47 protein-coding genes (2 of these 47 cut by a window edge) are annotated in these 57,671 nt (G+C 61.2%); 38 read left to right on the top strand and 9 right to left on the bottom strand.

The window, feature by feature from the left end:
- The 8 genes from P8L30_13050 to P8L30_13015 all read left to right on the top strand — a co-directional run.
- Nucleotides 1–145: the 3' portion of a hypothetical protein gene (locus tag P8L30_13050; GenBank protein MDG2241123.1), read on the top strand. Its footprint begins 356 nt before the window's first position; the window shows 145 of its 501 coding nt (coding positions 357–501); its start codon lies beyond the left edge, outside the window; its stop codon occupies nucleotides 143–145.
- A gap of 335 nt (nucleotides 146–480) precedes the next feature.
- On the top strand, nucleotides 481–1,947 hold the full coding sequence (locus P8L30_13045) for an arylsulfatase (GenBank protein MDG2241122.1): 1,467 nt from the start codon (nucleotides 481–483) through the stop codon (nucleotides 1,945–1,947).
- Nucleotides 1,948–1,994: 47 nt separating this feature from the next.
- Nucleotides 1,995–3,524, top strand: coding sequence for a polysulfide reductase NrfD (gene nrfD / locus P8L30_13040; GenBank protein ID MDG2241121.1), 1,530 nt, complete (start codon nucleotides 1,995–1,997; stop codon nucleotides 3,522–3,524).
- Nucleotides 3,521–6,448 (top strand): molybdopterin-dependent oxidoreductase, encoded by a 2,928-nt coding sequence (locus P8L30_13035; protein MDG2241120.1) that lies wholly within the window; start codon nucleotides 3,521–3,523, stop codon nucleotides 6,446–6,448. The genes nrfD and P8L30_13035 overlap by 4 nt, the downstream gene beginning before the upstream one ends.
- 7 nt (nucleotides 6,449–6,455) lie before the next feature.
- Nucleotides 6,456–7,379, top strand: a complete 924-nt coding sequence (locus P8L30_13030) for a molecular chaperone TorD family protein (protein ID MDG2241119.1) — start codon at nucleotides 6,456–6,458, stop codon at nucleotides 7,377–7,379.
- On the top strand, nucleotides 7,376–8,911 hold the full coding sequence (locus P8L30_13025) for a SulP family inorganic anion transporter (protein ID MDG2241118.1): 1,536 nt from the start codon (nucleotides 7,376–7,378) through the stop codon (nucleotides 8,909–8,911). Before P8L30_13030 ends, P8L30_13025 begins: the two co-directional genes overlap by 4 nt.
- A gap of 36 nt (nucleotides 8,912–8,947) precedes the next feature.
- On the top strand, nucleotides 8,948–9,220 hold the full coding sequence (locus tag P8L30_13020) for a hypothetical protein (GenBank protein ID MDG2241117.1): 273 nt from the start codon (nucleotides 8,948–8,950) through the stop codon (nucleotides 9,218–9,220).
- Between the two features lie 61 nt (nucleotides 9,221–9,281).
- Complete coding sequence (locus tag P8L30_13015; protein MDG2241116.1) at nucleotides 9,282–10,358, top strand: carboxypeptidase regulatory-like domain-containing protein; 1,077 nt, start codon at nucleotides 9,282–9,284, stop codon at nucleotides 10,356–10,358.
- 31 nt (nucleotides 10,359–10,389) lie between these two features.
- On the opposite strand, the gene P8L30_13010 is transcribed toward P8L30_13015, so the two are convergent.
- Nucleotides 10,390–12,681, bottom strand: a complete 2,292-nt coding sequence (locus P8L30_13010) for an amino acid permease (protein ID MDG2241115.1) — start codon at nucleotides 12,679–12,681, stop codon at nucleotides 10,390–10,392.
- Nucleotides 12,682–13,490: 809 nt separating this feature from the next.
- Between P8L30_13010 and P8L30_13005 the strand changes: the two genes are divergently transcribed.
- From P8L30_13005 to P8L30_12990, 4 genes are all read left to right on the top strand, one after another.
- Complete coding sequence (locus tag P8L30_13005; protein MDG2241114.1) at nucleotides 13,491–14,891, top strand: Gfo/Idh/MocA family oxidoreductase; 1,401 nt, start codon at nucleotides 13,491–13,493, stop codon at nucleotides 14,889–14,891.
- Between the two features lie 7 nt (nucleotides 14,892–14,898).
- Complete coding sequence (gene galK, locus P8L30_13000; GenBank protein ID MDG2241113.1) at nucleotides 14,899–16,134, top strand: galactokinase; 1,236 nt, start codon at nucleotides 14,899–14,901, stop codon at nucleotides 16,132–16,134.
- A gap of 91 nt (nucleotides 16,135–16,225) precedes the next feature.
- On the top strand, nucleotides 16,226–16,993 hold the full coding sequence (locus P8L30_12995) for a cytochrome c (GenBank protein MDG2241112.1): 768 nt from the start codon (nucleotides 16,226–16,228) through the stop codon (nucleotides 16,991–16,993).
- Nucleotides 16,990–18,420 carry a cbb3-type cytochrome c oxidase subunit I gene (locus tag P8L30_12990; GenBank protein ID MDG2241111.1) on the top strand — a complete coding sequence of 477 codons (1,431 nt, stop codon included), beginning with the start codon at nucleotides 16,990–16,992 and terminating at the stop codon, nucleotides 18,418–18,420. Before P8L30_12995 ends, P8L30_12990 begins: the two co-directional genes overlap by 4 nt.
- A 26-nt stretch (nucleotides 18,421–18,446) precedes the next feature.
- Here the strand turns inward: P8L30_12990 and P8L30_12985 are convergent, their stop codons facing one another.
- Genes P8L30_12985 through P8L30_12975 form a run of 3 tightly spaced genes read right to left on the bottom strand, consistent with a single transcriptional unit; the run spans nucleotide 18,447 to nucleotide 21,615 of the window.
- A complete protein-coding gene (locus tag P8L30_12985; protein MDG2241110.1) occupies nucleotides 18,447–20,216 on the bottom strand; it encodes a Na+:solute symporter in 1,770 nt (589 codons plus the stop codon).
- A 9-nt stretch (nucleotides 20,217–20,225) separates the two neighbouring features.
- Complete coding sequence (locus P8L30_12980; GenBank protein ID MDG2241109.1) at nucleotides 20,226–21,146, bottom strand: NTP transferase domain-containing protein; 921 nt, start codon at nucleotides 21,144–21,146, stop codon at nucleotides 20,226–20,228.
- A 37-nt stretch (nucleotides 21,147–21,183) separates the two neighbouring features.
- The gene (locus P8L30_12975) at nucleotides 21,184–21,615 is read right to left on the bottom strand and encodes a glutamate synthase-related protein (GenBank protein ID MDG2241108.1); all 432 of its coding nucleotides are present in this window, start codon (nucleotides 21,613–21,615) and stop codon (nucleotides 21,184–21,186) included.
- A 143-nt stretch (nucleotides 21,616–21,758) separates the two neighbouring features.
- Here P8L30_12975 and P8L30_12970 point away from each other — a divergent pair, with 143 nt between their 5' ends.
- Nucleotides 21,759–22,697, top strand: coding sequence for a DUF3810 family protein (locus P8L30_12970; protein ID MDG2241107.1), 939 nt, complete (start codon nucleotides 21,759–21,761; stop codon nucleotides 22,695–22,697).
- A 15-nt stretch (nucleotides 22,698–22,712) separates the two neighbouring features.
- Here the strand turns inward: P8L30_12970 and P8L30_12965 are convergent, their stop codons facing one another.
- From P8L30_12965 to P8L30_12950, 4 genes are all read right to left on the bottom strand, one after another.
- Nucleotides 22,713–23,792, bottom strand: coding sequence for a PA0069 family radical SAM protein (locus P8L30_12965; GenBank protein MDG2241106.1), 1,080 nt, complete (start codon nucleotides 23,790–23,792; stop codon nucleotides 22,713–22,715).
- A 163-nt stretch (nucleotides 23,793–23,955) separates the two neighbouring features.
- A complete protein-coding gene (locus tag P8L30_12960; GenBank protein ID MDG2241105.1) occupies nucleotides 23,956–24,393 on the bottom strand; it encodes a hypothetical protein in 438 nt (145 codons plus the stop codon).
- A gap of 78 nt (nucleotides 24,394–24,471) precedes the next feature.
- Nucleotides 24,472–24,858: a VOC family protein gene (locus tag P8L30_12955; protein ID MDG2241104.1), complete on the bottom strand. Its 387-nt coding sequence runs from the start codon at nucleotides 24,856–24,858 to the stop codon at nucleotides 24,472–24,474.
- A 61-nt stretch (nucleotides 24,859–24,919) separates the two neighbouring features.
- Nucleotides 24,920–25,726, bottom strand: a complete 807-nt coding sequence (locus tag P8L30_12950; protein MDG2241103.1) for a hypothetical protein — start codon at nucleotides 25,724–25,726, stop codon at nucleotides 24,920–24,922.
- Here P8L30_12950 and P8L30_12945 point away from each other — a divergent pair.
- From P8L30_12945 to P8L30_12910, 8 genes are all read left to right on the top strand, one after another.
- Complete coding sequence (locus P8L30_12945) at nucleotides 25,718–25,942, top strand: hypothetical protein (protein ID MDG2241102.1); 225 nt, start codon at nucleotides 25,718–25,720, stop codon at nucleotides 25,940–25,942. The genes P8L30_12950 and P8L30_12945 overlap by 9 nt on opposite strands.
- A 33-nt stretch (nucleotides 25,943–25,975) precedes the next feature.
- Entirely contained in the window at nucleotides 25,976–26,317 is a 342-nt protein-coding gene (locus P8L30_12940; protein MDG2241101.1) for a hypothetical protein, read from the top strand.
- A gap of 61 nt (nucleotides 26,318–26,378) precedes the next feature.
- A complete protein-coding gene (locus P8L30_12935) occupies nucleotides 26,379–28,127 on the top strand; it encodes a M14 family metallopeptidase (protein MDG2241100.1) in 1,749 nt (582 codons plus the stop codon).
- 11 nt (nucleotides 28,128–28,138) lie between these two features.
- Nucleotides 28,139–29,446: a M24 family metallopeptidase gene (locus P8L30_12930; protein MDG2241099.1), complete on the top strand. Its 1,308-nt coding sequence runs from the start codon at nucleotides 28,139–28,141 to the stop codon at nucleotides 29,444–29,446.
- A 45-nt stretch (nucleotides 29,447–29,491) separates the two neighbouring features.
- On the top strand, nucleotides 29,492–30,181 hold the full coding sequence (locus tag P8L30_12925) for an HAD-IA family hydrolase (GenBank protein ID MDG2241098.1): 690 nt from the start codon (nucleotides 29,492–29,494) through the stop codon (nucleotides 30,179–30,181).
- Between the two features lie 171 nt (nucleotides 30,182–30,352).
- Nucleotides 30,353–33,151 carry an amidohydrolase family protein gene (locus P8L30_12920; GenBank protein ID MDG2241097.1) on the top strand — a complete coding sequence of 933 codons (2,799 nt, stop codon included), beginning with the start codon at nucleotides 30,353–30,355 and terminating at the stop codon, nucleotides 33,149–33,151.
- On the top strand, nucleotides 33,148–34,449 hold the full coding sequence (locus P8L30_12915) for an amidohydrolase family protein (GenBank protein MDG2241096.1): 1,302 nt from the start codon (nucleotides 33,148–33,150) through the stop codon (nucleotides 34,447–34,449). The genes P8L30_12920 and P8L30_12915 overlap by 4 nt, the downstream gene beginning before the upstream one ends.
- A 180-nt stretch (nucleotides 34,450–34,629) precedes the next feature.
- The gene (locus P8L30_12910; GenBank protein ID MDG2241095.1) at nucleotides 34,630–36,444 is read left to right on the top strand and encodes a hypothetical protein; all 1,815 of its coding nucleotides are present in this window, start codon (nucleotides 34,630–34,632) and stop codon (nucleotides 36,442–36,444) included.
- A gap of 208 nt (nucleotides 36,445–36,652) precedes the next feature.
- Here the strand turns inward: P8L30_12910 and P8L30_12905 are convergent, their stop codons facing one another.
- Entirely contained in the window at nucleotides 36,653–37,246 is a 594-nt protein-coding gene (locus P8L30_12905) for a NifU family protein (protein MDG2241094.1), read from the bottom strand.
- Nucleotides 37,247–37,402: 156 nt separating this feature from the next.
- Here P8L30_12905 and P8L30_12900 point away from each other — a divergent pair, with 156 nt between their 5' ends.
- The 17 genes from P8L30_12900 to P8L30_12820 form a co-directional block, all read left to right on the top strand.
- Nucleotides 37,403–38,719 (top strand): glycine--tRNA ligase, encoded by a 1,317-nt coding sequence (locus P8L30_12900; protein ID MDG2241093.1) that lies wholly within the window; start codon nucleotides 37,403–37,405, stop codon nucleotides 38,717–38,719.
- Nucleotides 38,719–39,159, top strand: a complete 441-nt coding sequence (locus tag P8L30_12895; protein ID MDG2241092.1) for a YtoQ family protein — start codon at nucleotides 38,719–38,721, stop codon at nucleotides 39,157–39,159. Before P8L30_12900 ends, P8L30_12895 begins: the two co-directional genes overlap by 1 nt.
- A 117-nt stretch (nucleotides 39,160–39,276) precedes the next feature.
- Nucleotides 39,277–40,734 (top strand): sodium-dependent transporter, encoded by a 1,458-nt coding sequence (locus tag P8L30_12890; GenBank protein MDG2241091.1) that lies wholly within the window; start codon nucleotides 39,277–39,279, stop codon nucleotides 40,732–40,734.
- 7 nt (nucleotides 40,735–40,741) lie between these two features.
- Nucleotides 40,742–41,470: a metallopeptidase family protein gene (locus tag P8L30_12885; protein ID MDG2241090.1), complete on the top strand. Its 729-nt coding sequence runs from the start codon at nucleotides 40,742–40,744 to the stop codon at nucleotides 41,468–41,470.
- A 55-nt stretch (nucleotides 41,471–41,525) separates the two neighbouring features.
- Complete coding sequence (locus P8L30_12880) at nucleotides 41,526–42,311, top strand: hypothetical protein (GenBank protein MDG2241089.1); 786 nt, start codon at nucleotides 41,526–41,528, stop codon at nucleotides 42,309–42,311.
- A complete protein-coding gene (gene nth, locus P8L30_12875) occupies nucleotides 42,304–42,954 on the top strand; it encodes an endonuclease III (protein MDG2241088.1) in 651 nt (216 codons plus the stop codon). Before P8L30_12880 ends, nth begins: the two co-directional genes overlap by 8 nt.
- Nucleotides 42,955–43,052: 98 nt before the next feature.
- Entirely contained in the window at nucleotides 43,053–43,619 is a 567-nt protein-coding gene (locus tag P8L30_12870; GenBank protein ID MDG2241087.1) for an HD domain-containing protein, read from the top strand.
- Between the two features lie 71 nt (nucleotides 43,620–43,690).
- A complete protein-coding gene (locus P8L30_12865) occupies nucleotides 43,691–46,189 on the top strand; it encodes a M6 family metalloprotease domain-containing protein (protein MDG2241086.1) in 2,499 nt (832 codons plus the stop codon).
- Nucleotides 46,186–46,581, top strand: a complete 396-nt coding sequence (locus tag P8L30_12860; protein MDG2241085.1) for a hypothetical protein — start codon at nucleotides 46,186–46,188, stop codon at nucleotides 46,579–46,581. The genes P8L30_12865 and P8L30_12860 overlap by 4 nt, the downstream gene beginning before the upstream one ends.
- A gap of 303 nt (nucleotides 46,582–46,884) precedes the next feature.
- Complete coding sequence (gene carB, locus P8L30_12855; GenBank protein ID MDG2241084.1) at nucleotides 46,885–50,127, top strand: carbamoyl-phosphate synthase large subunit; 3,243 nt, start codon at nucleotides 46,885–46,887, stop codon at nucleotides 50,125–50,127.
- A gap of 17 nt (nucleotides 50,128–50,144) precedes the next feature.
- Nucleotides 50,145–51,125, top strand: a complete 981-nt coding sequence (locus tag P8L30_12850) for a histone deacetylase (protein ID MDG2241083.1) — start codon at nucleotides 50,145–50,147, stop codon at nucleotides 51,123–51,125.
- Between the two features lie 48 nt (nucleotides 51,126–51,173).
- The gene (locus tag P8L30_12845; GenBank protein ID MDG2241082.1) at nucleotides 51,174–52,169 is read left to right on the top strand and encodes a methyltransferase domain-containing protein; all 996 of its coding nucleotides are present in this window, start codon (nucleotides 51,174–51,176) and stop codon (nucleotides 52,167–52,169) included.
- A 45-nt stretch (nucleotides 52,170–52,214) separates the two neighbouring features.
- The gene (locus P8L30_12840; protein ID MDG2241081.1) at nucleotides 52,215–53,411 is read left to right on the top strand and encodes a M24 family metallopeptidase; all 1,197 of its coding nucleotides are present in this window, start codon (nucleotides 52,215–52,217) and stop codon (nucleotides 53,409–53,411) included.
- Nucleotides 53,408–55,876 carry a primosomal protein N' gene (priA, locus tag P8L30_12835; protein MDG2241080.1) on the top strand — a complete coding sequence of 823 codons (2,469 nt, stop codon included), beginning with the start codon at nucleotides 53,408–53,410 and terminating at the stop codon, nucleotides 55,874–55,876. The genes P8L30_12840 and priA overlap by 4 nt, the downstream gene beginning before the upstream one ends.
- Before the next feature lie 113 nt (nucleotides 55,877–55,989).
- Nucleotides 55,990–56,571, top strand: coding sequence for an HNH endonuclease (locus P8L30_12830; GenBank protein MDG2241079.1), 582 nt, complete (start codon nucleotides 55,990–55,992; stop codon nucleotides 56,569–56,571).
- Nucleotides 56,572–57,089: 518 nt separating this feature from the next.
- Nucleotides 57,090–57,512 (top strand): 6-carboxytetrahydropterin synthase, encoded by a 423-nt coding sequence (locus P8L30_12825; protein MDG2241078.1) that lies wholly within the window; start codon nucleotides 57,090–57,092, stop codon nucleotides 57,510–57,512.
- Nucleotides 57,509–57,671, top strand: the start of a protein-coding gene (locus P8L30_12820; GenBank protein ID MDG2241077.1) for a hypothetical protein. The gene runs 299 nt beyond the window's last position; only the first 163 of its 462 coding nucleotides appear in the window; its start codon is at nucleotides 57,509–57,511; its stop codon lies off the right edge, out of view. Before P8L30_12825 ends, P8L30_12820 begins: the two co-directional genes overlap by 4 nt.

Here is a 57,671-nt window from a genome sequence, read left to right as displayed (position 1 = left end):
AAAGGGGCACCTTAGCACCCAGGCGTGGCGTGATTGGTACGGCGCGAACTCAGAGGTGTTTAGCACGGCCCTCACGCGACAGGTCGATCAAGCCCTGGCGGAGCTCGACGTCGAGCAGGCGGAAGCCGCGCAAATCGAAGGCTGATGCGCCGCAGTTCTCCCGCGTCATAAATCCCCTACAACTTCTGGCAACTGGCTGACGTCTACATTGTAGGCGCGGGTGTCTACAAATGTGTACACGGGGGAGTTGTGAGTCCGAAGTCCTTGGTGTTCTCGTCGGAGTGCAGGCCCGTGACCCAGCTACGTTCGCGACGGCGCCGTCGATTCTGGTACTCGTTGCTTTGATTGCATTGGCGCTGCCCGCGTTTCGCGCGAGCCGGGTCGATCCCGTAAGGACCTTGAGAGAGGAGTAGCCCGCCTGTACTGTGTGCACTGACCGGTCTATGATCGGCGCTGGATCAACCCGATCAAGGAAGACCCGTGCGACGATCGATTCTTGTTGCGACCTGTGCCATCACATTCGCCGGATGTTCAAGTGAGGCTCCCCCGCCGCCCAACATCATATACGTGTTGGCGGACGACTTGGGATATGGGGAGCTGGGCTCGTACGGCCAAGAGAAGATCCGCACTCCGCATTTGGACCAACTGGCTGCTGAGGGCATGCGCTTCACGCAGCATTATTCTGGGTCGCCAGTGTGTGCGCCGTCTCGGGGAACACTCCTGACTGGATATCACACAGGTCACGCCCAAGTGCGCGATAACCTTGAATTTGGCGGCTATCTGGATGAAGAGGAATTCGGTCAGATGCCGCTGGCCGAGGGCACGCACACACTGGGCCACATGTTTAAGGAAGCCGGCTATGTCACCGGTGCCATTGGGAAGTGGGGACTCGGTGGCCCTGGGACTGAAGGGGAGCCGAACGAACACGGCTTCGACTACTTCTTTGGGTACATGGACCAAAAGCAGGCGCACAACTACTACCCAACGCATTTGTGGCGGAATGGCGAGTCGGTGCCGCTGGACAACGAATACTTCTCACCTCATCAGAAGTTCGAAGGCGATCCGGATGATGCCGCGTCGTACGACCAGTACGCCGGGAACGAGTACGCCATGGACGCTATGGCGGACGACGCGCTCGGTTTCTTGGATCGCCATCAAGACGACCCCTTTTTTCTCTATCTCCCATTTCCGGTCCCCCACCTCGCGCTTCAGGTCCCAGATTCTTCGCTCGCGGAGTACGAGGGCATGTTCGAGGAGACGCCATACCTCGGCGAAGGAAGCTATCTGCCGCATCCACGTCCACTCGCCGCCTACGCGGCGATGATCACTCGGATGGACGCACACATTGGCCGCATCCTCTCGAGGCTGGAGGAGCTCGGCCTCGCGGAGAACACGCTGGTGATGTTCACGAGTGACAACGGAACGACGTACTCCCGCGGAGTTGATGCCGAGTTCTTCAACAGCACCGCCGGATTGCGTGGTCTCAAGGGATCTGTCTACGAGGGCGGCATCAGGGTGCCGCTCATTGCCCGTTGGCCAGGACGCATTACGCCCGGCACGACGTCAGACCACGTCTCCGCCTTCTGGGACATGATGCCGACCTTCGCTGATGTGGTGGGTGTGGGGTCCCCGGCCGGCATCGACGGCATCTCGATGTTGCCGACTCTCTTGGCGGAATCGGGCCAGGCCCAACACGATGGCCTCTACTGGGAATACCACGGCTTGTGGAACGGAGCGCAGGCCGCGCGGGCGGGACGATGGAAGGGCGTGCGTCTCGGTGGACACGACGATCCGGACGCCCCCATCCAGCTCTACGACATGGAGACGGACCCCAACGAGGAACACGACGTCGCTGCGGACAACCCGGACGGCGTGGCGGTTGTCCGAGCGGTTATGGAAAGCCGCACGAAATCTGACGTTCCCCGGTGGAACTTCGCGGTACGGTAGCGTAGCTTGGCTGGAGGCAGTCCAGCCTTCCCAACAGCCCTCCGCTGATGCCCACCACACAGGCAGTGCCGACCACGACCGAGCCCCTTTGGGCCAAGGTCATCGATCACACCTCATGCATTGGATGCCACGCCTGCACGACGGCGTGCAAATCTGAGAACGAGGTACCGCTTTCCGTAACGCGTACGTATGTGAAGTACGTCGACGTGGGGCATTGGCCAGAGGCGCGCCGATCTTTTCAGGTGACCCGATGCAACCAGTGTGAGGACGCGCCCTGTGTGGCGGCCTGTCCTACTGCGGCCATGTATCGTAGACCCGACGGCATCGTGGATTTCGACAAGTCGATCTGCATTGGGTGTAAGGCCTGCATCGCCGCGTGTCCGTACGACGCGATCTTCATCAATCCGGAAGACAACTCAGCAGAGAAGTGCAACTTCTGTGCGCACAGATTGGACGTCGGGCTTGAGCCCGCCTGCGTGGTGGTATGCCCGACGCAAGCTCTCATGGTTGGTGACATGAACGACCCGCTTTCTCAGGTCAGCCAGATCATCAATCGTGACGCGGTCACGGTCCGAAAGCCGGAGAAAGGCACACGCCCCAAGGTGTTCTACAAGGGAGCCGACCAGGTCACGCTCGATCCGCTCGCCGCGCGGCGACCGGATGGCGGTCTTTATATGTGGAGCGAACAGGGTGATGTCAGTCACCAGGTCCCTTCGGGACACCCAGGGCAGTGGAATAATTCAGCGGCCGCGGTCCTGAGTTACGATATCCCACACCGAGCTCCATGGGATTTCCGGGTCAGCCTCTACACGTTCACGAAGTCCATCTCAGCAGGGGCGTATTTGGTCCCGTTGATCCTCGCGATGACGGGTATGATCCCGTGGACATCAACCGCGTGGACCCTCATTGGGCCGATCGTCGCCATGGTCTTCCTGGGCCTGACGGGAATCGTCCTCATCTGGGATCTGGACCATCCGGAACGCTTTTGGATGGTCCTCGCGAAGCCGCAGTGGCGGAGTTGGCTCGTTCGTGGGGGCTTCATCATCACCGGGTACGGCGGGGTATTGGCCGCGCATCTCGCGGCGGTCTTCATCGACCGGCCGGAGTTGACCCGCGCGCTGGCTTGGGCCGGTGGCCCGCTCGCCGCGATGACTGCGATCTACACAGCGTATCTCTTCGCTCAGGCGAAGGCGCGCGATCTGTGGCAGAGCCCGCTGCTTCCGCCGCACCTGTTCATTCAGGCGCTCCTCGCTGGGGCCGGCGCGCTCATGCTGGTGAATCCCGGCACGTTGGGCGTCGGTGGAGTGTGGGTCTTCCAGCTGGCGCTCGGGACGCACCTGGTGCTCGCGCTGGGTGAAGCGACGATGTCGCACCCCACAGCTCACGGCACATTAGCTGCCCAGAACATGCTCACAGGCTCGTTCTCGGGTCCCTACTGGGCGGGCATCATGCTCGCTGTGGCGGGGTTGGTCCTTGTTGGAATGGGATTCACAGCAGGCGCTCTTGGCGGCCTCGCCGGCCTCCTCCTCTTCGAACACGCCTACGTACAGGCCGGACAGTCGGTGCCTCTCGCATGAGTGATCTCAACGAACTCAACCGCCGAGTATCGGCTGCCAAGACCGAAGTCGAGGCTCGTGGTGAGACGTTCTATCCTGGAGCCAGCCGAGTACACCTCGCGGCGTTTCCACCCAAGGAACGGTGGAATGACTGGGTTGAACTCGATTCCAAGTCTTGGCCGAAGCGGGTCGAGAAGCGGTACATGCTCGTACCGACGACGTGCTTCAACTGTGAGTCGGCGTGCGGGCTACTCGCCTACGTGGACCGCGATACGCTGCAGGTGCGGAAGTTCGAGGGGAATCCCGAGCACCCGGGTTCACGCGGCCGCAACTGCGCGAAGGGGCCGGCCACGATCAACCAGATCACCGACCCGGATCGGATTCTCTATCCCTTGAAGCGAGCCGGCGAGCGCGGTGAAGGGAAGTGGGAGCGCGTATCTTGGGATGACGCCCTCGATGACATCGCCGGCCGTATCCGGAAGGTCATGGAAGAGGAGCGCCACGAAGAGGTCATGTACCACGTGGGCCGACCCGGTGAAGACGGCTACACGACCCGCATGCTCGCAGCGTGGGCTGTGGATGGGCACAACTCGCACACCAACGTTTGCTCGAGCGGTGCCCGTGCCGGATACCACTGGTGGATGGGTATGGACCGGCCAAGCCCGGACCATGCCAACGCGAAGGTGATCGTGCTGGTGAGCAGCCACTTGGAGACAGGTCACTACTTCAACCCGCATGCGCAGCGCATCATGGAAGGGAAGAAGAACGGAGCGAAGCTCATCGTGTTCGACACGCGCTTGTCCAACACGGCCACGCACGCAGATCACTGGCTGTCGCCGTATCCGGGTTCGGAGGCGGCGATTTTCCTGGCCATCGCCAATTGGATGATCCAAGAAGGCAAGTACAACCGGGACTTCGTCCGGCGCTGGTGGAACTGGCAGGAGTATTTGGAACAGGTGAAGGGCGAGAAGGACGCGTCCTTCGAGCGCTTTGAAGAAGTCCTCCGTGAGCTCTATACCGAGTTTACCTTCGAATATGCTGCGGGTGAGTCTGGGCTGCGGGTCGATCAGCTGGAGGCCATTGCTGAAGTCATCTCTACGGCCGGCACGAAGCTGGCCACGCACAACTGGCGCAGCGCCGGCTCGGGTAATCTTGGCGGATGGCAGGTCGCGCGAACGCTGACGCTGCTCAACTCGTTGCTAGGTGCACTGGCCACAGAGGGCGGAACGTTCCCCAATTCTTGGAACAAGTTCACACCCAAGCCGCCTCGGATGCCCCACCAGAAGCCTCGGCGCTGGAGTGAGGTCCTTTGGCCACGTGAGTACCCGTTGGCGCTCATGGAGATGTCGTTCCTGATGCCGCATCTCATGAGAGACCAGAAGGCGTACGTCGACACGTATTTCACGCGCGTGTATAACCCGGTGTGGACGAATCCTGACGGGTTCAGCTGGATCGAGATGTTGACGGATGAGAGCAAGATCGGCCTTCACGTGGCCCAGACCCCGACGTGGAACGAGACCGCCTACTTCGCCGATTACGTGCTTCCCATGGGGCACTCGTCGGAGCGGCACGACCTAACGTCGTACGAGCAGTACGACGGTCAGTGGATCGGATTCAGGCAGCCAGTTCTACTCGCGGCGCGTGAGCGCTTGGGTGAAAAGATCACCGACACCCGCCAGGTGAACCCCGGCGAGGTGTGGGAAGAGAACGAGTTCTGGATCGAACTGACGTGGCGCATCGATCCCGACGGATCATTGGGAATCCGCGAGTTCTTCGAGTCTAGGAAGAATCCGGGCGAGAAGATGACCGTGGACGAGTACTACGGTTGGATGTTCGAGAATTCGGTTCCGGGTCTGCCTGCCGCCGCCGCTGCCGAGGGGATTAGTCCTCTTGAGTACATGCGTCGCTACGGTGCCTTCGAAGTCGCGAACAAGGTGGGCAAGGTCTACGAGCAACCCGTACCAGACGCGGAGCTTGAAGACGTGCATGTGGACGAACAGGACCGCGTGTACACGGCGGCGCCGGTGCCCCCGAGTCCGAAGGCCCCTGGTGGCACCAAGATCGACCCTGACGGCGAAGGACGTCGTCGAGTCGGGGTCCGTGTGGACGGAGAGATCGTTCGCGGTTGGCCGACGCCTACCGGTAAGCTCGAATTCTGGTCGCGCACGCTCGCGGACTGGGGTTGGCCTGAGCTCGCGATCCCCACGTACATCAAGAGTCACATCCACAGGCAGAATCTGGATTCAGACCAGATGCCGCTGATCACGACGTTCCGTGTGCCGGTTCAGATCCATACCCGCAGTGCGAACGCGAAATGGCTCGACGAGATTGCCCATACGAACCCGCTCTGGCTCCACCCGACGGATGCGGCCCGACTGGGTATCGAAAAGACAGGAGACATGGCAAGGGTCACCACAGATCTCGGCTACTTCGTTCTCAAGACATGGATCACCGAGGGCATTCGTCCTGGTGTGGTGGCGTGCAGTCATCACATGGGTCGGTGGAAGCCCGAAGGGCATGAGGGGCAGCGCCTTGGCATGATGACTGTTGCTCTGGGCCAGGAAGGCTCCGAGTGGAAGTTGTCCCCTAAGAAGTACGGCGGCCCATTCGAGTCGTCCGACCCGGATACGCTGCGGGTGTGGTGGACGGATGTCGGAGTCCATCAAAATCTTACCCATGCCGTGCACCCAGATCCGATCTCGGGCATGCATTGCTGGCATCAAGCCGTGAGGGTTACCCCAGCAGAGTCCGGTGACCGGCAAGGTGATGTGGCCGTGGACACCTCGAAGTCTCGAGCTCAATACGAGAAGTGGCTGGAGCTGACTCGCTCGGCAGACACACATTCACCGGACGGCACGCGTCGACCTTGGTGGATGCTGAGACCGGTGCGTCCTGAGCGCTCGGCGTATGACCTCCCAGTGGCTCCTGCAACGGCAGGGGATTAGCACAGTCATGGGTGAGCGCCCGGCCGAGCTTCTCCGTGCTCTTGCTGTTTTGGGCGAGCCTCCGGGACCTGAGCACGCGGTAATCGCAAAGGCCCTCGGACTGCCTGATGTGCCAGACAACGCGTCATACTCTGACGTCTTCCTGTTCCAGCTGTACCCGTATGCCTCGGTGTATCTCGGGGAGGAAGGCATGATGGGAGGGGACGCTGCCGACCGTATCGGTGGATTCTGGTCTGCCCTCGGGCAAGTGCCGCCCAAGGAGCCCGATCATCTATCGGCGCTTCTCGCGCTCTACTGCGACCTGATCGCACCGTCGTCTGAGACAGATCCTGCGCAGGAAGCCCTACGCGCTCAGGCCGCCTCCGCATTACTCCACGAACACCTCATGCCATGGGTCTTCCCCTATCTCGCGAGACTGCGGGAGCTGGTGGGTGGATTCTACGGTCATTGGGCCGAGTTGCTGGCAGAGGTGCTCGAGAATGAACACTCTGCCCAGGCGGAGGCGACGGACCTACCGGTGCACCTGAAATCGGCGAAAGAGCTTTCTGACCCTCGCGACTCCGAGGCCGCTGACTTCCTCGCAGGGCTACTCGCCCCGGCGCGAAGCGGCGTGATCGTGACGCGTGCCGATCTCGGACGGATGGCCAAAGAACTCGATCTTGGCCTGAGGGCAGGGGAGCGACGGTACGCGCTCGAGCACCTTCTGGGTGCCGAACCGAAGCTTGTACTCGGGTGGTTGGCGACCGAGGCCAAGCGACAGGCTGATCTGCACCGCGCACGGGAGCCGATCCTAGGAGCGATTGCCGATTTCATGGCGGGCCGAGCCTCGAGAACTGCGGAGCTGTGTGTGGCCTTGGCGGAGGAATCTGAGGCGAGTGACGCTAGTGCCGATCGTGAGCCGCTAGCGACGGTGGGACTCTCCGATTCATGAGTAAGGCCATGCGTGCGGACCCGGCCCACCGATTTTCCTGGAAGGACTTAGTCGCGGGAATCAGCGTTGCGTTGATTCTGATCCCACAATCGATGGCCTATGCGGAGCTCGCGGGCCTGCCGAGTCACCACGGTCTTTATGCGGCCGCACTTCCGCCCATCGCTGCCGCCTTCTTTGCTTCGTCTCCGTACCTCCAGACCGGCCCGGTCGCGCTCACGGCGCTTCTAACCCTAGGTGCGCTGGTTCCGCTGGCCGCTGTCGGATCCGCGGAGTTCGTCGGGCTGGCTGCGTTGCTGGCCCTCGTCGTCGGTGTGGTTCGTATGGCGGTCGGGTTCATGCGTTCGGGTTGGCTCAGCTATCTCATGTCTCGTCCCATGCTGAGTGGCTTCACTTCCGGAGCTGCGATTCTCATCGTGTCGTCTCAGTTGCCCGGCGCGTTCGGTTCTGCACCCCCGGACGGGTCGGTGCTTGGTCGGGCTTGGTGGGCAATGAGCCAACCGGGATCTTGGGAAACCACGGCGCTCGTGTTGACCGCCGTCACGGTCGCTCTGGTTCGTGGTGGGCGGCTCATCCACCCGCTCCTGCCTGGGGCCCTACTCGCCGCAGGCGGAGGGCTCACCTTCTCTATGGTGACCGGATACACGGGAAGCACAGTCGGGATCATTCCCTCCAGCCTGCCCCCTCTCGCGGGGTCGCTACCGTGGTCGAGCCTGCCCGCTCTGATCATCCCGGGTGCCGTCATCGCTCTAGTGGGGTTCGCGGAGGCTGCGTCGATCTCGCGAGTCTTCGCCACGGAAGATCGACAGCGATGGGATGCGGACCGTGAGTTCTTGAGCCAAGGAGCCGCCAACCTCGCGGCGGGTTTGACCGGTGGCTTTCCAGTGGGCGGGTCGTTCTCACGCAGCAGCGTAAATCGGCTGGCCGGGGCGACGAGCCGCTGGAGCGGGCTCGTCACCGGTGCGGGAGTGCTGCTCTTCTTGCCGTTTGCTTCTGTGCTCGCGCCACTGCCTCGGGCGGTGCTATCTGGAATTGTGATTGCCTCCGTCTGGCCGCTCTTTCGCCCAGGTGAGCTCTTCGAACTTTGGCGGATCTCACGTCCTCAGGCGATCGTAGGGTGGGGTACGTTCATCTTCACGTTGGTGTTGGCGCCGAACATTGAGCAGGCCGTGCTGTTGGGTGTGGTCATGGCCGGTGCCGTACACATGTGGAGAGAGCTGACCCCCGAGGTCGCCTCGGTCAGGGAAGGGGACACGCTGATTGTTGAGCCCAAGGGCGTGCTGTGGTTCGGATCTGCCCCCGCCTTGGAAGATGCTCTCCTGGCCAGATTGTCTGAGGAGCCGGACGTTCAGGCGGTTATCATTCGGTGCGGCGGGTTGGGTCGGATCGACCTGACCGGCGCATACGGACTGAAAGAAATGATCGAGCAGGTCGAAGGGGCTGGGCTTGGGATTCGTCTCGAAGACGTGCCCGAGCACGCCCGCCGAGTATTGGAAGCGATCGGAGTCGGAACAGAAGGGCGTCCGTCTCCGTAGTGAAATAAAACGAAGACTCATCCCTTGGGGGATTTCATGTTCGGACTACTGGCAGCTGGCATCGCAGGCGCTTACGCACATCTCAGATCCAGGAAATTTGTGGGACAGAGACTCCGCTATACGTCGTTGGTGGAGAAGCCGGCCGTCGGCTTTTTCGCCGGTGTAGGGGCGTTGTTGGTGATGGCACCTGTCGTTGCGTTCCTTCCTCTCGTAGGTGCCGGGACGGCGATCGCGGTAGGCGCCGGCGTAGGAACCGGGGTGGCGCTTGGCGTGCAAGACTCGAAGAAGCCGCCTCTCCTCGAGGACTGACAACCGGTCGTCAGTCCGGGGCCCTAACACTTCCGGCGACTCGCGCGTCTTGAAGGGTGTAATGTCTATTCGCCCGTACCTCAGCTCTCTGCTGGTGCTCGGCTTCGCGGCTGCGCCCGCGGCTGCCCAAGACCGCGATGAAGTTGGACTCGCTATCGTGCAGTCCTGTGGGTCGGTCGACCAAGCGGCTGAAGGAGTCCTGGCCGGCACCGTCACGGATACCGACACCGGAGTCCCGCTAGACGGGGCAGTCGTGGTTATCGCCTGGCAGGTCCCGGGTGAGCCTTTCCCGGGAACCGATGCCACTCGTACGAGCGACGAGGGTTTTTTCCTCTTTTGCCACGTACCGGGCGGCTACGCAGTCGACGTGTACGCTGAGGTCCTAGACCGGCGGTCCGAGCCGGTCACGGTTGGCATTGAGTCCGCGATGCTTCAGGTCGAGCACCTAGAGGTTGAGGTCTCTGACCAGACCGAACCGGGTTTCGTCACCGGGCGCGTCGTTGACGTGAAGACGCGACAGGGCATCGCCAATGCCGAGATCCGTGTTCGTGACACCGACATCGCGACGCTCTCGAACGACCGGGGCATGTTCAGTCTTATGGAGATGCCGTACGGCATTTATGTGCTCGAGGTCGGACATCTCGCGTATTCCGATCGTGAGACGCCGTTGCGAGTGGCAGGGGGACTGACTCAGAACGTCGAGGTCGAGCTGGCAGAAGACGCTATGGAACTCGAAGGTCTCACGATCTCTGTGGAGCCGCGGAGGTTCTACAATGATATGGAAGGGCTTATGCGTCGCATGAACCTGGGCTTCGGGGCCTTCCTCACGCGGAATGAAATCGAAGTGAGGCCTGCTTCGCGGCTCCCGGAACTCCTAGTTGGCCTTCCTGGGGTCCGCATGGCAGAGGCCGGACGCCGGCTGGTGGTGCGCGGCCGAATGTGCACACCGATGGTCTTCATGGACGGGCGGCTGTACAAACTCGACGAGGATCTCGGCCTGAACGAGATCAACACGTTCGACATCGAAGCGCTCGAGTTCTACAAGGGCACGGCTTCGATACCTGCTGAGTTCAACTACAGCAACAACACCGAGGTAGGCTGCGGCGCGATCGTCATCTGGACGCGCCGAGGGCGATAAGTTCGCGAGCAGTTCGGCCCCCAGCTTTTTCCTAGCCGAGCGCACGCTTGAGCAACGAGCGGACTTGGCCTTCGAATCGCTTCACGACCAGGACGTCTGCAGGCGAATAGCGGGCGACCTTTTCTGGGATCTCTCCGAACATCACCTGACTGAGGAACGGCTCCCGTGCCGCGCCAAGAACCACGAGGTCGTAGTCACGGCTCTCCTTCGCGATTCCACCGGCGACGGATGTGGCCTCGATGAGTTTCCGTTCGACCGGAATATCGATCGCTAGACTCTCGAGAGCCTTTCCGATCCATCGTTCGGCTTCGCGCCGTTCGACCTCGGTGGCGTCGGGCGAAACCACGTAGCAGGCGGTGACCGACATGCCGAACGCAGGAGCGAGGACGTTGAGCATTTCGGCCGCGAGACGAGCGTGGGGCCCACCGGCGGTGGGGAACAGGCAGCGCTTCGGGCGCTCGTTGCGCTCGATCTTCAGCATGGCCAGATCACAAGGAGCATGTCGGATTACTTGGTCGGCGACCTCGCCGAAGATCCTGTCGCGCGTGTCCGTGTATCCTTTCCAGCCCATCACCATGAAGTCGGCACTGAACCGTTTGGCTCCGCTGAGGATTCCGTCCGAAGCTCTGTGCGCCACCACAAGATCTGTCTCGACGGCCAGCTTATTCTGATGCGCGTATTCCCTCGCGGTTTTCAGTAGCGCCTCGCGATGATGTGCGAACCTGAGGCCTTCGTGAATCGGTAGCTGGCGGGGTACTTCCACCACCGAGAAGGCCACGAGTGCCCTTTTGCGGGCCTCCGCGATCGCGTTCGCGTAGTCGATGAGAATGCCTGCGGTATCCGGGTTGTGGAGCGTCACAACCACCGCGTCCTCGACAGCCACTTTGCGATGGACCGGGGCGTCCAGGACCTGGGGCTTCACAGCCGCCGCCTGCTTGTCGAAGTACCCGTAGTAGAGTAGAAGCCCAGCGATGACCCACGCGATTGTTACGTACCACGCCAGCGGTTGGAACGTGAACTGGTAGACAGCCAAGAAGATGTTCAGCACGATGCCGAGAATGGGCACGTACGGGTAGAAGGGTACGCGGTACCGACGGCGGATTTCGGGCGCTTTCCTCCTTAACACGATCACTGAGAGGTTCACCATCGCGAACGTGAGGAGGAAGATCAGGCTTGCTGCTGAGCCCACAGCCTCAATGGGGAGCGTCATCGCCATGACCAGCAGGATGCCTCCCGTGGCCATGATGGCCACATGGGGCGTCCGGCGCTCCGGGTGGATCGTCCCTACCGCACTCGGCAGCCAACGATCGCGACCCATTGAGAACGCGACTCGCGAGGAGGCCATCACGGTTGCGTTGAGCGCCGACATTGTGGAGAGGAGTCCGCCAAAGACGATGATGGCGACACCGAACTCAGGCATGAATCCTTCAGCTGCCCGCACGATTGCCGTCTCTCCGTAGTTGCCTAGGAACTGCCAGCTCGGGGAGCCGTCCGGCGTCTTCACTGCCGCGAGCGACACGAAGAGAATCAGCAGGTACATGATCACCGTGATTCCCAAGGAGATGAACGTCGCCTTGGGGATATTGATTTCCGGCTCTTTGATCTCCTCGGCCACCGTCGCGATCAGGTCGTAGCCTTCGAACGCGATGAAGGTCAGTCCCATCGAGACGATCACTCCCCCCATCCCCTTGGGGAAAAAGGGATTGAAGGCCTGCTCAACCTGGCCTGGATCTGCGCCGACGGCCTTGAGACCGTACGCAATGAAGATGCACAACACGATGAGCTTGGCGACGGTCAGGACGTTCTCCGCCTTACCGGTAACCGCCGCCCCACGAACGTTGAGTCTCACGAAGAGCACGCCAACGATGAGTGTCACGATTAAGCCTGCACCGTGTTCGCCGACCACACCGAACACCAAATTTGCGAGCTCCGGCGCGTACTTGATGAAGAACTCCCAGAAGTACCCCGCGAAGCCCAACGCATACAGCGAACACGCCACCGTGTACGCGAACCACAACATCCACCCTGCTGTGAATCCGATGGCGCCCGGGAACGCCCGACGCACGAACGCGTAGCCTCCACCGGCCTCCGGAATCGCAGATGCGAGCTCGGCGTACGCAAATGCGGTGAGAAGAGTTACTGCGCCGTTCAGCGCGAAGGCCAAAATCGATGCGGGTCCGGACTCGCCTGCTGCGATGCCGGTAAGCACGAAAATGCCGGCGCCAATCATGGCGCCGACACCGATCATGGTGGCGTCGAAGAGGCCCAGGTCGCGGGCGAACGTGGGTTCGCTCGCCTGGGTGTGGTCGGCAGTAGAATTCACGGTGCGGGAGGATCGCCCGACGTCGGCGTGGTCGCAAGTGAGATCACGAGAGGACCGCCTACTCGCGTACTTGATGTCACAGCGTAAACAAGAAGCCCCCCGATCGTCCGTGGTTGGGGGGCTTCTTCTCGATCATCTCGTGGCATACAGCCGGAGCCAGGTGCCTGGATTGGAAATCGGGTTCGCGATGCGGTCGAAGAGTTGGGCAGCTGCGGAAGCCGCCGCCTTACCTCCCCGTCGTACCAACCCGGCATCGCGTCAGCCACATAGACTCGTGGCCCGTCGCCCAATCCTCGAAGCTTGGCGAACCGAGGTGAAGGGCCCGGTAGTGGAGTACCCCAGAGAGGAACGACGTATGATGCTCCATTTCTCCACGTCGCGGTGCTGTCCTCGCTGCTCGTCCGGCACGCAGCGGATGGTTCTACAGGCCCGTGCGATTGCTTCTCCCCGAACGCTCCTCGACGAGAAGCTGACCCGAGTGTGGTTGGTGGGGCTATGTGGTACTCACGGCGATTGAAGGCGCTCGCAGCGAAGACCGTTGAAGCGGCTCCGACGGAATCCTCTTGGACCCCCGCGGCAGATTGCTGCGGCGGAGGTGGCTCGCTTGTGCACGCAGCGAACGGAACGAGAGTGTCCAACAGCACCACCGCACAGCGCATAATTCCTCCTTTTTCTTGGCCCGAACCCACGAATCGAAACTAGGCCGCCGCCTGTTGTGTGAGTGTCGGGGAAAGCCCTCCCTTGAGCGGAAGGGCGGCCGTCGCCACGTTGGGCCTAGGTACCCACCCTGACCGATAGTGCGAAGACCCATGAGCGATACAGGAAACAAGGACGACCGTTCGATGGATCGACGGGACCTTCTCAAGCTAGGCGCAGCCGGATTGGGAATGACCGCGGCCCAGGCGCTGTCTGCCGGGGCACTGTCCGCGCAAGAATCTTTGCCTTTTCCGGAAGGTCCGGACCTTGGGCCCGCGCCGGCCGAGCCGTTCGCGGCGGACCCGATCGAAGTGGTTCGGATCGGGTTCGTGGGCGTCGGACTCCAGGGTGGCTCACACGTCCGCAATTTCCTGAGCCTCGAGGGCGTGGAGGTCGTCGCGCTTTGTGATGTCAACGGCTCGCGACTCGAAGAGGTGGCTTCGTGGGTGACCGAGGACGGTCGTCCGCGCCCGACCTTGTACGGGGATGGCGAGAGGGATTTCGTTCGCATGTGTGAGACCGAAGACATGGATTTGGTCTTCACCGCCACGCCCTGGGAGTGGCATGTGCCGGTGTGCTTGTCCGCCATGGAGAACGGATCGCATGCCGCGACTGAGGTGCCGATCGCCTACACCGTTGACGACTGTTGGGCGCTCGTTGAGGCTGCCGAGAAGTTTGAGAAGCACTGCGTCATGATGGAGAATTGCAACTACGATCGCCCAGAAATGATGGTCTTTCATATGGCCAGGTTGGGACTCTTCGGCGACATCGTTCACGCCGAGTGCGGTTACCTCCACGACCTCAGGGGGATCAAGTTCGAAGATCGGGACGAAGGCCTTTGGAGGCGTGCCCACGCCATGCTGAGGGACGCCAATCTGTACACCACGCACGGCTTGGGCCCGATCGCGAATGTTATGGACATCAACCGCGGGGATCGCTTCGACTACGTCGTATCGATGAGCTCGCCGTCCAAAGGGCTTCAGGACTGGGCGCGGGAACATTACCCGGAGGGCGACCCGAAGCGGGATGAGCAATACATCCTCGGGGACGTAAACACATCCATGATCAAGACCGTGAGAGGACGCACGATCTTCCTCAGCCACGATACCAACCTGCCGCGCCCTTACTCGCGCATCCATCAGGTGCAGGGGACCAAGGGGATTTTCCAGGGCTACCCGAACCGCGTTTACATCGAGGGGTCGAGCCCTTCGCATCGGTGGCAGGAGTGGACGGAGCTGCGCGAGCAGTATGACCATCCATTGTGGCAGGACCTGGACCAACGCTCTGCTGGAGCCGGTCACGGCGGAATGGACTGGATCGAGGACTATCGGCTGATCAAGTGCCTCAGAGAAGGCAAGCCGACCGACATGAATGTGTATGACGGTGCCGCACTTTCAGTGATTCAGCCTCTGACAGGTTGGTCGAACGCAAATCGGAGTCGGCCCATCGATGTGCCTGATTTCACACGCGGACGCTGGACTCAGTGGCCGAAGCTGGAAATCGTTAGGGCTTGAGCGACTGATGCTCGACCCGGCATCGAACCTCTGGAATCAACGACTCGCTGAGGCGTTCGGCACCGTCTATGGGGGCCTTCCTACGCTGCTCGCGAGAGCCCCAGGGCGGGTCAATCTCCTCGGTGAACACACCGATTACAACGCTCTCCCTGTGCTCCCCATGGCTCTGCAGAGGGAAGCACGGCTCGCGTTGCGACCACGGGACGATGGGATTGTTCGCATCCAGAATCTCGATCGTGACTTCGACTCGATAGAGTTCGAGGTGCACCCTCGGATTCCCGCCAGCGCCCCGGGCCATTGGGAGAACTATTGCAAGGCCCCAGCCGACGAACTCGCCCGCCGGTTCGCGATCTGGAGAGGTTTCGATGCCGTCTTTGCTTCGAGCGTGCCGGTGGCAGCCGGCCTCTCGTCCTCATCGGCCTTGGTGAACGCCGTAGGTATCGCCCTGGCCCACGTGAACGAGGTTGGACTCGATGCGCTCGAGCTGGCCGACCTCATGGCCGAGGCAGAGATGTACACAGGTACGCGAGGCGGTGGTATGGACCAGGCCATCTCCATGTGCGCCAAGCGGGGCTATGCTGCGCGCATCGACTTCCAGCCGCTCCGTCTGGCCCATGTCGCGGTGCCGGAGGAGTGGTGTTTCATTGTCGCGGACACGGGCGTGCGAGCAGAAAAGTCGGGGGCGGCTCAGGGGGCCTACAATCGCCGCCGAGAGGAGTGCGAGGAGGCCCTTGAGATCGTCACCGGAGTGGTCCGTGAAGCGGGTGTGACACGCCGCCGGCTCGACCGGTATCCGCACCTGCTCTCCGCGATTGGTGAAGATGCCGCTCTTTCGGCGGGATCAGACGCCCTGACCGGGAATCTGGGCCGGCGCTTTCGCCACGTGATCACGGAAGCGTCTCGCGTGACGGAAGCCGCAGATCTCCTCCTCTCGGCTGATTTGGACGGATTCGGAGACCTCATGGATGCGTCACACGAAAGTTTGCGCACCGACTTCCACGTGAGTTCTCCGGAGTTGGACGAGCTGGTCGCGATCGCTCGAGAAGGGGGCGCAGTGGGCGCGCGCCTTACCGGAGCGGGTTTCGGCGGATGCACGGTGTCTCTATCTGATCGCGGGTCCGCGGACGGAGTTCTAAAGGCCCTCGTGGCGGACTACTACGAGCCTCGGGGCCTTACGGACGGGTTGGATGATCGTTTGTTCGTCGCGATCCCGTCACAAGGCGCGTCGATCACCACGTTCTGAGCCCGTAAACCGGAGGGAGGTGGCTTGACTCTACCTCCGCTGGGGGCCTTTTTTCCCCTCTGGGATTACTGAGTTCCTCCTTCCCCTGCCCATGTTTCATCCGTCCTCGAAGAAGCTCCTTCTCTCCGTTCTCGTGGCGTGCTTTGTCGTCCAGACAGGACTCGTCTATTCGGACGGCGTTGACTTGGTGTTATCCGAGCAGGCTGTTGAAGGGCGAATTCTCTTCCACGAGAACTCGTGTCAGGTCTGTCACCAGCTCTGGGGTCAAGGGGGCTTCCTCGGTCCGGACCTCACGAATGCATCGAGCCGCGTCGACGAGACGCGGCTCGCGTCGCTTCTAACGGTTGGTAGTGGGCAGATGCCCTCCTTCAGCTTCTCGGACGAACAGATTGCCGCCATGAGGGCTTTTCTTTCGGAGTTGGACGAATCGGACGTAGGACGTGGCCAGCTTCGGCTCGGCAACCCGGCAGACGGTACTTCGCCACAAGCGGCCTTCGAGACCGCTGTCGCCGGAGCAAGTCCGCCCTCCGACGTAGCCGCAGGCTTCGAGACGTTGACTTCCGGCATCTGCAGCGCCTGTCACTTCCCGTTTCAGGTGTCGCCGATGCTCGCACCGGACCTGTCCCTTGTTGTCGACCGCGTGACGGACGAAGACATCGACGCTGTTCTGACAACCGGACGCCCCGAGAAAGGAATGCCGCCACCGTTTCCGGCCTTAGATGCGACGGCTCGCACCCAGGTGATCGCCTACTTTAAGTGGCTGAACGAGAATCGAGCGGTGTTGATCTCTGAAAGCGCCAGGATCCAAGCCGGCCGATCCGTCGACTGGTCTAAGCTCCCTTGGTGGGAGTTCAGATGAGCAACAATCCGGCGGAGGGATTCTGGCTTCGATTCGATGAGGGCGACCCGGTTCGGCAGTTCGCGACACTCATGTTCATTCGGGGCGGCCTGATTGCGATCGGGATCACGGTCCTTTTCGGGATTCTCGGAGCTCTGTATTCGGTCCCGGCTCTAGCGCCTGCGTTCCAGTCCATCGGGCTCGACATGAGGCAGCTGAGGCCGATTCATACCGCGTTCGCAGCAGCCTGGATCTTCCTGGGGGGCATCGCGGTCGTACACCGTTGGTTGCAGGACCATGGCGGGATGGCGACGCCGGGAGATCGCCTACGACTAAGGGTCCAGATTCTGTGCTGGTCGATTGCTGGAGTGGGCATTCTTGCCACGCTCATGCTTCGCGTTGGGTCTGGTCGCGAGTATGTGGGATTCCATCCGGTGTTCAGCGTGTTCATTCTGGTGGGCTGGGTGTGCTACGCTTGGAATTTCTTCCGGATCGCCGGTCCACGGTTCTTCGAAAGACCGATCTACCTGACCATGTGGGGCGTCGGCATGCTCTTCTTCATGGTCACGTTTATCGAGCAGCACATGTACCTGCTTCCGAGCGTGTTCGGGAATCCCGTTCAGGACCTACAGGTACAGTGGAAGGCGTCCGGTACACTGGTGGGTTCGTTCAACTTGTTTGTGTATGGCTCGATCATCTACATCGGTGAGAGGATCAGTCGCGATACGGAGTACGGGCACTCCAGAACGGCTTACGCGTTGCTCGGGGTGGGTCTACTCAACTCGTTCACGAACTTCGCCCACCACACGTACCACCTGCCTCAGAGCCATTTGATCAAGTGGATTTCGTTCGTAGTGAGCATGATGGAGATCACCATTCTGTGCCGAGCGACGTACGATTTGTGGCGCCTCGTGCGAAAAACCGAAGAGAGTGAGTTCTGTGCCGCCCAGGGGAGTTTCGCCGCGTCGAAGCACTGGACGGTTTTCATTCTGCTCTCGTCTGTTTTGATCTCGATTCCACCCCTCAATGCCATCATCCATGGCACGTACGTTGTTGCCGGACACGCTATGGGAGCGACCATCGGTATCGATACGATGGTTTTGCTGGGAGCGCTTATCTGGATCCTTGGCGAGCACCTGCAGGCCAGGGAGGGTGAGGAAGCATCGAAGGTGCTTCACACGTCGAGCATGCGCGCGATCGTGGTCGGACTCAACATCTCTGTGGCGGCGCTTGTTGGGTGGCTGCATGTGTCGGGAGCGATCACGGGGATCTCACGGGCGGGCTTCGCTCCTGGAGAGACCTACGTGGGGCCGGCGTGGCTCGCGGCCTGGAACGGCATTCTCTTCGCGGCCACTGGCTTCTTTGCGCTCCTGTTCTTCACAGCGCTGCTCGCGCGCCTGATCCCGATCGCCTTCCGCTATTGGTGGGTCGCCCCCGAACGCGCCTAGCTAGGCGCGCCTGTCGGAACGGCCGATCATTGTAGGCCGATCCTGGGTAGCGTCTTGAAGAGCCCCAGCGACGCGACGGCCGCCACGCCAAGGCAGAACACGGCGAGTCCCGTACTCCCGTAGAGCGCGTAGCCCGCACCGAATAGCGCGCCGTAGATCACGACGCAGCCAAGGAACCAGGCTAAGAACGCTGCGGTGGGTCCGGGCTGCTCAGGGTCTGCTTCTAAGCCGAGGCCTGCGCCCCGCCACCCCGACCCCATGGGCCGTATGAGTTCATGGAAGCTCCTGAGAGTCTCCGGCTTGGCCGGTGGAGTGAGGAACGTCACCGTGACCCACCCGATCGTTGTGATGATCACTCCGTAGACCAATTGGAGGGAGGCATCGATGGGAGCGAATCCCATGGCTTCATGGGCGAACTGGAAGTAGACAGCGACCACGAACGAGATGATCATCGCGGACAGTTCGCTCCAGGCATTGATCCTCCACCAGAACCATCGTAAGAGGAAGACGAGCCCGGTTCCCGCACCAATCTGAAGCAAGATCCCAAACGCCTGCATCGCGTTCTCCAGCCACAACGAAACGACTGCGGCGAGCACCACCAATCCGACCGTCGCGATGCGCCCCACGGCCACGTAGTGCCGCTCGTCGCGGTCTGGAGCGGCGAAGCGACGGTAGAAGTCATCTACGATGTAGGAGGCGCCCCAGTTGAGGTGCGTGCTCATCGTGGACATGTAGGCCGCCGCCAACGATGCGATGACCAGCCCAAGAAGGCCGGAAGGCAAGAAGACCAGCATGGCTGGGTAGGCCAGGTCGTGTCGGACAATCGACGGATCGACCAGCGGAAACGCCAACTGGATGGACTCAAGGGTCGGGTAGACGATCAACGAAGCGAGTGCGACGAGGATCCACGGCCATGGGCGGAGCGCGTAGTGAGCGATGTTGAACCACAGGGTCGCCTTCAGGGCGTGTGATTCGTCCTTCGCAGCCAGCATGCGCTGCGCGATATACCCACCACCACCCGGCTCTGCACCTGGATACCATGTGCTCCACCATTGGACGGCGATCGGGATGATGAAGATCGTCGTCGCCATCCGCATGTCCGAGAAGTCCGGAAGGAGGCTCAGCTTCCCTTCTAGTGCGGGGTTCGCAAAAAGCCCGGAAAGCCCTCCCACTTCCGGGTGTGCTACGGCGTAATACGCCGCTGCGAACGACCCGACAATGGCGATCACGAAGAGGAGCATGTCGGTAACGACCACGCCCCACAGACCCGATGTCGCCGAATAGAGCGCCGTCACTGAGCATGCGATGAGGACGACTTCGTATTTTGAGGCGCCCAACACGACGCCTCCAATCTTGATGGCGGCAAGCGTGACGGTCGCCATGATCACCACGTTGAAGAACACGCCCAAATAGAGAGCCCTAAAGCCGCGCAAGAAGGCTGCCGGGCGACCCGAGTAGCGGAGTTCATAGAACCCGACGTCAGTGAGCACACCCGATCGGCGCCACATCTGGGCGTAAAAGAAGACTGTACACATGCCCGTTATGGCGAAGGTCCACCACAGCCAGTTCTGACTTACGCCACCGGTCCGCACGAAGTCGGTGACGAGGTTCGGCGTGTCAGTCGAGAACGTGGTGGCCACCATCGACGTGCCCAACAGCCACCACGGCATCGACCGCCCACCCAAGAAGAACTCGTCAGTCTTACTTCCCGCTCGGCGCGCGAAATACAAGCCCACTGCGAGTGCGATGAAGCCGTAGGCCGCGATTACGGCCCAGTCGAGGTTGGAGAGTCTCATAGGTGCTGGTCAGCTCGTGCCGGCGAACGCATCCGCCAGAGATTCAGGGTAGGATCCTTCGAGAACCAAACGGCTCAGGATATCACGTGCGGCGTCTCGATCGTCTGCGTGGGTTACACCGAACCAATGGTCTTCCGCCTGAAGGACTGCGGCGGTCGTGGCACCTACTTGGATCTGCCCCGAGACCGCCATGGACAAGAGGAACTCCTGGCGAGTGTCTGCGCCCCAAGTGCCCAAGAATCGCTTGAACTGACGGCGCATGCGCTCAACGACCGGCTGGGTGAAGCCCCACAGGTTCATGGACACGATCTCGTTGCCGGTGAATTCGAGCGGGTCACCCGCGAGGGACGTGCCGGTGATCCCGCCGTCGGCACGCCGGATCTGCCGTACTTCAGAGATCTGGGAGAGCAGTCCTTCTTTCTGCAGAATGCACACCGCCCGAGAGACTCCACCGCTCCCGGAGAGCGTGTCGCCGAGCGTGTAGCCGATGATCGCCGCATCGGTCGCCTGTGGCTCAGCCGAGAGATGCCTGTAGAGCAGCGAGAAGGCACCGGGGCCATAATGATCATCAGCGTTGCAGACACCGAAGGGACCCTGGGTGCTGCCTGTCGCGCACAGCACGGCGTGACCGGTGCCCCATGGACTGGCCCGGTCGGGTGGCGCCCTGAAGCCCTCTGGCAATTCCTCGAGGAGCTGAGACACGTAAGAGACCTCGATTGCGTCTCCGTAGGTGGCCTCCGCGTGTTTCCGGATGGCCTCCTCGATTTCCGGCCTCACGATCATGACAATCCGGTCGAATCCTGCCCGAAGGGCATCCAAGACGTTGTAGTCGACGATGGTCTCGCCGTTGGGGCCGAGTGGGTCCAACTGCTTCAGCCTGCCGTATCGAGTGGAAAGACCGGCTGCCAAGATCACGAGAGGAATGCTCACCGCTGGATCTGCTCCAGGAAGAGTCGAACAGGGTGGATCATGCCTGCGGGGTCCCTACGCCGCCGAAGCGGACGCCAGTGAGATCTGAGGTGTCGCAGCTCCACGTGGTGAAGCCGCGAATCGTAACGTCCCGAAGATGACCATGCCCGCCCGTGCGCGCGAGGACCTGCATGAGTTCAGTCGATGCGGCGAAGAAGTTCGCCAACCGTTGGGCGGACTCTTCGACCATGAGGCGAGCCCTGAGTCCCTTCTTTTTCGTCGCGATGCCGACGGGGCAGTTGGTGCTGTGGCAGGCCCTCATTCCGAGGCACCCGATCGTCTGGAGCGTGGAATGTGAGATGGGGATGCCGTCGGCACCAAGGGCGAGCGCCTTCACGAAATCGGATTCCGTGCGAAGGCCTCCGGTGATGATCAGAGTGATCCCCTCGGCCCCGCCGCCGACGTGTCCGCCGCATAGATCGAGCAGCATCTCCAAAGCTGCTGATGCCGGTTCAGGGCGTGACCTGAAAGGTCAACTCCCGGTCGGCCGAATCGAAGCGTGAAGCGCCGTCCTGTGGGGCGGTGTTTTTATTGGATGGAACTTATCTCTCGCTTAAGCCCGTATAGGGTTCCATGGACGAGATTCACATCCCAAACGACGCGACCTACGCTCCGGTCTCCTTGACGGACGTCATCGCCACCGCTCCGATCGCATCGCGACTCTTTCTGGGCGCGACCCTTCCGGGTCGCGTGATCGGGGCTGCCGCTCTGGGTATGTATGCTGGCAGTGCTGTGAAGGATTGGGTTGCCCGACGCGAAATGGTCTGGATCGATTTCCAAGCCGAATTCGGCGCCGACGTGAAAACGCTAGTCCCGATGCCTGACGCTGCCCGGCGGGAGGAAATCGAGCGGCTCGGTAAGAAACTGGATGAAGGCTACACCGACGAGCGGGTCCCGCGAGCAGAGATGGCCAAAGCGGTCAACGGGCACCTGACGGAGTACATGGCATCCATTACAGGCCAGAGGGTGCACACGAGCTCAGAGGTGAGGGACTTCACGTTGGCGAAGTTGATCTTCCCCTTCGCGATGGGTGTCTGTGACGTCATCTCCGGTGACGTGGCTTTGTTCAAAGACACCGGCATCTTCGAGGCCCACGTGATCTGCCACGAGTTCGTACACAGGAAGGGGTATCTCAAGGAGCTTCACGCGCAGGGGCTGTCGTACCTTGCTCTAATGAGTTCCGGTGACCCCGTCATGGTCCAGTCCGCTCTTGCAGAGCGACTTCACCGTCAGCTCAAAGCAATCGTCGGCGATGACCATCAGGAGTATCACGATCTCGTCGATGGCTTGGGCATGCGCGAGGAACTGGCTAACGAGCTGCATATGCTTCGGCCCGAGGCCGGCGGCTACGAGAGTTCAGTCTCTGTGGTGATGAAGAAGATGTACGAGGAGCGCATGAAGCTGACCGGCCAGAATGGTCTGTCGGATTACGACGTGGGCTTCACCAATTTCTTGTACTCGTTCAAGCAGAGCCGGAAGTGCCGTCAGGAGCGCTGGCAGGCAGAGTTCTAGTCGGAAGAACGTGCGTCAGTGAGTGTTGAACAGATCGTGTTGTTCTGACGGCGAGGCTTCAGGGCCCCTGAAGCTCGCGGCGGACAGGTTCGGGGTGCGGTCCAGTCCTAATCGGTTTCGGGTCACCGTGAATAGCGCAGAGAGCTGCTCCGCCCACGGACCTTCACCTCTACCTCTCACTTCGTGCCGACTGTCGTAGAGCCGACCGCCCCTGAGGTCACGGACGCGGTTGAGAACCTTGTCCTTGCGATCTGGGAAGTGCTGCTCCAACCAGACAGAGAAGAGGTCCTTCACCCCGTAGGGAAGCCTCAGCATGATGTAGTTGGCGAAAGACGCACCGGCGTCGGAGGCGGCCTCGAGAATGGCTGGCAGCTCATGGTCGGTGAGGCCCGGAATGACAGGCCCCACGTTGACCCCCACGGGAATCCCAGCATCCGCCAGCACGCGGATCGCACCGAGGCGACGGGCCGGAGACGAGGCCCGCGGCTCCATGACTCGTTGGACATGTGGGTCGAGTGTGGTAATAGAGAGGGCGACGGCCGCCGCTTGGTGCTGCGCCAGATCAGACAATAGGTCCACGTCTCGCGACACCAGATAACTCTTTGTGATGATCCCCACGGGATTTCTGAACTCCGCCAGGACCTCCAGGCAGCGTCGTGTGATGCGAAGACGGCGTTCTGCCGGCTGATATGCGTCTGTGTTCCCACTTAGGCCTATGACTTGCGGCGTCCAGTTTTTTGCCGAAAGCGCCTTCCGCAACAACTCCGGAGCTTGACGCTTCACGAGGATCTTCGTCTCGAAATCGAGGCCGGCGGAGAACCCGAGGTACTCGTGAGTGGGCCGCGCGTAGCAGTAGCTACAACCATGGCTACAGCCCCGGTACGGGTTGATTCCCACGTTGAAGCCGACGTCAGGGGCGTCGTTGTAAGCGAGAATGGACCGAGTCGTGTCGTTTAGCAGCTGAGTCTGCGGCGGGGGATCGTCGGGATCGGTCCATCCTTCTCGGTCCAAGGAGAGTTTTTCGAACCGATTCGGAGGATTCCAGGACGTTCCGCGTCCACGGAGGACCGGCAGGGCATAACTAGTATTGGACATTCTTCACGGTAACCGAAGAAAGACCGAAAGTCCAGGAACTAGAAACCGAGCTTGGCGTTTGACCGAATTCCGAATGGTCGAGGCCCATAATGGACGCCAGTCAAATACGAAGAGGCCCCGCCCGCAAAGCGGACGGGGCCTCGTTACTTCTAAGAAGCGGGCTTTATGCCTCGGCTTCTTCGATGTCGTAGCAGACCCGCCAGTCGACCATATTCTCGGGGTCACCCGTCCCTTCATCCGTGGGCTGATGGCGGCCGATCCAGGAGGACGCCGGACCGGTGAACTCACGGCTGTAGTCCTCAAGGTGATCGTTCGCGGTCAACTGGTCCAACTCGACGCCGAAGAGCTCGACTACGAGTGAATCTCCGGCATCACCCTCGAACAACACCTTGTCGATTTTGTCGACCTTGTTGCGACGAGGGTGGTCGGAAATGGACCAGTATCCCTGCTCCGGGAACTCGATCTCATGGCTCTCGCCTGAGGTCGTAATCTTGGAACGGAAGCGAAACTCGCCCTCGTCGTCCCACATGGCTTCTTTGTTGTCTTTGATCTGAATCCAGCGCAAGATCACGCGGACTCGGCTACCACCATTCTCCGACATTCGGGCTCCTGGGTTCGTTCTTCACTGAGCAAGGCGGGAGTAATAAAGCTTCGCAGCCGTGCTGGTCAAGGGTGCGCATTACGTTTTGGCCACCTCGGACATTAGAGCGAGTTGGTTGGTTTCACTGTCCTTGAAGAACGCCATCCACAGTTCGTACTCGCCCATGTCGGCAATCATGTGGGGACCTTGGTCGAAAGAGACCCCGCGGACCACCAGCGTTTCGTGGGTCGATTCGATGTCATCGACCCTGAAATAGAGTATAGAGCCGGGGTGATCGTGTTCACCCGAAGGCTTCGCAAGCATCAAGCGCACGCCCTCAAGATCGAAGAAACCCATTGGGGGATCTGTGATATCGAACAGGAACGGCACCCCTAGGACATTTCGGTAGAACGCGATCGCTCTCGGGACGTCGAGTGCCCTCATCGAGATCTGTCCGAGTTCCGCCAATCCTATTTGGTCGCTCATGGTCGTTCCACTGTATGGGTCCGCGCTTCGGTACGAGAGTCGACCCATTGTACGCCATGGGTCACCGAATGGGGATTCGGAGCACCAACTGGTGCGTGAGTACGTTTGCGTCTTGTAGGGTCAGGGGCGCGTCAGGAGCGACGATGAAGTCGCCACCGACGTCGAAGGCGGCCCTTTCCTCGGCGCTGAACGACCGTGCTGTGCCGGGTTGTCCGGTGCCGGTAGTCAGCCGAGCCGTGTACCGGATCTCGAGATCGTCCAATTCGAAGCTGCCGCCGAACGTGGGGGTCCACTCCATCCAGGTCTCTTTCTGAGTTCGGAAAGAGACGTCGACATGATTGGTCTGGTCCAAGGTGTATGCGTACGAGCGTACCTCGAGGCCGAATTGAAAACCGACGTCATCGGATTGATGATTTATTCCAGTACGCAGCAGGACGTTGGTGAAGAAGAAGTCGTTGTCGATCGTGCGTTCTCCGATGTCGAGGACGCCGCCGGCCGCGGTTTCAGTCGGCGTGTCTGCTTCTTGCCACGTCTCGCTCCAGATCGGTTGGACCACAACGTCGAAACCGAAGGTCGTACCACCCTTGGTACGTGCGAGCCCCAGGCCCGCCTCGTAAGCCCAAGTGAGTCCGGGATCTCGTGGGATATTCTGAATGCTGTAGTTGGGGATCTTCGGGTGGGACTTTCGATTCACTGTTGCCGTGGTTCCGACACGCCAGCCGGGCGCGGTGAGGTTTCGAGCCCAGGCGACCTGTGCTCCCCACGTCCGAGTCTGGTCTTGGTTTGACTCGATGCGCGCCCGTGCGACTGGACGCTGGATGGGGTCGTCGTCCCACGTGAAGTCGACGTAGTGCACGTCGTGCGTCATCGAGATGCGATTGTGAACTACGGTGACCGACAGTTCGTCCCGGGCGCTGGATCGGAAGAGCCCGAGTCGGATGTCCCCGGTGCCGCCGGACTGATCGATCCGCTCAGCGCCGGCGTGGCCTGTGTCACTCGCTGTGCGACTCGGTCCTCAAGTGTCCTACCCGGTCGGACGCTGCGGGGTCTCAGGTATCGAACGATCCACCATGACGGAATGTGACAGAAGTGTCCCTACGTGGTCCGCGGACGCTTCGTGTTCAGATTCGGCCAGCTGTCTGACGAGTCGCTCAATGAACGTCAGGTGACCCTCGAAGAGGGTGTGAATTGTTCCTGGGTCGGGCCGCAGGAGGACAACGATCGCGGAGTAGGCCAACAAATAGCTTCATGCCTCCAGCGCGACGCCGAGTCCTCGCGAGCCACGTGCGGGGTATCCGCGGCGCACGAGCAAGAGCGCGAGCACGCCGGAGATGGGCGAGACTACGGCGTCTGCGGCGACAAGCTGAAGGGCCAGATGTCGTTCTTCGTTCCTGAGGGGTACCCTCAAGGGTGCGCTATCGCCTCCCTCCGCCAGAACTCGGAAATGGCCGCGAAGTAGTTTCGCCTCCTGGGATCGGCTGGCACATTGGCAGCCGCGATCCACATATGCAGGAGGCAACATGATTCGTTCTCTCGTCGGCACACTGGCCGTTCTTCTTCTGGCGCTCCCCGAGGGCGGAGGTGCTCAGGCCGTGAGCTTGGTATCTCCGGACGGCGACGTGGACTGGAATCGATTTTACACTGCCGCAGAGACGAACCAAATGCTCCGGGAGTTCCACGCGCTTTATCCGGAACTAACCGAGTTGTATCCGGTCGGAGAGAGCTTCCGGGGTCAGCCGCTCATGCTGTTGGAGATCACGAACAAGGCGACCGGGCCGGCGAGTCGGAAGCCGGCACTCTATGTCGACGGTGGCATCCATGCAGCGGAACTGACCGGGTCGGCGGTCGCGACGTATCTGATTGGGTACCTCTTGAACGGGTACGGCGATGATGATCGCATCACGGCGCTTCTCGATACGCGTGCATTTTATGTCCGACCCAAGTTCAATCCGGACGGTTCGGACATCGCTCTCATCGACGATCAGTCACTGCGGAGCACCACACGACCTGTTGATGACGACGAGGACGGCACCGCGGACGAGGATCCAGGCGAGGACTTGGACGGTGATGGCTGGATCACCCGGATCCGGATTCCCGACGACGAAGGTGATTGGGTCCTAGATCCGTCTGACGATCGGATTCTCGTCAGGGATGTTGAAGGCCAACTGAGCGGTCGACGCTACTCGACGCTCGGAGAGGGCATCGACAACGATGGGGATGGTGCGTTCGGCGAGGACGGTATCGGCGGCATCGATATGAATCGCAACTTCCCTCGGAACTGGGAGCGCTGGCACCTACAACCAGGCGCGGGTGACTTCCCGCTTTCTGAGCCGGAGACGCGCGCCGCTGTGGAGTTCATCAACGCAAACCGAAACATCACGGGGATCTTCCACGGCCATACTTCAGGGGGGTTCGTCTATCGGCTTCCCTCGGCTTCGGCCCCTTCTCTATTTCCCAAGATCGACCTGTCGCTCATCGAGCATCTCGGTGAGGAATACACCCGAACCACGGGTCGTCCGGTCGTTCCCAGTGCCACGCATCCGACGGAGCATCGCTACGGGACGCTGATATCTTGGGGGTATTGGGACCACGGAATCATCGGTTGGGTGCCCGAATTTTCGCCGGGGCCTGAGGAATGGGCGATCGACTACGACGGCGATGAAGTGATCAGCCAATCCGAACAACACCGCTTCAACGACGAAGAGTTGGACGGGCGCTACTTCTCGGATTGGGTTGCTTTCGATCATCCACAGCTCGGCGCTGTTGAGATTGGCGGATGGCATTCCAAGTTCTGGGGACAGAACCCGCCCCCCGAATTCCTAGAGGCGGAGACGGCGAAGCAGATGCCCTGGGCGATCTATCTGGCGGAGCTGAGCCCGCTCATTGAGGTAGGTAGTCCGAGTGTGACTGCGGCCGGGAACGGCACGTTCCGGATCGAGGTAACAGTGACGAACACCGGCTTCTTGCCCACCAGTCTTACAGACCGGGGCGTCGAAGGTCGTGAGCGACCCGATGGCACCGTCGATCGTCAGGTCGTTCGTGCGCCATCCGTAACGCTCACACACCCTGGTCTTGATATCATCGAAGGCCACGAGAGGACGGTGATCCCCCACCTTGCCGGGTCCAACCCATTCCTCGAACGGACGACGGAAGGGTCCCACACGGTGTCGTGGGTTGTACGCGGGACCGGGGGTGAGCAGGCAGTGAGGGTGACCGCGTCTTCCGACAAGGGCGGCACGGTACGCACAGACTGGGTGATTGTCCGATGATGAGGAGGAGAGTGGGTCTCGTCGCAGCGTGCGCGCTCGTGGTGACAGCGGGCATGTTCCCGGGAGATGCCCAGGCCCAGGAGGCCCGTCGCCGTTGGGAGCGAATGTGCCAGATTCGCGCGGAGAAATTTGATGTAGTGCTCCCCGGGGCGATGCAGGACAACGATCTCGACATGTGGATCGTGGTCATGAGAGAGGGGCTCTTGGACCCGATGTGGGAGGCGCTCGGCCGGGGATACGTGGGGGGCTGGGCCTACTATGTCTTTACGGATCGGGGCGAGCGGACAGAGCGAGCCGCGCTGGGTGTGGGCGGATACCGGCTCGAGGAGTGCGGTGTCTACGACCACTTCGGCTCCGCAGCCTCCCTCGGCGACTTCGTCGCGGAGCGTGACCCGGCGCGAATCGGTGTAAATATGGCCGAGTCGATTGGTGGTGCGGATGGGTTATCACACACGTCGTTCCTGCACCTCAAGGAGGTGCTCGGTCCGACCTACGGCGGTCGCCTGGTGTCGGCGGAACGGTTCGTTTCAGACTTTCGCTCGACACGTACTGCGATAGAGATCGCGGCATTTGCGGAGGCCGGTGAGATGAGCCGTGAGATCGCCGAGCGTGCGTTCTCCAACGAAGTGATCACGCCTGGCGTGACCACGCTGGAAGACGTCGCCTGGTGGATGTCCGACCAGCAGCTCACTCGGGGCTTGGGTTCTTCGTTCGATATGCCGTCGGTGTATATCACGGGTCCGGAGGGCATCGTCGCAACGTCTTCAGACCGAATCATTCAACGCGGCGATCTTCTCATGATCGATTGGGGGGTCGGTTTTCTCGATTTCTATACGGATATGAAGCGCGTAGGCTACGTGCTGAGGGAGGGTGAAATTGAGGCTCCATCTGCGCTTCAACACGCCTTCGATCAGGCCTTGGCGGCTCGGGACATCATGAAGGCCACGATCAAACCAGCGCGGACAGCAGGAGATGCTCTGGAAGTCATGTGGGACGCGATGCAGGCAGGGGGCTTCAACCGGGCAGAATTCAATCAGCCGAGCGATGACCCGTTGGTGACGGATGTTGTCGTAGGGCCGCACTCAGTCGGGAACTGGGGACACGGACTTGGCCCATCCCTGGCCTTCTTCAATCCCACACGCATGACCTACGAGTTACGACCCGGCACCCTCATTTCCATTGAACTGTTCGCCTTCACTTCCAATCCCGACTGGGGTGGGGCGAAAGTCCGCATTCCGCTCGAGGACGATGCGGTCGTCACAAGCCGAGGCGTAGAATGGCTGTATCCCGTGAATCGTCGAATACTGTTGATCAAGTAATACTCAGACTTTGAGAAGAGAATGTCAGATCAAGGGTGATCCGTAGTGGTCGATTTTTCTGGTTTCGAGGCGTTGACCTTCGATTGCTATGGGACGCTAATTGACTGGGAGTCTGGAATTCTCGGCGAGCTGCGCCCCATTATCGCGGCCCATGGTGTCCCGATGCCTTCAGGCGACGACCTCTTGGTGGAGTTCGCGCGCCTGGAAGGTGAGGCCGAGGCGGGGGCATACCGTTCGTATCGTTCGATACTCGTCGACGTAGCACTCGGCTTCGGGAAGTCGTACGGGTTCGAGCTCACGGACCAGCAGGTCACCCGGTTCTCCGGGTCGGTCGGCGTGTGGCCCCCTTTCTCAGATACCGTCGATGCTCTTCAGCGACTCTCCAAGAGGTACCGCCTCGCGATCGCATCCAATGTCGACGACGACCTGTTCGCCGGTTCAGCGGTCCAACTCGGTATCGACTTCAGCGCCGTCGTTACAGCGCAGCAGGTGCGCAGCTACAAGCCCGCCCATTCGCACTTCCATGAAGTATGGAGGCGGCTCGACCTCCCGAAGGAGAAAGTTCTCCACGTAGCGCAGAGCCGGTACCACGACGTTGCCCCGGCTCGTGAGCTTGGCCTCACGTGTGTGTGGGTAAACCGGAGAGGCGGCGGCGGCGCAACGTCGCCGTCGGACGCTGTGCCCGACCATGAAGTGAGGGATCTGACCTCCTTCGCGGACGAGCTGGGCCTCTAGTTCGTATCCCCTTCGGTGCATCTACTAAGCACTCCTGGAGCTTCGGTTGTCCAGGTGGTTACGGCTGCTAGCCGGGTCAGGGTGTCAAGCCTACTCTTCGGTCCCCCTGAATTGAGTGTTTTCCGCACCGGATGTGGTAGCGGACGGTTTCTTTCAACGGAGGTCCCCAGTATGAGACCACGGCTCCAGCTACCCGGCACCGGGAAGCTATGGGGTGCGCGTGCGCTTCTCAGCTTGTTGGTGGCGCTCGTCGCCGCTCCACAGGCCGCCAACGCACAGCCGAGGCCTACCCGCCCCGACAATGTCCGGCTCTATGCGATCCAGAACGCACGGATCGTGACTGTATCAGGCCAGACCATCGACAACGGCACCGTCGTCGTCGAGAACGGCATCATCAGCGCGGTGGGGGCGAACGTTTCCGTTCCGGCCGGTGCATGGGTGATCGACGGTGAAGGGAAGACGGTGTATCCCGGCCTCTTCGACGCGTTCACCACACTCGGACACGGTGAGGTCGCCGCGCCGCAGGGTGGCTTCTTCGGAGGCCGTGGCGGTCCGATCGACGAGTCGAACCACTCTTGGGGTCCTGAGGACCGCCCGGGCACGTCCAGTTGGATGACCGCAGCGGACGACCTCGATCCGGAAGACGATCGTTTCCATAGCTGGAGGAGCGCGGGTTTCACGAGTGTGCTCAGCACGCTGCCGTCGGGTCTCGTGACCGGGCAAGCCGCGGTGCTTAATCTCGGTTCGTACCAGCGTGCCCGTGAGTTGGTTGTCCAGACTCCAGTTGGGATGAGGGTGAATCTGCTTGATCGCTCCTTCACCGGATATCCGGGCAGCTCGATGGGTGTTCTCGCCTATCTCAAGCAGCTGTACTACGACGGGTCTCACTACCAGGAGATCTGGGCGGACTATGACGCGTCCCCGCTTGGGAAGGAGCGCCCAGAGTGGGACTTGGCACTCGAGCCGATTCGCCAACAGTTCAGTGAAGGATGGCCCGTCTTCTTCCCGGCCAACTCACGGTCTGACATCGGTCGGGCGATCGCCACCACCGCCGAGATGGGTGTGAAACCCGTCATCTACGGCGTGCAGGGTGGCTTCGCCGCAGCTGATCTATTGGCCGCGGAAGGTATCTCCGCCCTCGTGAACCTCGATTGGCCGGCTCCGGCCGCAAACGGGGATCCCGAAGCAGTTCCCTCGCTCGACCAGCTCCGTCTTTATGACAGGGCACCTACGACGCCGGCAGCACTTGCTGCAGCTGGCGTGAAGTTCGCGTTCTACTCTGGTGGCCTCGACGGCCCCGCGGAGATGATTACTTCAGCACGTCGCGCCGTGGCGCAGGGACTGTCGGAGTCCGACGCAGTCCGAGCCTTCACGCTTTCGCCGGCCGAGATCCTTGGAGTCGACGACCGTCTTGGTTCGGTCGAGCAGGGCAAGATCGCGAACCTCGTCCTGACGGACGGCGGTCTGTTCGATGAAGGCATGGAGATCGAAGCCATCTTCGTAGATGGCGAGATGTTCGATGGTACGGAGACCACCGCGACCGGACCGGCTGCTGCGGGTCCCGGAGGACGCGGCGGACGCGGTGGCCCGGGTGGTCGCGGCGGACGTGGGGGTGGTGGCAACGCAGTCGACATCAATACCGCACCGATTCAGATGTCTGCAGACCGTGGGGCATACCGTGAGGACGCGGTGACGTTCATTAGTGACGCCACGATCATGACGGCGTCTCGCGGAACGATCGAGAATGGTGACATCATCATTCGCAACGGGAAGATCGCAGAGGTCGGCACGGGTCTGAGCGCGCCAAGCGGAGCGACCGTGGTCGATGCCACAGGCAAGTTCGTAACGCCGGGCATCATCGACGCCCACTCACACATGGCGGCCACCAGCATCAACGAAGGCTCCGTCAGTGTGTCTTCAATGGTGACGATCTCTGACGTAATTCGTCCGGAGGACAGCGGGATGTATCTGGCGCTCGCCGGTGGCGTGACGTCCATCAACATCTTGCACGGTTCAGCCAACCCCATTGGTGGTGGTAACGCTGTCATTAAGCTGCGCTGGGGAGCGGACGCCGACGATCTTATGATCGATGGCGCCCACCTGGGTATCAAATTTGCGCTCGGTGAGAACACCAAGCGTGATCGGAATCCGGATCGCTACCCGTCCACGCGTATGGGCGTGCAGGACGTGATCCGGCAGGCCTTTCTGGATGCGCAGGAGTATATGGAGGACTGGGACACCTATGAGGCCGGGGGGAGCAGAGGCATCGCTCCGCGCCGAGACCTCAAGCTCGAGTCCCTCATGCAGATCCTGAAGGGCGACCGCTGGGTGCACTCCCACTCCTACCGTGCGGACGAAATCCTTCAGCTCATCCGACTTGCTGATGAGTTTGGCTTCACGATCCGGACGTTCCAGCATGTGCTGGAAGGCTACAAAGTTGCGGACGAGATCGCCGCACACGGAGCCATGGCTTCAACGTTCTCTGACTGGTGGGCGTACAAGGTCGAGGCCTATGACGCGATTCCGTACAATGCTGCGCTCATGAGTGAGCGTGGCGTGCTCGTGTCGATCAACTCCGACTCAGGTGAGGAAGTTCGTCACTTGAACCAGGAGGCTGCCAAGGCCATGAAGTGGGGTGACATGGAGGAGGAAGCAGCGCTACGACTCGTAACGCTCAACCCAGCGATCCAACTTGGAATCGACGCCCAGACGGGGTCGATCGATGAAGGTAAGGATGCCGACATCACCATTTGGGACGGCTACCCGCTCAGCAATATGAGTAAGGCCGTACAGACTTATGTGGATGGGAATCTCTACTTCGATATCGAACTCGATCGTGAGCGCCGCGAAGCGATCGAGGCGGAAAAGGCAGCGCTCATGGAGAAGCACGGGAACGGATCGGCCAATGGCCGATCCTCGACGGATCGCATCGCGTCGCCCGGGCTCAACGGCCAGGAGGTGAACCGATGAACCGCAGAATCTTTGGCGCTTTTAGCGCACTGACGTTGGCCTTCGGGCTCGCTGTTCCTGCCTCCGCGCAGACGTATGCAATTCAGGGGGGTACGGTCCACACGGGCGCAGGTGACGCCTTTGTGGGTACGGTCGTAATTCGGGACGGACGGATTCTGGCCGTGGGCGCAGATGTCCAAGTGCCTGCAGGTGCCGAGATCGTCGACGCCGTTGGCAAGCACGTGTACCCGGGCTTGTTCGACGCGATCTCCGGACTCGGTTTGACCGAGGTCGGTGCGGTCGATGTCACAAACGATGCGCGTGAGCAGGGCAACTTCAATCCACACCTGCAAGCGGCGACCGCGATCCATCCGGCGACCGAGCACATTCCGGTTGCTAGAGCCAACGGGATTACGATCTCCATGGCCGCCCCTCAGGGCGGAAGTGGCGCGATCGCCGGTCAGGCTTCACTCATCGGACTCGACGGCTGGACTGTCGAGGAGATGTGGATCGATCCGGGCGCAGCCATGGTCATCAACTACCCGACCCTGGGTGGTGGCGGTGGCCGCGGCCGCCGAGGTGGTGGCGGTGGAGGAAGCTGGACCCAGCAGGAAGAACGCTACGAAGCTGCGGTTACCCAGCTCGACGAATGGATGGATGCGGGCCGGCAGTATTACCAGGCCGTAGCGGGTGGTGTTGACGTTCGCCGCGACCTCAAGCTCGAAGCGATGGTCAGGGTAGTGAATCGTGAGATTCCCGTTCTGCTGTCGGCGAACGGCGAGCGCAACATCCGCAACGCGGTACTCTGGGCTCAGCGACAAGAGATCGACTACGTCATCACAGGTGGGACCGGCGGCTGGAAGATTGCCGATTGGCTGGCCGAGAACGACGTAAACATGATTCTCTCAGGTACTCAGAGTATGCCGTCCGGTTCGGATGCTTCGTACGACGAAGCCTACGCGAATCCGGGTAAGCTCCACGCAGCCGGAGTGAAGATCGCTTTCGCGACCTTCAATTCTGCCGACTCGCGGACGTTGCCTTACGAGGCGGCTCAAGCGGTTCCGTATGGCCTTCCGGCCGAAGCGGCGCTCGACGCGATCACGAAGAACGCGGCAGAGATGCTTGGACTCGATGATCGCATCGGGACGATCGAGCCAGGAAAGCTGGCCAATGTCATCGTGACCGATGGGAATCCGCTTGAAATTCAGACGCAGGTCACCGACTTGTTCATCTTGGGTCGCTCGGTGAGCACGGACAACAAGCACAGATCACTGTACGACCGATATCGCAGTCGGCCCAGTCGGCGAGTGATCTCGTAGCGAGCTGTCTCGAAGGGTTAGTGGAGAAGCCCTCCGGCCCATTTTGGGGCCGGCGGGCTTCTTTTCTTGAACCAGAACAGTCCCCCTCGCCGCGCGCTTCTCTTGGCTTTAAACTTGGTTTGTGGTCTCGGCCCTGCGTATTCGCGTGGGGCACCGTACTGGTATATCAGCGGATAAGCGATGCGTTTCGCCTACATCGACTCTCAGGGTAATGAGGTCGCCATTCCGAGTGTTGACGGGCTCGCGCTTCGTATAGAATTGGGCGCGATCAGCGAAGACACGGATCTGTATGATGCACAAGCAGATCGTTGGGGGCCGGCACGCACGCACGAGATCTTCCACACGCTCTCCCGGCACGCAGAGGACGACGGATTCGTTCCGCCTCCAATGGCGCCGCCTCCGCCCGCGTTTGAGGCGCCGGCCGCTGAAGCACCTGAGGTAGAGATCCCCCCGGTCGAAGCACCGATGACAGAGGAGCCGGAACCTGTTGCGGAACCGGAACCAGAGATCATGGCGTCGGCCGCTCCGGATACGGCGCCTGACGAAGAAGCGCCTTTGTTCGATCGGGTCGACGGGCTCGGATTTGAAGATCCAGAGCTGTCTGAGCCGAAAGCCGTTGAAGCAGAAACGCCCGAAGCTGGTGGAGAGGACGCCTTCGTTAGTGGAGGGCTCGACCTGACACTCGCGGATGCGGCTCCTGTCGGACCACCTACGGAAGCGCCCGCAGAATCGGACTACATGTCCTTCGGTGATGTGGAACTCGACCTCGTAGACGCTCCCGCTCCAGAAGAGACTGAGTCCGTCGCGGATGCAGCCGAAGATGATGCCTTCGATTTTGGAGATTTCTCCGGCGGGCTAGATCTGACTGACGACGAAGAAGATGAGGACGAAGCTGGCACCATGGACTTCGATGCCCTGTCGGAGCCCGCTGATTCGATAGACATCGAGTCGCCCATGGACTTCGCCAGTGGTGGCGATGTTGGCGGCGGGCTCGAACTCGAGACTCCAATGTCAGAGTTCACTCCGGACGCTCCTCCGACCTGGATGGAACAGGATGGCCCCGGAAGCGGAGACGACGACGGCTCCATCGCGTTCGAAGCGCCTGAGGCACCGGCTGCGAGCAGTCCGGCGGCGGCGCCACTGGGTAAGGACGATGACGATGATTTGCCCAAGGCCCGGCGTGAACCGCGTTCGAGGCCTTCTCCTCCCAAGCGACGCCGGAAGGCACCGGTGGGCGCGATCTTGGGTGTTGTTGGTGTCGTGATTGTGGGCGGTGGAGGGTTCTTCGCATGGTCCGCGATGAGCGGCGGGGAGGGGGCATCGGACGACCAAAGAGTCACGTTGAGAGCCGTCGTGATGCCGGATATTCCCGCTGAGTTGTTGCCACAAATGCGCGATCTCGCCGAGAGCGCCCTCGCCGACATGGTGACAGACTTGACCGGTCGGTCGGAGGCCTTGGATATACCGCCCGAGCCGCGCTCCGAATGGCTAGGCGGAAACTATCTCTCGAACGCGAGTCAGTTCCCAGACATCGAAGAATTCTGGCTCGGAATTGAACGCTTCGTGGATGAAGTGCGCTCGTCGGATACGGATCTCTTCAATGCGAAATACCAGGATCAGCTCTCGGGAGCCGGGCTGGACGCCGAAACGTCTGCTCTGATGGCAGAGAGGGCCGACTCGGGGTTTGCCGCCGCGCGAGACGGTCGGTTCGAGGCCTATAGCTTGATGGACGATCTGGTGAATGCTTCGTTGGATCTCCATCTCTTCCTCATGGACAACGAGGCGGATATCCAGTGGGCACCCGCATCAGCTGGGTTCTCAGCCGATCCGGTCCTCGAGGCGGTGCCAGCGACCAAGGCTCTCGAAGAGGACATGCTCAACCGCATTGCGGAGATCACGCGCGCGCTCGCGGACCTCGGTGCGCTTGGTCGTGTGACCCGGGAGCGGTTGTTCGCGGTCCTGTTCGACCGGATACGGAGCGCAGGGATCCAGTAGGCCGGTCCAGGTAGACGGGGCCAAGTGGACAAAAATGGAGGGTAGCCGCGGATCTGCTGCGACTGCCCTCTTTCGTATGCCCCTCACGGGGAACCCTGGAATGGAATTCGTGTTCACAACACGACCCAAGGGGGACGTAACGCTCTTCTCCTCCAGAGGCCCACCCCGAGGACCGCGGCAATCGGGAGGAGCTTATGAGGAGAGATGATTAGAGGTAGGGGTTTTCTCCCGACGAGTGGTCCGTGACGTCGTGGACAGCCGTGAGTTCCGGCACGGCTTCACGGAGCATTCGTTCAACTCCCTGGCGCAGCGTCATACGGGAGAGAGCGCAGCCTTGGCAGCCTCCGCTCATCTCGACGAAGACGTCCGTCTTGTCGACATCGACGAGGGAGATCATACCGCCGTGAGACGCAATGGCCGGGTTGACCTGGGCGTCCAGAACCTCGCGCACGCGATCTGCGATGGGCCCCGACGGTGCACCCTTGGGTGCGTCCGGCTTCGTGCCCGCCCCGGCTGCGGTCCGCACCTGGAAACCGCTCTCGTTGACCCGATCGACGAAATCGACTGTCGCGCCCTCTAGGCGCTCCATGTCGGCCTCTTTGATCAAGACGGAGAAGCCCTCGGCATCGACTGTGCGTTCGTCGTCTGTGCGCTCGTTCATTGCGACGAGGGTCAGCTCGAACGTGGGTTCGGTGAGGGGATTCGTGACGCGCATGGAGATGCGCAGGGCTTCTATCTCGCCTTCGCCGTCGCCGAGATAAGAAAGAACAGCCTCACGGGCCTGGTCTGTGAACGTGATCATGCGATTGAGTCGTAGGTCTGGGTTGTAGTTCAGTTCATTACCCCAGGGGGCTCCCAGGGGTTCTACCGCGTCGCACCGTTGATCGGCCCAAGGGCCGCGGGTACCTTTGGCGCCTCGATGTTCTCTCGTGAAAACCCCTGAAAATACAGACAATTCATGGCTGCCGCCGACCTGATGGACAAGCTCGTCTCACTCGCCAAGCGGCGGGGCTTTGTGTTCCAATCCTCCGAAATCTATGGAGGAACCGGTTCGGTGTGGGACTATGGCTCGCTAGGCGTCGAGCTGAAGCGCAACGTGAAGGACCTTTGGTGGTCTTCGATGGTCCACCAGCGCGACGATATTGAGGGGATCGATGCAGCCATCCTCATGCATCCCAAGGTGTGGGAAGCATCGGGTCATGTGGACGGCTTTACGGACCCTCTCGTCGAGTGCTCCAACTGCCACCGACGCTTTCGAGCCGACATGCCAGAGGTCGAGGGGGGGCAGTGCCCAACGTGTGGTACAAAGGACGTGTTCGGCGAGCCTCGGATGTTCAACCTCATGTTCAAGACCTTCATGGGCCCCGTGGAGGACTCGAGCGCGACGGTGTACATCCGTCCTGAGACAGCCCAGGGGATCTTCGTGAACTTCCTGAACATCCAAGGGACCGCGCGGCAGAAAGTCCCATTCGGGATCGCTCAAATTGGGAAGGCGTTCCGGAACGAGATCACGCCCGGGAATTTCATTTTCCGCACGCGCGAATTCGAACAGGCCGAGATGCAGTTCTTCGTGAAGCCGGGTGAGGACGATGCGGCCTTCGAGGAGTGGATGGATGTGCGCATGCAATGGCATAAGAGCCTTGGCATTCGCGAGGAGAAGCTCCGCTTCCATCAGCATGGGCCTGACGAACTCGCCCACTACGCGAAGAACGCGTACGACATCGAGTACGAATTTCCCTTCGGCTGGAAGGAGTTCGAGGGAATTCACAATCGGACGGACTTCGACCTCGCTCGCCACCAAGAGCACTCAGGGAAGCGACTCGAGTACATCGACGCGCCAACCAACGAGCGGTTCATTCCGTATGTCATCGAGACCTCGATGGGAGTCGACCGCACGGTGCTCGTGCTCTTGGCGGACGCGTACCGCGAGGAAGAGATAGGAGGAGACACACGCGTCATGTTGGCGCTGCACCCCAAAATGGCACCGATCAAGACAGCGGTCTTTCCGTTGGTGAAGAAAGACGGGATGCCTGAGATGGCCCATAAAATCATGGCCGATCTACGAGGGGCAGCCATCCCGTCGTTCTACGACCAGTCTGGCGCGATTGGAAGGCGCTACCGCAGGCAGGACGAGATCGGTACTCCATGGTGCATCACTGTGGATGGCGATGGGCTCGAGGACGGGACCGTCACGATTAGAGATCGCGACACGCTCGAGCAGGTCCGCGTGTCAGCCGACCAGATCGTGGGCTGGATCCGGGAGAGATTGGTCTAGTGGACGTGGTGATCTATGCGGCTGGGGAGATCCACTCCGAATGGAGGATGGAGCTCCGACGCCAATTACAGAGCGCGGGAGTCGACGCGGAACTCGTGGGCCCGCAGGAGAATCACGACCGCTCAGATGACGTCGGTGAAGCGATTCTCGGCAAACAGCCCGACGCGCGCTATCGCGACCTCATGGGCGCTCAGGCCAACACGTTGCGTACTCGGGTCTTGATGCAGCGGGCGGACCTCGTGGTCGCATACTTCGGGCCGAAATATAAGCAGTGGAATACCGCCTCGGACGCGGGCTTTGCCCTCGCCTCGGGGCTCCCGCTCGTTCTCGTGCGTGCGGAAGAGCACGTGCACGCTCTAAAGGAACTCGATGCACTCGCGACGATGACCGTCGAGACGCTGGAACAGGCAGCGCAGGCGATCGCGTACATCTTCGAGTAGTAGGTCGCTCAGCTTTGCCGGCCCCCGGTGGCAGCCGCCGGATCCGGCGGGTATAATCGTCGCCGTCGCAGCTTCGGCTTGGCGGCCACGCTTCGATCTGCCTGAGGAGAGCCATCAGTGACGTCCAAGTCTGAAGTATTCAGTTCCAGATGGGGCATGCTGCTCGCCATGCTCGGCATGGCCGTGGGCACTGGCAACATTTGGCGTTTCCCGCGCATCGCAGCGAGCAATGGCGGTGGTTCGTTTCTGGTCGCGTGGGTCGTGTTTCTGCTTGCGTGGTCCGTGCCGCTGTTGATCCTCGAGTTCGCGATGGGAAAGGGGACTCGGCAGGGGGCGATCGGCGCATTCGTGGAGACGCTCGGACCGAAGTTTGCGTGGATGGGCGCGTGGGTCGCCTTTGTGGCGACGGCCATCATGTTCTACTACAGCGTCGTGATGGGTTGGACGATTCGCTTCTTCGTCGGCACGCTAACGGGGGACGTACCAGGAGCTACACCGAGTGCTTTTTGGGACGGATTTCATTCGACCCCTGGAGCCCTGCTTACGCATGTGGTGGCGATGGCGTTGGGAGTGTTCGTCGTATCGCGAGGCGTACGAGGTATCGAGACTGCTGCGAAAGTTCTGATTCCGAGTCTCATCTTCCTGGTGTTCGTACTCACGATCCGTGCGGTCACCCTTCCGGGAGCCGGTGCCGGCTTAGCCTTCCTTTTCACTCCGGACTGGGCCGCGCTGGGTAACTATGAGATCTGGGTCCAGGCACTGACACAGAATGCCTGGGACACGGGAGCTGGCTGGGGGTTGGTGCTCACGTATGCCGTATACATGAGAGCGAACGAGGACACCGCCCTCAACGCTTTTGTAATCGGGTTCGGCAACAATGCGATGTCGCTGCTCGCCGGAATCATGGTGTTATGCACGGTCTTTTCAGTGATGCCCGATGCGGCGAATGAGATCGTGGGTGCCGGCAATGAGGGCCTGACCTTCATTTGGGTGCCGCAGCTCTTCGCCCAGATCCCTGGTGGCCGCTTCTTCCAGGCTTTGTTCTTCTTGGCGCTGGTCTTCGCAGCGTGGACGAGCCTCGTGGCGATGATCGAGCTCGCCAGTCGCGTGTTGATGGACCTCGGGCTCACCCGCGGGCGCGCCATTTCGATCGTTGGCATTTCGGGTGTTCTCTTCGGGATTCCAAGTGCGTTGAAAATTGAGATCTTCCAGAATCAGGATTGGGTCTGGGGCGTGGCCCTTATGGTGGCGGGCTTCTTCTTCGCCTTCGCGGTGTTGCGCTACGGAGTCACGAAGTGGCGGGAGACGTTCATCAATCATGAAGGCTCGGACATCCACATTGGAGCTTGGTGGGACTGGGCGATGCGTCTCGTTGCGGTAGAGGCGGTAGTCCTTGCCGGATGGTGGCTTTGGGGCGCCCGGACCGATGATTTCAATGAGACCTGGACCTTATTCAGTGCTTACAACGTCGGATCCGTGCTAATCCAGTTCGCGATCGTGATCGTGATCTTGCTCCTGGCCAATAACTGGCTGGCAGCCAAGGTCATGGAGAACGGGGTCGATCAGACGGAGTAGCACAACGATGCGGTTCGAGGATTTCGAGAAGACAGCGCGGGCCGCATACCACGAAATTCCTGAGCCTTTCAAAGAGGGGATCGACGGGCTCGTCGTGAGCAGAGAGGCCATTCCACATCCGGAACACCCGGATGTCTTTACGATGGGTGAGTGCCTCACCGAGGAGCACGTCTCGGACTACGGGAGTCCGGACACCACCCGTTCTGTGATCGCCCTGTATTGGGGATCCTTCGAGCGTTTATCCAGACTGAACGATGCGTTCAACTGGAAGGATGAGATCTGGGAGACACTCACCCACGAGCTGCGCCACCATCTCGAGTCGTTGGCGGGTGATGAGGCGCTCGATGCTGTGGACTATGCTGCTGAACAGACCTTCAGGCGCGACGAAGGGCAGGAGTTCGATCCCTGGTACTTCCAGAGCGGTGAGCAGGTTGCGCAGGGAGCCTATCGCGTCGAATCGAGCTTCTATCTTGAGCAACTTTGGACTCAGGCCGAATTTGAAGGCTCGACGGATATCGAATTCCTATGGAACGACAGGCTTTTTGTAATCGATCGCCCGACGGAACTAGGGGACGTGCATTTCGTATGGGTCGAGGGTGTCGCCCGTGGAACCGTCTCGATCGAGGTTGTGCTGGTGCGGAAGCGGAGCTGGTGGGACGAGGCTCGACGGATGCTCGCCACCTACCGCCCGGTGGTGCTTGAGTCAAAAGCGATCGCACGGCGCAGTCGGACCTAGGGCGGTTCGTGGAAGCGGTTCCACTACCCGAACCTTCAGCCTAGCTTCTCGCCCCATGTCTCTCCATGACGCCTATGCGCGCCTTACCCCGTTCGAGTTGGCTTTTCCAGACTTCGACGCGGTCGACCAGCTCATCGCTGATATCACAGAGGAAGCGAGCGGGCGCGGGAGTGATCCGGCTAACCCGAGCGTGTTCATTACGATGGGATCCGTCGGGCAATTTATTGCGCGACTACAGGAACCGGACGCCCCCCCCGAGTCGATTCACCAGTACGGTGCGTTGGTCTACCATGCCGCCTTTTTCCGAGACGAGGGGTGTCCCGTCTACGTGCTGGATGCTGCAACCGCTCGGTATCTGGTGGAAGGGAGTCCGTCTGGAGAGGCGACGCCTCCGACCTCGTCGGGTTACCTCCAACTGCCGCAGCATCTCTTTTGGGTCGCTGGCGGTCCGGATGAAGCTCCGGAGTCCATTGACGGTTTTTTTTGGAAGGCCTCTCGGTCAGGGACTTTGTACGTACTTGCGGCCACGGGTGTGATGCCCGGCCGGCCCGGTTTCGGAACCATCCCGGTGCCTGAAGCCCCGATCGCGGAGGCTGGAGCCTGGCTGAACACGGACGCTCGAGGGGAAGGCACTGACTTCTCGAGTGCGCTGCCCGGTGCCGACATCGATGGTCTGTATGCGGTTGAGGCCGCTGGTGAGGTCCTAAAGCTACTGGCCCGCTTCTTCGCCTATCTCGACTCTGCTCCAGGGGCGGCAGTCCCGGGTGAGGGGCCGGCACAAGACGGTCAGGATCCGCCGCCTTCCGTCTTGCCCTTTTCCAGAGTCGTGCTCGATGGCTAGAGAGTCCAAGAAGGCGAGGGTCGAGCGGGCGGGAGAGGTGTTTGATCTCTTGGCCTCAGAATATCCGGATGCACACTGCGAGCTGACGTTCGCAGACCCCTTTCAGTTAGCCGTTGCTACCATCCTGTCTGCGCAGACAACTGACGTGCGCGTGAACATGGTCACTCCGGTCTTGTTTGCGCGGTATCCGGATGCCGAGTCGTTGGCCAATGCGCAGCAGACCGACGTCGAGGAGATCGTGCACACCACAGGCTTCTTCCGGAACAAGGCGAAGAACATCATTGGGTTCGCCCGTGGCGTGATGGCGGAGCACGACGGAGAAGTCCCAAAGACGATCGCGGAGCTCCATGCATTGCCCGGTGTCGGTCGGAAGACGGCCAATGTGGTGCTCGGCAACGCCTTCGGCATCGACGAGGGCGTCGTGGTCGACACTCACATCAAACGACTGTCGACACTGCTCAGGCTCACGAAAGAAAAGACCCCAGAGAAGATTGAAATTGATCTGATGGGAGTCTTTCCGAGCGAGCGTTGGACACTACTGGCGCACCTTTTTATCTGGCACGGGCGCCGTACGTGTGACGCGAAGAAGCCGCGGTGCGAGGCGTGCGTCATTGCCCACTTCTGCCCGTCGTCTCGGGTGTAGAAACGACTCGACGCGGGCACGTTCTTGCCCCTCCACCAAAGCAGGCCCAGCTTCGCGGTCGCTGGACCACTACACCCGTGCGAGGAAGGACCCGGCACATGCCAACGAGAGACGAAGCAGTCAGCCTGCTGGAAGAGTGGGTCGAAAATAAAGGGCTCCGGAAACACATGTACGCCGTCGAGGCGGCGGTACGGCACTACGCCGGACTCCGTGGTGCCGACCCGGACGTGTGGGGCCTTGCCGGACTTTTGCACGATCTCGATTGGGAGAAGTATCCGGAGAACCATCCCATCACTGCGGTAGATCACCTCCGTGCGGCGGGATACCCGGACGAAGTGCTCCAGGCGATTCTCGCTCACCGGGCGAGCTTCACCGGAGTGGAGCCGACGAGTGAGCTCGACAAGGTACTCATGGCGTGCGATGAACTCTCGGGCCTCGTGTATGCCTGCTGTCTGGTGCGCCCCAACGGGATTGACGACCTCAAGCCCAAGTCCGTGGTGAAGAAATTGAAAGACAAGACCTTCGCGGCGGGTGTGAGCCGCGAGGAAGTTCATCACGGAATGGAACTCATAGGACTCGAGCGGAACGAGCATGTGCAGAACATCATCGATGCTTTGCGAGGCGCTGGTGAGCAGCTCGGAATTCGAGCGGAGGACCGATCCTAGGGCAGTGTGCGCGGATCGCGTTCCTGCGCGTCGTGTACGATAGGCTGTCCTCGCTCCCCATGAGAATCGACATGCGCCCACGCCTCCTCGTCGTCGTAGCTCTCGTTTTTGGTCCGGCTGCTTCGGTTGCGCAGGACGTCGAGATGTTGGGAGATCGCTACGGGACAGAGCCGCCTGCGGCATACTACCAGGCACTCGCAGGGGACCCCGAGGCCTTCCGCTTCGCCCATGGACGTCCGGCGCGGATGCGTGCTCAGATGGCGGCCGTCGGGAACACAGGGCCAGGCCCACTCCGCATTCTCGGCCCTCGCGAAGGACCTGTGACAGGGACCTATCGAATCCCGGTGATTACGGGGCTCTTCGCAGACTCACCTGAGGGCGCCGACTTGGCCCACAGCATCACCGAAGTGCAGGCCGCGTATTTTGGGGCGAACCCCGGCACGATCACAGATTTCTATTCAGAGATCTCCGGCGGACGGATCACTCTCGAAGGTGATGTCCAGGACTGGACCAAAGCGTCGTTCACTCGGGCTCAGGCAACTGGGGGGAACAGTGGTTTGTCGTCGGGCACGACCGGAGCCTTCATCCTCCAGCTTGTCATTCGGCTCAAGGACGTGGATTGGGGCCTCTACGACAACGATGGCCCGGACGGGATGCCCAACTCGGGGGATGACGACGGTTTCGTCGACGCATTGGCCGTAATCCACCCGACGGCAGGGGCCGAATGCGGAGGCTTAGACAAGGACGATCGGATTTGGTCACACCGGTGGAGCCTCCGTTTCGCGGCAGGGCAAGCCTTCGCCACAACCGTCCCCGCTGCGAGCGGAGGATTCATCACGATCGACGACTATCTGATTCAGCCTCTCTTTGCCTGCAACGAGGTCGACCTAAGCGAGATCGGGGTCTTCTCCCACGAGTTGGGGCACGCGTTTGGCCTACCCGATCTCTATGACACAAACGGATCGATCGATGGCAAACACGCGGGTGCCGGGAACTGGGACCTCATGTCCTCCGGCTCGTGGGGTTGTGATGGCAATAGTCCCGAGAGCCCCTGTCACATGGGCGCGTGGAGCAAGTCAATTTTGGGCTGGGTGGACATCGTGACCGCTCCGGCCGGTACCGACATTGGTACCGTCACACTCAACCCGGTCGAAACCGGTGGGCAGGTCTATCGCGTCGACGCTGGTGACGATTCAGGTGAGTATTTTCTGCTCGAGAACCGACAGCGACTTGGGTACGACGAGAATCTCTTCGGGGAGGGCCTGTTGGTCTGGCACATCGACCCCGATTGGGTCGCGCAGAAGTGGGGTGGTAACCAAGTCAACGCCTTTTCGCACCGTGGTGTGTGGTTGCGTCAGGCCGACGGCCGCGACGACTTGGGCAAGCCCGGTAGTGGCCGTGGCGACGACGACGATCCCTTCCCGTGGATCGGCAACACTCAAGAGAACAGAGTCTTCCATGCGGGCTCACGGCCGGCGGCGACGTCGCTGGCTGGAACGCCCACGGGGCTGACTCTTGTCGACATCACGACTTCTGGGGACGACGTGAGCTTCCGCCTCCTGACGCGCTTCTCTCAAGTGTCGATGCGTGCGGACGGTAGTGATCCGGGGTCGAGTGTGTTTACCGTCGATGGGTCACCGGTGGCTTCTTCATCCCACGTGTTTACCTCAGCCCCGTTCGTGAAGCACCGTTTCCAGGCTGTGCCTGGAGAGGAATTGTCACAAGGGATCCGACGTCCCTTCGTGGGCTGGGATGACGACGCGACTGCCAAGGCAGACCGTATGATCGAAACCCCGCTCCAGGACGCCGAGTACGTGGCGCGGTATGCCGGCCGCCAGGCCCAACTGGACCTTGGACTCTTGGGTGGGGTGGAAGGCGTCGAGCCTGGGCTCTTCCAGACACAGCCGGCTTCGGAAGACCTTTGGTTCGAAGAGGGCGAAACCGTGAGTGTCGAAGCTGTCGCCACCACTGGCTTTGGCTTTCTCGAATGGACGGGGGCGCTAGCAGGCCAGCCCAATCCTGCCACGGTCGGGATGGCCGCGCCGGTGTCCGGCGGGGCACGATTCGAGCTCACGTATGCCGTCCCGACCACTCCGGTGTCGTTTCCGGCTGCTACGACGCTGGACCTCAGGCTTGAAGCTGTAGACGGGACGGCTCCCGTCGTGTGGGTGGTCACAGAGGGCGTCCTCCCGGAAGGGGTGGCCATGGACCCATTCGGACACATCACAGGGGCGGCACTCGACCTGGGCGCCTTCCCAATCACGGTGCGGGCGACGGATGCGAGAGGCCTTCAGGCCACGGGGCAGCTCGTGCTCGACGTCGCTGGCCCTGGGATCCCTGTGGATCAGCTTGCGTCGTTCTTCCTGGGGGTCGGTGCTCCCCTCAATGCCCTTCAGGTCAGCTTCCTCGACCGGCAGGGCAACCAGAGTGGGGGGTACGACCTCGGTGATCTTCGCGCATGGGTTTTGGCGAACCCGACCCTACCTTTCACTGCACGCCAACGCGGTATTCTCGGTGTTGGGACGATCGTCGTGCTGACGAAGCCCAGTGTCAGGGAGGGCGGACGATGAGGCGCTGGGTTCGGACTCTGCGACTGGCCGTATGTGGGTCGCTGATGCTCGTGCCTCAGGTCGGCTGCGACGGAGGGCCGTCAGGCCCAGGTACGATGGATGGAATCGTGGACGGCCCCGTGAACCTCGGTGCGGTCGTGCTGGAGGTCACCGGCGTGGGTATTCAGGGCTTTGTCGGGCAGGGAGATACACGGGCGTTTGGGGCTGCAGTATCGGAAGTGCAGGGGCGCTACCGAGTGGTCTTGGTCGACCCATCGGGAGGTTCCATCCAATTCGGCGTGACCGTAGACGATCGTGCGGCGGATCCACCGATTGTCACAGTTCTTTTCGCTTCCAGCACCGACAACGAGACGTTGCTGCTCACTGGCATCGAGGGCCGGGTGGAGAAGTGACATGGGGTCGGCTTGCCCGCCTCCGCACGCCTAGCGAGTTTACGCGGACCGTGCCGTTTGAGACCCGCCTCTCTGCTGCTGCGGTCGACTGAAAACTCGTAACGATACGAACTCCGAGGCCGCCTGTGGGCGGGGGAGCGACCGATGACCGGAGCCAGCTGGATCACGATGATTCTCGTGATGGCCTTCGTTTGGGGTGGCTTCGCCATGGTGCTCCTTACCGCGATCCGAAAGGAGTCTGGAAAGAGCGGTGGTGAGTAACCAACATCCCCACATGCCGCGGCCCGCAACGACCGCGACCACGTGCCAAGACGCGACGACCTAGAGACGATCCTCATCCTGGGCTCTGGACCGATTATCATCGGCCAGGCCTGCGAGTTCGACTATTCCGGTACCCAAGCCGTCCGGGCCCTCAAAGAAGAGGGATACCGAGTGGTTCTGGTGAATTCGAATCCGGCGACGATCATGACCGATCCCGATATCGCGGATCGGACGTATATCGAACCGATTACGGTGGAATGGGTTGAGAAGGTCATTGACCGTGAGCGCCCAGATGCGCTTCTGCCCACCATGGGTGGCCAGACCGCGCTCAATGTCGCCATGGACCTCAGCAACGCCGGGGTGCTGGAGAAGTACGGCGTCGAGTTGATCGGTGCGAACGCGGCTTCCATTGAGATGGCGGAGGACCGCGAGAAGTTCACCGAGGCCATGCATCGCATTGGGCTCAAGGTCCCAATGGGCGGGTTCGCTGGAACGATCGAAGAGGCCTTGGAGATCGTCGAGGAGACCGGATACCCGGCCATCGTGCGTCCATCGTATACGCTTGGTGGAACCGGTGGTGGGATTTCGTACAACCGCGAGGAGTTCCGCGAGCAGGTGCGGAAAGGACTCGACGCGTCACCGATCACAGAAGTGTTGATCGACCGCTCGTATATCGGGTGGAAAGAGTACGAACTCGAAGTCGTTCGGGACGGACTCGACAACGTCATCATCATCTGCTCCATCGAGAATTTCGATCCGATGGGTGTGCACACGGGCGACTCCATCACCGTAGCGCCGGCGCAGACACTCACCGATGTCGAATACCAGGAGATGCGCGACGCCTCCATCGCGATCATCCGGGAGATCGGAGTGGAGGCCGGTGGGTGTAACGTGCAGTTCGCGGTGAACCCTGCCGACGGCGAGCTACTTGTCGTTGAGATGAACCCGCGTGTATCGAGGTCTTCCGCGCTCGCTTCCAAGGCGACCGGATTCCCGATCGCTCGCGTCGGGGCCAAGCTCGCGGTGGGGTTCCATCTCCACGAGTTGCCCAACGACATCACGAAGACGACACCGGCTTCCTTTGAGCCGGTCCTCGACTACGTGGTCGTCAAGTTGCCCCGCTTCGCCTTCGAGAAATTCCCAGAAGTCGACGATACCCTCGGCGTGCAGATGAAGTCTGTAGGCGAGACGATGGCTATTGGGCGTACCCTGCGGAGCGCGTGGCAAAAAGGCTTCCGCGGCCTCGAGACTGGCCGGCACGGATGGGTGGTCGGGGAGACACTTTCCGACGACGGCCTCGATGCGGATGACCATGGATCACTCCTTCGCGGGATCAGCCGGCCCACGGCGAATCGTCCGTACCAACTGAAGCGAGCCATGCTCTCCGGTATCACCGATTCGGAGATTTACGAGGCCACGAAGATCGATCCTTGGTTCATCGACCAACTCCGCCAGATCATCGAGTGGGAGCAGATGTACACCGCTGCGGACGAGGTGTCCGAGGATCTCCTGCGCCGGATGAAACGCGAGGGTTTCTCTGATCTGCAACTGGCTGAACTCAGAGGAGAGGAAGAGGCTGACATTCGGCAACGTCGGTGGGACCTGGGCATCAGGCCCACCTACAATGTGGTCGACACATGCGCTGGCGAGTTTCCAGCGGCGACGCCGTACTACTACTCGTCCTACGAGGACGAGTCGGAGAGTGAGCCGTCGGATCGTGAGAAGATCGTCATCCTCGGCTCGGGTCCGAATCGAATCGGGCAGGGGATCGAGTTCGACTATTGCTGTGTGCAGGCGGTGCTCGCGCTTCGCGATGCCGGGTATGAGACGATCATGATCAACTCGAACCCGGAGACGGTGTCCACAGATTTCGACGTCAGTGACAAGCTCTACTTCGAGCCGCTCACCCTAGAGGACGTGCTCGAGATCTTGCATCTCGAGAAGCCCAAAGGGGTCATCGTACAGCTGGGCGGGCAGACGCCACTCAAGCTAGCCCAGGATCTTGAGGCTCTCGGTGCGCCAATACTGGGGACGTCGGTCGAGGCGATCGATCGTGCCGAAGACAGAGATCGCTTCGACGAAGTCTGCCGGAAAATCGGAGCGCGTACGCCGAACAACGGCATCGCGCGCAGTGAAGAGCAAGCGGTCGCGGTGGCTCGCGAAATCGGATTCCCGGTGCTCGTCCGACCCAGCTACGTGCTTGGTGGCCGAGCCATGCGGATCATCTACGACGAATCTGCACTGGAGCGTTACTTCGTAGAAGCTGCGCAAGCCTCAGAGGATCATCCGGTACTCGTGGATTCGTTCCTGGAGGACGCGTTCGAGGCCGACGTGGACGCATTGTGCGATGGCACAGATGTCGTAATCGGTGGAATCATGCAGCACATCGAGGACGCAGGCGTGCACTCGGGAGACTCGGCCTGTGTGTTGCCGCCGTACCTCCTGTCCGGCCCGGTTCTCGAAGAGATCCGCGATCTCACTAGGAATTTCGCGCTCGAGCTGGGCGTGGTCGGGCTTATGAACGTGCAGTACGCAATTAAGAACGATGTCGTCTACGTACTCGAGGTGAACCCTCGAGCCTCGCGTACCATTCCGTTCGTTTCTAAGGCGACGGGAGTTCCGCTCGCACGTCTCGCTGCTCGAATCATGGCCGGGGAGAAGCTCGCAGACCTCAACGTGCCCGAGGAGCCGCCGGTACCGGGAGTAGCGGTCAAAGAGGCGGCCTTCCCGTTCAACCGCTTCGACGTGGACGTCCTCCTCGGCCCCGAGATGCGGTCGACCGGCGAGGTTATGGGTTTCGACGACTCGTTCGGGATGGCCTTCGCGAAGGCACAGATCTCAGCAGGAAACGACCTGCCCGAGGTGGGCAATCTTATTGTCACGGTGAACGACGCCGACAAAGCAACCGTGACTCCGATCCTGCGTCGTTTCCACGATCTTGGCTTCACGATCATGGCGACCAAGGGGACCCAGGACTATTTGCAGCGATTAGGCGTTCCTTCCGAGCGAGTCTACAAAGTCGGAGAGAATCGGCCGAACATTGTCGATCACATCGTGACCGGGGACGTGGCGTTGTTGATCAACACGCCGCTCGGGAAGACGTCGCAGTACGACGACTACGCCATGCGTCGAGCGGCCATCACCTACAAGGTCCCGTACCTCACCACGATGTCGGCGACATCGGCGGCGTTGGACGCGCTGATCGCGCTCAAGTCACGGGCTCGGGAAGTGTGCTCGATTCAGGAGCGCGTCGCTTCGTTGACATCGGGAGTCGGAGCGGACTGACGCCCGGCGGAAAATCGATGCGCGCACCTACTGGCTTCTACCTCCATCCGTCGTCGCCTCTGCACGATACCGGGTGGGCCCATCCCGAGCACCAAGGTCGTCTCCGGGCTTTAGCATCCACCGTGGGAAAGGACATGCTCACCCTTCATGGACGGGTAGAGCAGCAACCTGCTAGAGACGCGACCGTCGAGGACGTTCTCCGGGTGCACACTGAGGCGCAGGTCGAACAGGTGCGTCACGCATGTGAGATGGCCGAGGAAACCGAGCAGGTCATCGCGATCGATCCGGATACGAAGGTCTCGTCTGCTTCATGGGAGGCCGCGTTAGGAAGCGCGGGGACCGCGATCGCTGCAGCTGAGGCTGTGTCTGCCGGGAGGTTAGCGAATGCGTTTGTGGCGACGCGGCCACCGGGACATCACGCAACGCCTGATCAGGCCATGGGCTTCTGTCTTTTCAACAACGTTGCTGTGACCGCGCGGTGGTTGCAGGCGACGGGGCGAGCCGAGCGTGTATTGATCCTCGACTGGGACGTCCATCACGGGAATGGCACTCAGGACACGTTCTATGATGACCCGACCGTGTTTTTCGTCTCGGCGCATCAGTGGCCTCATTATCCGGGGTCGGGAGCGGCGGACGAGCGTGGGGAGGGGCCAGGTCTCGGATACACTCTCAACGTCCCATTACCGGCAGGTACCAGCGCTGAGGCCCATCGAGCCGCCTTCGAAGATGCGGTCGACAGCGTAGTTGGCGCCTTTCATCCCGATTTTATTCTCGTCTCAGCCGGGTTCGATTGCATGGCGGGTGATCCGCTTGGTGACATGCTTCTCGAGCCGACCGACCTCTTCGCCATGACGCGCCACATCATGGACCATGCCGACCGAGCGTGCGGGGGGCGGATCGTTGCGCTGTTGGAAGGCGGATATGACCCCAGCCGACTCGGCATCGGAACCCTTGGTGTGATTCGGGCATTGGCGGGTTTGGAGGCATCGGGGATTTAGGGTTCCCACGCGTTGCCCCGCCTGCGCCGCGGCATAGTTTTCCTCCCCATGCCTCCAACTGAAGCCGGAACGGGTGAGTACACCCCAACCGCACCCTCTATGCTCGACCTCGTCCGGTTGAGCCCCCGCCTCCTGTTTCCACCGGGTGGCGTTGACCTCTATCACCAAATCGCCTTGCTGACTGAGATGTCACAGGACGATGAGGTGCTTGATGTCGCGTGCGGGAAGGGCATCTCACTGGACTACTTCGTGACGGAATTCGGCGTTCACGGGTCGGGTGTCGACGTTGACCCGACCATGATCGATTTCGCCGAGGGTCGGGCGCGGGACGCGAATCTCACTGGGCGGCTCCAGTTCCAAGCGGGGAGGTCCGACGCCCTGCCGTATCGGGATGAGATCTTCGACGTGACTGTCGGTGAAATTGGGTTGTCGAATCACTGCGATCCGGCGGCGGCCGTGCAGGAACTGATGCGCGTTACCAAGCCGGGGGGCTTCGTGGTCCTGGTCCAATTGGTCTGGAAGGCACCTGTCGACGAGGGGCGGAGGGTCGTGCTCGCCGGCCATCTCGGGGCTCGCCCGCTGATGGTTGTGGAGTGGAAGAAACTCCTACGTGAAGCTGACGTGATCGACCTCCATGTCGAGGACTGGTCGGACGAAGAGACGGCGTTTCGGCCGACTGTGGTCAAACCATTCCTCGACTTCGCCGAGCTGTTTTCGGTGCCCGAGAAGATCGGTATTCTTCACAGGGCTTGGTCCCGCTGGGGCTGGCAAGGTGTGTGTGCCGTTCTGTCGCGTGAAAGAGAAGTCCACCAACTCCTCACGCGAGAGCGAATCCTCGGATTGGACCTTCTGAAGGGTCGGAAGGGTGCAGCTGTGGGCGAGGCCGATCCGGCTGGGGACGCAGCGCGAGAGGTGAGCGAGCCGGACCCGGTGATCACCACGGGAGCCGGGCAAGAACCAGACAACGCTGGCGCTGAAGTCGAGGAAGGGGATGCCACCGAGACGGCGGGTCTTCCGTTGTTCGGTGACGAAACTCAGGAATAATTCGAGTGCGATAGCGCTCTTCACACGAACGAAAGAGACAGCCACGTGAGTACCGCAATGTTGTGCAGTCCCGAGGGAGTGGAACGAGTTCAGGAGGCGCTCCGGGCGTCCGATCTCGATGGTTGGCTCCTTTACGAATTCCATGGGATCAACCCCATCGCAGTGCAGCTCCTTGGTCTTGGTAAGACGACCCGGCGGGGATTCATCCTCATTCCTGCCGAGGGGGAACCCGTTGCGATGATTCACGCGATCGAGGCTTCGTCCTGGCGTCATTGGCCGTTCGCGTTCAGGAAGTACTCGGGCTGGAAGGACATGGAGGAACAGCTCGGTGAGATGCTACACGACTGTGAACGTGTGGCCATGGAGGTGTCCCCCGGGGCTGCGGTGCCCACGCTCGACTACGTGCCGGCTGGGATCGCAGGCCTGATCCTGGAGCAGGGGATCGAAGCCAGCAGTTCTGGCGATCTGGTCTCGCGGTTCCATTCCGTTTGGACTGCCACGCAGCGAGAGAAGCACCGAGAGGCCGGAGAGATCGTTGCCGATGTCGCCCGACGCGCCTTCGAGCGCGCTGCTGAGGCGATCAAAGCAGGTGCGCCGACGAACGAAGGTTCACTCTCAGAGTGGATCCGCAGCGAACTGCGTGAAGCGGGCCTCGTAGTGAAGCCAGGCACGATCGTGGCGATTGGTCCGCGGGCGGCCGACTCCCACTACGCGCCGATAGGAGACGGTGAGGCCATCAACCGGGGAGACCTGCTGCTCATCGACTTGTGGGGTGCCTTCGAGGGTGCGGTCTACGCGGACCAGACGTGGATGGGCTTCATGGGGAGCTCAGTGGATGCACGAACCCAGGAGATCTGGGAAGCCGTGCGAGACGCGCGCGATGCGGCGGTGACCTTCCTGCAGGAGCGGTTCGACGCCGGAGAGGACGTGCGCGGCTTTGAGGTGGACGACGTGTCCCGCAACGTCATCAAGGAGCGAGGATACGGGGAGTATTTTGTACACCGCACCGGGCACTCGATGGATATCGATTTGCACGGAAGTGGTCCGAACCTGGACAACCTCGAGTCCCGCGATGACCGCCTACTCGTACCTGGAGTCGGCTTTTCCATTGAGCCCGGAATCTACCTGTGGGACGATATCGGTGTGCGCAGTGAGATCAACGTTCATTGGAGCGTAAACGGGCCTGAAGTGACGCCCAGCCAGATCCAGGATGAGATCTTCCTGCTGCTGGAAGGGGATTGAACCTAAATGAGGTTCGGGTCGAGGTAGCCCTCCCGCTGCCCATCCGTCACACGTTCACGTATCGGGTCGACTCTGGAAGTATGCCGGCTGTAGGTACCCGCGTCCTTGCCCCGTTCCGACAAGAAGAGCGAATTGGGTGGGTCGTGGGGCCCGGGAGCTCAGAGGTTAAGACCGTCCGTCCGCTCCTGGCGGTGTTGGAGAACGAGCCGAGCGTGCCGAGCGAGTTGCTCGACCTGTGCCGGTGGATGGCGAGGTACTACGTCGCCCCACTTGGCATCACGATTCGTGCGGCCTTGCCCGCAGTCCTTTCCGATGTGTCGCGTGACTATCTGACACTCGAAGGCGATTCAACTATCGACCTGAAACCGCGAGAGAGGCGGCTGGTCGATGCCCTGTCGGGAAAGGGTGAGCCGCAGCGGGTGCGGACGCTCCGAAAGCGACTTGGGATGGGCTCGATTTGGCCCGAGGTGCGGTCTCTAGAAGCCCGGGGTGTTATTCGTCACGAAACCGTGCCACCTCCAGCCCCGAGCCTAAAGACGCGTCGCGTGGTTCGCATCGTTAAGCGACTGGAGACGCTTGCTGCCCGTGAGGATGTGTTCGGGAGAGCGTCGCGGCAAAGGGAGTTGTACGAACTCCTCGAGTTGTCCGGCGGAGGTGCAGACCTAGGGCACCTCACCACCACGGAAGGCTTCAGTCGCGGGGTCGTGTCTGGTCTGGAAGCAAAGGCACTCGTCGGGTTGTTCGATGAAGAGGAATTCAGAGACCCCTTTGCGGACGCTCCCATTCAGACACCGCCGCAACTGACACCGACCGCGGATCAGCGTGCTGCGTTGAACGCGATGGTCGCTGGACTCGATGAACCGGAACCTGCGCCCTTCCTACTGCAGGGCATCACCGGGTCCGGAAAAACTCTCGTGTACATCGAATTGCTTCGAGAGGCTTTGGCACGGGGGAAGTCCGCGATCGTTCTCGTACCGGAGATCGCGCTCACGCCACAAACGGTGTCGCGCTTCCGTGCACACTTCGGGGACGAAGTGGCCGTGCTGCATTCGGGACTCTCCGACGGTGAACGCTACGACGCTTGGCGTCAGCTTCGGAGCGGCCAGAGGCGGATCGCGGTGGGCGCTCGATCTGCCTTGTTCGCTCCGCTCGCGAACCTCGGCGCCATCGTGGTCGATGAAGAACACGATGGGAGCTACAAACAATCAGAGGCCCCGCGCTACCTGGCACGTGATCTCGCGGTCGTACGGGCGAAGGCCGTGGGGGCGGTGTGTGTACTCGGGAGCGCCACCCCGTCACTCGAGAGTTGGCATAACGCTCGTTCAGGGAAGTTCAACCACTTGCACCTGCCAGAAAGGGTTGGCGGCGGGCGTCTTCCTCGGGTCGAAGTGCTCGATCTGCGCAAAGGAAAGGACACGTCTCAGGGGCCGGCGCCGCGCCCAGGGCGTGGGGCAGGCGTGCTCTCTGAAGAGCTTGTAGCTGCGATCGATGATCGATTGAAGAAGGGCGAGCAGATCATCTTGCTCCTCAATCGGCGAGGGTATTCGTCTTTTGTCCAATGTCGCGAGTGTGGTGACGTGGAGCAGTGCGAGAACTGCTCCATTTCTCTGACGTACCACAGGGTGACGAAACGAATCGTTTGTCATCACTGCCGTTTCGAAGCTTCGGCGCCGTCCCGGTGCCCTAGCTGCGGGTCACAGGATCTGTCTTTCCGCGGCCTCGGGACCGAGCAGGTGGAGCGTGTCACCGCGGAGACATTCCCCGACGCGCGTATCGCTCGCATGGACGTAGACACGACGTCGGGGAAGTGGGCACATCAGCGCATCCTTGAACGTGTCGAACGGGGGGAGGTGGACGTACTCCTCGGTACTCAGATGATCGCGAAGGGTCTCGATTTTCCTCGAGTGACTCTAGTCGGGGTTATCAATGCAGATGTCGGGATGCACCTCCCCGACTTTCGTGCTAGCGAGCGGACCTTCCAACTGCTCAGTCAGGTCGCGGGGAGGGCAGGGCGCGGAGTCCTCGGTGGCTCGGTCATCATCCAGACGTCTCTGCCCGACCACTATGCGATCAGGGCTGCAGTGACCCACGATTTCGAGAGCTTCGCGGAGCGCGAACTCGGGGAGCGCGCCCGCCCCGAATACCCGCCCCACGTGCGCCTGGTCAACGTTGTCGTCAGCAGTCCGGATCAGCAGCTGGCAGCAACGACCGCTGAACAAGGCGCGCACTATGTCAGGCGGTGGCTGACCGCCGAGGCCAGGGCAGGTCGAGAAACCGTCGAATTGGTCGGTCCGGCGCCCGCGCCCATCGAGCGTCTCCACAATCGGTGGCGTTGGCATTTCCTGTTGCGTGCGTCTTCGCCCAAGGCTTTGGGCCGTACGGCGCAGGTGATCATGGACGGATTCAAGCTGCCCTCAGGAGATGTCCGCCTCACCTTAGATCGAGACCCGGTAGCGCTCCTGTAGTCCCGATACGTCGGTTTGTGGCCCACGAGATCTAGTGTGTGGTGCGTTTGCGAGTGCGACCCCTCGGGTCGTACCTTCGCAGAAGTGTGATCCTGAAAGGAGTAGGAGGGGCTGTGGATTGCCTAGCGCTCAACGCATCGTTCGAGCCGCTGACGATCGTGCCACCGCGCCGTGCAGTGCGGCTCGTGCTCGATGGGAAGGCGGAGGTCCTCGAAGAGGACGGGAGCCGGGTGTTCCGCTCCGAACGGCGGGTCGTGCCGTTTCCGACCGTGATCCGTCTGGTGCGCTACGTGCACGTGCCGCATCGCTTCCGCCGGCAGGTCACGAACACCTTTTTGTTCGCTCGGGACGACTACACCTGTCAGTACTGCGGGAGACATCGGCACGAGTTAAGGGGCCGGCAGTTCCTGACGCGAGACCACATCCTCCCCCAGTCGCGCGGCGGAGGGAACACATGGGACAACGTGGTCACCAGTTGCTCGCCGTGTAATAACCGGAAGGGGAGTCACCTTCCTAGAGAGGCCGGGCTCTCACTGCTGACGGTCCCGAGAGAGCCGAACTACGTTCAACTCGTTTGGGTCGTTCGGCGTGTTACCCAGAGTCAGTCCAAATACATCCAGCTCTTCTACGGGGAGGACACGCTGGTGGCCGTTTCGCAGAAGGAAACGGACGCTCCGACTCAGATCGGGGCCTAGGGTTCGAGTCCTCGTCCTCTAGCCAGGCGCACGGTCTGCCGTAGAACTTGGCCGTATCCTCCTACGGTCCCGTGAGGGGTAGAGGGCCACCCACCCGCGCTCTGCGGCCTGCATCACGTCATACGAGAAGCCAGGCTGAGCCGCGCGTTCCCCGAGAAAGCGCTGAAGGTACGCCGGCATTTTGGATACGCCTTCAACTTCGAATTCGCTCGCCGGTTCGTGGAGCACTGCTCCTTTTAATCTCAGATTCGGAGAGCTTCAGCGCCCGGATCGTTTCTTCGACGGTCCCGAGAGCCGATGGCTCCTCGCGCGCTGCCTGCATCTGAGTCAGAAGGGGTTCATGCAGGCGTAACAGCTGGGTGTACTCGTGCTTGGCCTGCGTCGGTGGGGCGGAATTGGACATGGTGCTCCGACAAAAGCCCCCGGAACCATTCGGCCGGGGCAAATCAAGAGTTAGTGTTCCATATCATACGGGGCCGTAGAGGGGCCCCCGGCAACCTGGGAGTCGATCACAGTTTATGTCCGATGCACGGTTCATTCGACGCTGGCACTTTTCCGCGAGTCATCGGTACGGGCGTGCAGATTGGTCGACTGAACGGAACCGATCGGTATTTGGCGCCCAAATGGACATCCACGAACATGACTGGATGCTCGAAGTTCATACCGTAGGTCCCATCGATCCGGATACCGGATTCTCCGTCGACCTGTCGGCGGTGGACCGAATCGTCGGTGATATGACAGAGGGCTGGGATGGTGGCGATCTCAATGTCTTGATCCCAGAAGTTGCTTCAGGCTCGTTGGTGCCGACGACTGAGTCGCTTGCCCGATGGGCGTACATGCACCTGGAGTCCCGGATCTCTCCACCCGCCCGACTCGTCCGGGTCGCTCTTTTTGAGAGCCCAACGGTCGGGTCACAGTACCCCGCGGAAGAGTCCCCATGAGTGACAAGGGCCCGACGTCTCTACCCCCGGCCAAGTCAGCTCGGCCGGCGCCGCCGCACACGGCCGACAAGGGAGGAGGCGACCGGGGCAAGCCGATGCCCGTACGACAGGCCGCTCAGGATGCGCATGAGCGGCCACCTGAGTCGGATGTAGCGGAAT

This window comes from Longimicrobiales bacterium (genome assembly GCA_029245345.1).
Lineage (GTDB): Bacteria > Gemmatimonadota > Gemmatimonadetes > Longimicrobiales > Gaopeijiaceae > CALFPJ01.
The sequence above is the reverse complement of the archived record's forward strand: the minus strand, read 5'-3'. Positions and strand labels throughout refer to the sequence as shown.

What these genes read in the sequence shown, in the direction of transcription:
- nrfD (MDG2241121.1), top strand. Translation starts at nt 1,995, where the DNA reads ATGCCCACCACACAGGCAGTGCCGACCACGACCGAGCCCCTTTGGGCC.
- P8L30_13035 (MDG2241120.1), top strand. Translation starts at nt 3,521, where the DNA reads ATGAGTGATCTCAACGAACTCAACCGCCGAGTATCGGCTGCCAAGACC.
- P8L30_13030 (MDG2241119.1), top strand. Translation starts at nt 6,456, where the DNA reads ATGGGTGAGCGCCCGGCCGAGCTTCTCCGTGCTCTTGCTGTTTTGGGC.
- P8L30_13025 (MDG2241118.1), top strand. Translation starts at nt 7,376, where the DNA reads ATGAGTAAGGCCATGCGTGCGGACCCGGCCCACCGATTTTCCTGGAAG.
- P8L30_13020 (MDG2241117.1), top strand. Translation starts at nt 8,948, where the DNA reads ATGTTCGGACTACTGGCAGCTGGCATCGCAGGCGCTTACGCACATCTC.
- P8L30_13015 (MDG2241116.1), top strand. Translation starts at nt 9,282, where the DNA reads ATGTCTATTCGCCCGTACCTCAGCTCTCTGCTGGTGCTCGGCTTCGCG.
- P8L30_13005 (MDG2241114.1), top strand. Translation starts at nt 13,491, where the DNA reads ATGAGCGATACAGGAAACAAGGACGACCGTTCGATGGATCGACGGGAC.
- galK (MDG2241113.1), top strand. Translation starts at nt 14,899, where the DNA reads ATGCTCGACCCGGCATCGAACCTCTGGAATCAACGACTCGCTGAGGCG.
- P8L30_12995 (MDG2241112.1), top strand. Translation starts at nt 16,226, where the DNA reads ATGTTTCATCCGTCCTCGAAGAAGCTCCTTCTCTCCGTTCTCGTGGCG.
- P8L30_12990 (MDG2241111.1), top strand. Translation starts at nt 16,990, where the DNA reads ATGAGCAACAATCCGGCGGAGGGATTCTGGCTTCGATTCGATGAGGGC.
- P8L30_12985 (MDG2241110.1), bottom strand. Translation starts at nt 20,216, where the DNA reads ATGAGACTCTCCAACCTCGACTGGGCCGTAATCGCGGCCTACGGCTTC.
- P8L30_12975 (MDG2241108.1), bottom strand. Translation starts at nt 21,615, where the DNA reads ATGCTGCTCGATCTATGCGGCGGACACGTCGGCGGCGGGGCCGAGGGG.
- P8L30_12970 (MDG2241107.1), top strand. Translation starts at nt 21,759, where the DNA reads ATGGACGAGATTCACATCCCAAACGACGCGACCTACGCTCCGGTCTCC.
- P8L30_12965 (MDG2241106.1), bottom strand. Translation starts at nt 23,792, where the DNA reads ATGTCCAATACTAGTTATGCCCTGCCGGTCCTCCGTGGACGCGGAACG.
- P8L30_12960 (MDG2241105.1), bottom strand. Translation starts at nt 24,393, where the DNA reads ATGTCGGAGAATGGTGGTAGCCGAGTCCGCGTGATCTTGCGCTGGATT.
- P8L30_12955 (MDG2241104.1), bottom strand. Translation starts at nt 24,858, where the DNA reads ATGAGCGACCAAATAGGATTGGCGGAACTCGGACAGATCTCGATGAGG.
- P8L30_12950 (MDG2241103.1), bottom strand. Translation starts at nt 25,726, where the DNA reads ATGACGCACGACGTGCACTACGTCGACTTCACGTGGGACGACGACCCC.
- P8L30_12935 (MDG2241100.1), top strand. Translation starts at nt 26,379, where the DNA reads ATGATTCGTTCTCTCGTCGGCACACTGGCCGTTCTTCTTCTGGCGCTC.
- P8L30_12920 (MDG2241097.1), top strand. Translation starts at nt 30,353, where the DNA reads ATGAGACCACGGCTCCAGCTACCCGGCACCGGGAAGCTATGGGGTGCG.
- P8L30_12915 (MDG2241096.1), top strand. Translation starts at nt 33,148, where the DNA reads ATGAACCGCAGAATCTTTGGCGCTTTTAGCGCACTGACGTTGGCCTTC.
- P8L30_12910 (MDG2241095.1), top strand. Translation starts at nt 34,630, where the DNA reads ATGCGTTTCGCCTACATCGACTCTCAGGGTAATGAGGTCGCCATTCCG.
- P8L30_12905 (MDG2241094.1), bottom strand. Translation starts at nt 37,246, where the DNA reads ATGATCACGTTCACAGACCAGGCCCGTGAGGCTGTTCTTTCTTATCTC.
- P8L30_12900 (MDG2241093.1), top strand. Translation starts at nt 37,403, where the DNA reads ATGGCTGCCGCCGACCTGATGGACAAGCTCGTCTCACTCGCCAAGCGG.
- P8L30_12885 (MDG2241090.1), top strand. Translation starts at nt 40,742, where the DNA reads ATGCGGTTCGAGGATTTCGAGAAGACAGCGCGGGCCGCATACCACGAA.
- P8L30_12880 (MDG2241089.1), top strand. Translation starts at nt 41,526, where the DNA reads ATGTCTCTCCATGACGCCTATGCGCGCCTTACCCCGTTCGAGTTGGCT.
- nth (MDG2241088.1), top strand. Translation starts at nt 42,304, where the DNA reads ATGGCTAGAGAGTCCAAGAAGGCGAGGGTCGAGCGGGCGGGAGAGGTG.
- P8L30_12870 (MDG2241087.1), top strand. Translation starts at nt 43,053, where the DNA reads ATGCCAACGAGAGACGAAGCAGTCAGCCTGCTGGAAGAGTGGGTCGAA.
- P8L30_12865 (MDG2241086.1), top strand. Translation starts at nt 43,691, where the DNA reads ATGCGCCCACGCCTCCTCGTCGTCGTAGCTCTCGTTTTTGGTCCGGCT.
- P8L30_12860 (MDG2241085.1), top strand. Translation starts at nt 46,186, where the DNA reads ATGAGGCGCTGGGTTCGGACTCTGCGACTGGCCGTATGTGGGTCGCTG.
- P8L30_12850 (MDG2241083.1), top strand. Translation starts at nt 50,145, where the DNA reads ATGCGCGCACCTACTGGCTTCTACCTCCATCCGTCGTCGCCTCTGCAC.
- P8L30_12845 (MDG2241082.1), top strand. Translation starts at nt 51,174, where the DNA reads ATGCCTCCAACTGAAGCCGGAACGGGTGAGTACACCCCAACCGCACCC.
- P8L30_12825 (MDG2241078.1), top strand. Translation starts at nt 57,090, where the DNA reads ATGTCCGATGCACGGTTCATTCGACGCTGGCACTTTTCCGCGAGTCAT.